At 66.5% G+C, this 55737-nt stretch carries 57 protein-coding genes and 1 pseudogene (1 of these 58 only partly in view); 34 read left to right on the top strand and 24 right to left on the bottom strand.

Annotated features, from left to right (window positions below; genetic code table 11):
• The 6 genes and pseudogenes from EVC45_RS20500 to EVC45_RS20475 form a co-directional block, all read left to right on the top strand.
• On the top strand, positions 1-506 hold the end of the coding sequence (locus EVC45_RS20500) for a DUF3141 domain-containing protein (protein WP_129960068.1). It extends 1831 nt beyond the left edge of the window; only the last 506 of its 2337 coding nucleotides appear in the window; its start codon lies off the left edge, out of view; the stop codon is at positions 504-506.
• A gap of 168 nt (positions 507-674) precedes the next feature.
• A pseudogene (locus EVC45_RS20495) lies at positions 675-1631 on the top strand (phosphate acetyltransferase); the annotation flags it as partial.
• A gap of 4 nt (positions 1632-1635) precedes the next feature.
• Positions 1636-2811 (top strand): acetate/propionate family kinase, encoded by a 1176-nt coding sequence (locus tag EVC45_RS20490; RefSeq protein ID WP_129960066.1) that lies wholly within the window; start codon positions 1636-1638, stop codon positions 2809-2811.
• 11 nt (positions 2812-2822) lie between these two features.
• A complete protein-coding gene (gene fabI / locus EVC45_RS20485) occupies positions 2823-3605 on the top strand; it encodes an enoyl-ACP reductase FabI (RefSeq protein ID WP_129960065.1) in 783 nt (260 codons plus the stop codon).
• Positions 3606-3616: 11 nt separating this feature from the next.
• A complete protein-coding gene (locus EVC45_RS20480; protein ID WP_129960064.1) occupies positions 3617-3874 on the top strand; it encodes an RNA-binding protein in 258 nt (85 codons plus the stop codon).
• Between the two features lie 19 nt (positions 3875-3893).
• Positions 3894-4916, top strand: coding sequence for a hypothetical protein (locus EVC45_RS20475; RefSeq protein ID WP_129960063.1), 1023 nt, complete (start codon positions 3894-3896; stop codon positions 4914-4916).
• 15 nt (positions 4917-4931) lie between these two features.
• Here the strand turns inward: EVC45_RS20475 and EVC45_RS20470 are convergent, their stop codons facing one another.
• Positions 4932-5519, bottom strand: a complete 588-nt coding sequence (locus tag EVC45_RS20470) for a hypothetical protein (protein ID WP_129960062.1) — start codon at positions 5517-5519, stop codon at positions 4932-4934.
• A gap of 18 nt (positions 5520-5537) precedes the next feature.
• Positions 5538-6011 carry a glycine zipper family protein gene (locus EVC45_RS20465; RefSeq protein ID WP_129960061.1) on the bottom strand — a complete coding sequence of 158 codons (474 nt, stop codon included), beginning with the start codon at positions 6009-6011 and terminating at the stop codon, positions 5538-5540.
• A gap of 348 nt (positions 6012-6359) precedes the next feature.
• Here EVC45_RS20465 and EVC45_RS20460 point away from each other — a divergent pair, with 348 nt between their 5' ends.
• From EVC45_RS20460 to EVC45_RS20440, 5 genes are all read left to right on the top strand, one after another.
• Positions 6360-7868 (top strand): DUF3300 domain-containing protein, encoded by a 1509-nt coding sequence (locus EVC45_RS20460; RefSeq protein ID WP_248295200.1) that lies wholly within the window; start codon positions 6360-6362, stop codon positions 7866-7868.
• 9 nt (positions 7869-7877) lie between these two features.
• Positions 7878-8837, top strand: coding sequence for a DUF2950 domain-containing protein (locus EVC45_RS20455; RefSeq protein WP_129960059.1), 960 nt, complete (start codon positions 7878-7880; stop codon positions 8835-8837).
• Positions 8838-8916: 79 nt separating this feature from the next.
• Positions 8917-10671, top strand: coding sequence for a SulP family inorganic anion transporter (locus EVC45_RS20450; RefSeq protein WP_248295199.1), 1755 nt, complete (start codon positions 8917-8919; stop codon positions 10669-10671).
• A gap of 16 nt (positions 10672-10687) precedes the next feature.
• The gene (locus EVC45_RS20445; RefSeq protein WP_129960058.1) at positions 10688-11116 is read left to right on the top strand and encodes an RT0821/Lpp0805 family surface protein; all 429 of its coding nucleotides are present in this window, start codon (positions 10688-10690) and stop codon (positions 11114-11116) included.
• Positions 11117-11203: 87 nt separating this feature from the next.
• The gene (locus EVC45_RS20440) at positions 11204-12076 is read left to right on the top strand and encodes a glyoxalase/bleomycin resistance/dioxygenase family protein (protein ID WP_129960057.1); all 873 of its coding nucleotides are present in this window, start codon (positions 11204-11206) and stop codon (positions 12074-12076) included.
• Positions 12077-12110: 34 nt separating this feature from the next.
• On the opposite strand, the gene EVC45_RS20435 is transcribed toward EVC45_RS20440, so the two are convergent.
• A complete protein-coding gene (locus tag EVC45_RS20435; protein WP_129960056.1) occupies positions 12111-13028 on the bottom strand; it encodes a LysR substrate-binding domain-containing protein in 918 nt (305 codons plus the stop codon).
• Positions 13029-13199: 171 nt separating this feature from the next.
• On the opposite strand from EVC45_RS20435, the gene EVC45_RS20430 reads away from it, so the two are divergent.
• From EVC45_RS20430 to EVC45_RS20400, 7 genes are all read left to right on the top strand, one after another.
• Positions 13200-14558 (top strand): MFS transporter, encoded by a 1359-nt coding sequence (locus EVC45_RS20430; RefSeq protein ID WP_129960055.1) that lies wholly within the window; start codon positions 13200-13202, stop codon positions 14556-14558.
• 32 nt (positions 14559-14590) lie between these two features.
• Complete coding sequence (locus tag EVC45_RS20425; RefSeq protein ID WP_129960054.1) at positions 14591-15331, top strand: SDR family NAD(P)-dependent oxidoreductase; 741 nt, start codon at positions 14591-14593, stop codon at positions 15329-15331.
• A complete protein-coding gene (locus tag EVC45_RS20420) occupies positions 15328-16173 on the top strand; it encodes a sugar phosphate isomerase/epimerase (RefSeq protein WP_248295198.1) in 846 nt (281 codons plus the stop codon). Before EVC45_RS20425 ends, EVC45_RS20420 begins: the two co-directional genes overlap by 4 nt.
• Positions 16174-16185: 12 nt before the next feature.
• Complete coding sequence (locus tag EVC45_RS20415; RefSeq protein WP_129960053.1) at positions 16186-17016, top strand: amidohydrolase; 831 nt, start codon at positions 16186-16188, stop codon at positions 17014-17016.
• Positions 17017-17356: 340 nt separating this feature from the next.
• Positions 17357-19090, top strand: a complete 1734-nt coding sequence (locus EVC45_RS20410) for a PQQ-dependent dehydrogenase, methanol/ethanol family (RefSeq protein WP_129960052.1) — start codon at positions 17357-17359, stop codon at positions 19088-19090.
• Positions 19087-19707, top strand: a complete 621-nt coding sequence (locus EVC45_RS20405; protein WP_129960051.1) for a cytochrome c — start codon at positions 19087-19089, stop codon at positions 19705-19707. The genes EVC45_RS20410 and EVC45_RS20405 overlap by 4 nt, the downstream gene beginning before the upstream one ends.
• A gap of 15 nt (positions 19708-19722) precedes the next feature.
• On the top strand, positions 19723-20385 hold the full coding sequence (locus EVC45_RS20400) for an ankyrin repeat domain-containing protein (RefSeq protein ID WP_129960050.1): 663 nt from the start codon (positions 19723-19725) through the stop codon (positions 20383-20385).
• On the opposite strand, the gene gph is transcribed toward EVC45_RS20400, so the two are convergent.
• The 5 genes from gph to EVC45_RS20375 all read right to left on the bottom strand — a co-directional run bounded on the left by gph (position 20382) and on the right by EVC45_RS20375 (position 24081).
• Entirely contained in the window at positions 20382-21098 is a 717-nt protein-coding gene (gene gph / locus EVC45_RS20395) for a phosphoglycolate phosphatase (protein WP_129960049.1), read from the bottom strand. The two genes, EVC45_RS20400 and gph, sit on opposite strands and share 4 nt — an antisense overlap.
• Positions 21089-21916, bottom strand: coding sequence for an HAD family hydrolase (locus EVC45_RS20390; protein ID WP_129960048.1), 828 nt, complete (start codon positions 21914-21916; stop codon positions 21089-21091). Before EVC45_RS20390 ends, gph begins: the two co-directional genes overlap by 10 nt.
• Before the next feature lie 134 nt (positions 21917-22050).
• Positions 22051-22473, bottom strand: a complete 423-nt coding sequence (locus EVC45_RS20385; protein ID WP_129960047.1) for a biopolymer transporter ExbD — start codon at positions 22471-22473, stop codon at positions 22051-22053.
• Positions 22464-23243, bottom strand: coding sequence for a MotA/TolQ/ExbB proton channel family protein (locus tag EVC45_RS20380; RefSeq protein ID WP_129960046.1), 780 nt, complete (start codon positions 23241-23243; stop codon positions 22464-22466). Before EVC45_RS20380 ends, EVC45_RS20385 begins: the two co-directional genes overlap by 10 nt.
• Positions 23244-23301: 58 nt before the next feature.
• Positions 23302-24081, bottom strand: a complete 780-nt coding sequence (locus EVC45_RS20375; RefSeq protein ID WP_248295197.1) for an energy transducer TonB — start codon at positions 24079-24081, stop codon at positions 23302-23304.
• A 180-nt stretch (positions 24082-24261) separates the two neighbouring features.
• Between EVC45_RS20375 and EVC45_RS20370 the strand changes: the two genes are divergently transcribed.
• The gene (locus EVC45_RS20370) at positions 24262-25401 is read left to right on the top strand and encodes a beta-propeller fold lactonase family protein (RefSeq protein ID WP_129960044.1); all 1140 of its coding nucleotides are present in this window, start codon (positions 24262-24264) and stop codon (positions 25399-25401) included.
• A 50-nt stretch (positions 25402-25451) separates the two neighbouring features.
• Here EVC45_RS20370 and EVC45_RS20365 read toward each other — a convergent pair whose 3' ends face one another.
• Positions 25452-27827 carry a TonB-dependent receptor gene (locus EVC45_RS20365; RefSeq protein WP_129960043.1) on the bottom strand — a complete coding sequence of 792 codons (2376 nt, stop codon included), beginning with the start codon at positions 27825-27827 and terminating at the stop codon, positions 25452-25454.
• Positions 27828-28008: 181 nt separating this feature from the next.
• Here EVC45_RS20365 and EVC45_RS20360 point away from each other — a divergent pair, with 181 nt between their 5' ends.
• Positions 28009-29007, top strand: coding sequence for a histidine kinase (locus EVC45_RS20360; RefSeq protein WP_129960042.1), 999 nt, complete (start codon positions 28009-28011; stop codon positions 29005-29007).
• On the opposite strand, the gene EVC45_RS20355 is transcribed toward EVC45_RS20360, so the two are convergent.
• The 12 genes from EVC45_RS20355 to EVC45_RS20300 form a co-directional block, all read right to left on the bottom strand.
• A complete protein-coding gene (locus EVC45_RS20355; RefSeq protein WP_129960041.1) occupies positions 28977-29639 on the bottom strand; it encodes a response regulator transcription factor in 663 nt (220 codons plus the stop codon). The genes EVC45_RS20360 and EVC45_RS20355 overlap by 31 nt on opposite strands.
• A complete protein-coding gene (gene pqqE, locus EVC45_RS20350; RefSeq protein ID WP_129960040.1) occupies positions 29636-30874 on the bottom strand; it encodes a pyrroloquinoline quinone biosynthesis protein PqqE in 1239 nt (412 codons plus the stop codon). Before pqqE ends, EVC45_RS20355 begins: the two co-directional genes overlap by 4 nt.
• Before the next feature lie 4 nt (positions 30875-30878).
• On the bottom strand, positions 30879-31154 hold the full coding sequence (pqqD, locus tag EVC45_RS20345; protein WP_129960039.1) for a pyrroloquinoline quinone biosynthesis peptide chaperone PqqD: 276 nt from the start codon (positions 31152-31154) through the stop codon (positions 30879-30881).
• Positions 31151-31909, bottom strand: coding sequence for a pyrroloquinoline-quinone synthase PqqC (pqqC, locus tag EVC45_RS20340; RefSeq protein WP_129960038.1), 759 nt, complete (start codon positions 31907-31909; stop codon positions 31151-31153). Before pqqC ends, pqqD begins: the two co-directional genes overlap by 4 nt.
• Before the next feature lie 72 nt (positions 31910-31981).
• Positions 31982-32896, bottom strand: coding sequence for a pyrroloquinoline quinone biosynthesis protein PqqB (pqqB, locus tag EVC45_RS20335; protein WP_129960037.1), 915 nt, complete (start codon positions 32894-32896; stop codon positions 31982-31984).
• Positions 32893-33939, bottom strand: coding sequence for an alpha/beta fold hydrolase (locus EVC45_RS20330; protein WP_129960036.1), 1047 nt, complete (start codon positions 33937-33939; stop codon positions 32893-32895). The genes pqqB and EVC45_RS20330 overlap by 4 nt, the downstream gene beginning before the upstream one ends.
• Positions 33936-34520 carry a cytochrome b gene (locus EVC45_RS20325; RefSeq protein ID WP_373683042.1) on the bottom strand — a complete coding sequence of 195 codons (585 nt, stop codon included), beginning with the start codon at positions 34518-34520 and terminating at the stop codon, positions 33936-33938. Before EVC45_RS20325 ends, EVC45_RS20330 begins: the two co-directional genes overlap by 4 nt.
• 79 nt (positions 34521-34599) lie before the next feature.
• On the bottom strand, positions 34600-35436 hold the full coding sequence (locus EVC45_RS20320; RefSeq protein WP_129960034.1) for a formylmethanofuran dehydrogenase subunit C: 837 nt from the start codon (positions 35434-35436) through the stop codon (positions 34600-34602).
• Positions 35433-36404: a formylmethanofuran--tetrahydromethanopterin N-formyltransferase gene (fhcD, locus tag EVC45_RS20315; RefSeq protein ID WP_129960033.1), complete on the bottom strand. Its 972-nt coding sequence runs from the start codon at positions 36402-36404 to the stop codon at positions 35433-35435. The genes EVC45_RS20320 and fhcD overlap by 4 nt, the downstream gene beginning before the upstream one ends.
• 10 nt (positions 36405-36414) lie before the next feature.
• A complete protein-coding gene (locus EVC45_RS20310; protein ID WP_129960032.1) occupies positions 36415-38109 on the bottom strand; it encodes a formylmethanofuran dehydrogenase subunit A in 1695 nt (564 codons plus the stop codon).
• Positions 38106-39473: a formylmethanofuran dehydrogenase gene (locus tag EVC45_RS20305; RefSeq protein WP_129960031.1), complete on the bottom strand. Its 1368-nt coding sequence runs from the start codon at positions 39471-39473 to the stop codon at positions 38106-38108. Before EVC45_RS20305 ends, EVC45_RS20310 begins: the two co-directional genes overlap by 4 nt.
• A 294-nt stretch (positions 39474-39767) precedes the next feature.
• The gene (locus tag EVC45_RS20300) at positions 39768-40517 is read right to left on the bottom strand and encodes a HisA/HisF-related TIM barrel protein (RefSeq protein ID WP_129960030.1); all 750 of its coding nucleotides are present in this window, start codon (positions 40515-40517) and stop codon (positions 39768-39770) included.
• Between the two features lie 14 nt (positions 40518-40531).
• On the opposite strand from EVC45_RS20300, the gene EVC45_RS20295 reads away from it, so the two are divergent.
• The 3 genes from EVC45_RS20295 (at position 40532) to EVC45_RS20285 (ending at position 43457) form a co-directional block, all read left to right on the top strand.
• A complete protein-coding gene (locus tag EVC45_RS20295; RefSeq protein ID WP_129960029.1) occupies positions 40532-41599 on the top strand; it encodes an ATP-grasp domain-containing protein in 1068 nt (355 codons plus the stop codon).
• Positions 41596-42705: a hydantoinase/oxoprolinase family protein gene (locus EVC45_RS20290; RefSeq protein WP_129960028.1), complete on the top strand. Its 1110-nt coding sequence runs from the start codon at positions 41596-41598 to the stop codon at positions 42703-42705. The genes EVC45_RS20295 and EVC45_RS20290 overlap by 4 nt, the downstream gene beginning before the upstream one ends.
• Positions 42706-42866: 161 nt before the next feature.
• The gene (locus EVC45_RS20285; RefSeq protein ID WP_129960027.1) at positions 42867-43457 is read left to right on the top strand and encodes an aspartate kinase; all 591 of its coding nucleotides are present in this window, start codon (positions 42867-42869) and stop codon (positions 43455-43457) included.
• Positions 43458-43471: 14 nt separating this feature from the next.
• On the opposite strand, the gene EVC45_RS20280 is transcribed toward EVC45_RS20285, so the two are convergent.
• The 3 genes from EVC45_RS20280 to pqqA form a co-directional block, all read right to left on the bottom strand.
• On the bottom strand, positions 43472-44215 hold the full coding sequence (locus EVC45_RS20280) for a (5-formylfuran-3-yl)methyl phosphate synthase (RefSeq protein ID WP_129960026.1): 744 nt from the start codon (positions 44213-44215) through the stop codon (positions 43472-43474).
• A gap of 24 nt (positions 44216-44239) precedes the next feature.
• Complete coding sequence (locus EVC45_RS20275; RefSeq protein WP_129960025.1) at positions 44240-44839, bottom strand: DUF447 domain-containing protein; 600 nt, start codon at positions 44837-44839, stop codon at positions 44240-44242.
• Between the two features lie 105 nt (positions 44840-44944).
• The gene (pqqA, locus tag EVC45_RS46795) at positions 44945-45112 is read right to left on the bottom strand and encodes a pyrroloquinoline quinone precursor peptide PqqA (protein ID WP_248295196.1); all 168 of its coding nucleotides are present in this window, start codon (positions 45110-45112) and stop codon (positions 44945-44947) included.
• On the opposite strand from pqqA, the gene EVC45_RS20265 reads away from it, so the two are divergent.
• The 11 genes from EVC45_RS20265 to EVC45_RS20215 all read left to right on the top strand — a co-directional run.
• Complete coding sequence (locus EVC45_RS20265; RefSeq protein ID WP_129960024.1) at positions 45111-45404, top strand: hypothetical protein; 294 nt, start codon at positions 45111-45113, stop codon at positions 45402-45404. The genes pqqA and EVC45_RS20265 overlap by 2 nt on opposite strands.
• Positions 45405-45533: 129 nt before the next feature.
• Positions 45534-47033, top strand: a complete 1500-nt coding sequence (locus tag EVC45_RS20260) for a form I ribulose bisphosphate carboxylase large subunit (protein ID WP_129960023.1) — start codon at positions 45534-45536, stop codon at positions 47031-47033.
• 124 nt (positions 47034-47157) lie between these two features.
• Positions 47158-47586, top strand: coding sequence for a ribulose bisphosphate carboxylase small subunit (locus tag EVC45_RS20255; RefSeq protein WP_129960022.1), 429 nt, complete (start codon positions 47158-47160; stop codon positions 47584-47586).
• A gap of 52 nt (positions 47587-47638) precedes the next feature.
• Positions 47639-48613, top strand: coding sequence for a CbbX protein (gene cbbX / locus EVC45_RS20250; RefSeq protein WP_129960021.1), 975 nt, complete (start codon positions 47639-47641; stop codon positions 48611-48613).
• Positions 48614-48640: 27 nt separating this feature from the next.
• Positions 48641-49744, top strand: a complete 1104-nt coding sequence (locus EVC45_RS20245) for a class 1 fructose-bisphosphatase (protein WP_129960020.1) — start codon at positions 48641-48643, stop codon at positions 49742-49744.
• 109 nt (positions 49745-49853) lie between these two features.
• A complete protein-coding gene (locus tag EVC45_RS20240; RefSeq protein WP_129960019.1) occupies positions 49854-50726 on the top strand; it encodes a phosphoribulokinase in 873 nt (290 codons plus the stop codon).
• Between the two features lie 56 nt (positions 50727-50782).
• Complete coding sequence (gene tkt / locus EVC45_RS20235; protein ID WP_129960018.1) at positions 50783-52834, top strand: transketolase; 2052 nt, start codon at positions 50783-50785, stop codon at positions 52832-52834.
• Positions 52835-52884: 50 nt separating this feature from the next.
• Positions 52885-53922 (top strand): class II fructose-bisphosphate aldolase, encoded by a 1038-nt coding sequence (gene fba, locus EVC45_RS20230; protein WP_129960017.1) that lies wholly within the window; start codon positions 52885-52887, stop codon positions 53920-53922.
• 22 nt (positions 53923-53944) lie between these two features.
• Complete coding sequence (rpe, locus tag EVC45_RS20225) at positions 53945-54655, top strand: ribulose-phosphate 3-epimerase (protein ID WP_129960016.1); 711 nt, start codon at positions 53945-53947, stop codon at positions 54653-54655.
• A gap of 439 nt (positions 54656-55094) precedes the next feature.
• Positions 55095-55286 (top strand): PAAR domain-containing protein, encoded by a 192-nt coding sequence (locus EVC45_RS47950; RefSeq protein ID WP_373683046.1) that lies wholly within the window; start codon positions 55095-55097, stop codon positions 55284-55286.
• A 65-nt stretch (positions 55287-55351) separates the two neighbouring features.
• On the top strand, positions 55352-55737 hold a 386-nt coding region (locus EVC45_RS20215; RefSeq protein WP_129960014.1), incomplete at its 3' end, for a transposase family protein.

The following is a 55737-nucleotide window of genomic DNA, read 5'->3' as shown; positions in this document are numbered from 1 at the left end:
ATCTGAGCAAGCCCGCCGCCGACGGCGCGCCCGCGCAAGCCGGCGCGATCGATCCGCGCGAGCTGCCGTTCGTGCGCGCGGCCTTGCAGGCGATCGGCGACGGCGGCTACACGGAGGCGCTTGCGCGCGCGGCTTTCCTGTTGTCGCAAAGAGGTACTTCGTTGCCTCTCGCGCGCTACGAGCTGCGCAAGGAGATCGCCGAAAGCTACGCGGAGTTTCTGCCGGACATCAGCACCGATCACTGGCGGCGCATCCGGGGCGAGCAGGAAATCATCGTCAGCTTCGAACCTGACGAGGCGATTGCCACGCTGCCGAAGCTGCTGTCGCACAGCGAGGACCGCGAGCGCTTTCTGCAACTGCTCGACAAGCTGATGGTCGACGAGCGTGTGTTGAACTCGGCGCCCGACGCCGCGCAGAAGGAGGCGTTCGCACGCATTCGCGAGGTGCTGGGTGCGCGCACTGGCCGCAAGCGCAACGCGCGTTTGCCTGACCCGACTCGCACGTGAGCTAGTGACGCGATGCGCGGCCGGGCGCAAGCGTGACGCAACCGGTCGCACGGCGCCTGTATGCACGGCGCCTGTATGCACGGCGCCCGTATGCACGGCGTCGGTAAGCACGGTAAGTAAGCACGGTAAGTAAGCACGGCGCGCCACGCGTCACGAACCCAACGCGCCGTACACAAGAGGAATATGCCGATGGAAAAGCACGCGAAGTATCAGCGTCTGATCGAATTCTGTCAGACGCTGCAGCCGATGCCGACCGCGGTCGCGCACCCGTGCGACCAGAGTTCGCTGAAGGGCGCGGTCGAGGCAGCCGGGATGGGACTGATCGCGCCGGTGCTGGTCGGGCCGCGCGCGCGCATCGAAGCGATTGCCGCGGAACACGGCATCGATATCTCGGACTTCACGATCGTCGATGCACCGCATAGCCATGCCGCCGCGGCAGCAGCCGTGCAACTGGTGCGCGAAGGCAAGGCGGAGGCCGTGATGAAGGGCAGCCTGCACACGGACGAACTGATGGCCGAGGTGATTCGCCGTGACACCGGCCTGCGCACCGAACGGCGCATCAGCCATTGCTTCGTGATGGACGTGCCCGCGTACGAGAACGCGCTGATCATCACCGACGCCGCGATCAACATCGCGCCGACGCTCGAAGAGAAGGTCGACATCCTGCAGAACGCGATCGATCTCGGGCACGCGCTGAAGTTCGACGAAGTCCGCGTGGCGATCCTGTCCGCGACCGAGAGCGTCAATCCGAAGATTCCATCGACGGTGGAAGCAGCGGCGCTGTGCAAGATGGTGGACCGCGGGCAGATCACCGGCGGGCTGGTCGACGGTCCGCTGGCACTCGACAACGCGATCAGCATCGAGGCGATGCGAATCAAGAAGATCGAGTCGCGGGTCGCCGGCCGCGCCAACGTATTGATGGTGCCGGACCTCGAAGCGGGCAACATGCTCGCGAAGAGCCTGTCGTTTCTGGCCGGCGCGGACGCGGCGGGCATCGTGCTCGGCGCGCGCGTGCCGATCATTCTGACGAGCCGCGCGGATTCGCTGTCGACGCGTCTCGCGTCGTGCGCGGTCGCCGCGCTGGTGGCGAAGGCGCGGCGCGAGGCCGGCAAGGTGAGCGGGTGACGTCATGGCGGATGTGATCCTCGTATTGAACGCAGGTTCGTCGAGCCTCAAGTTCAGAGCCTTCGACGCGCAACACGCGCAACTCGAGCTCATTCTGCGCGGCCAGATCGAAGCGCTTTACACGAACCCGCGTTTTCGCGCGACAGATCGCGACGGCAATGTCAGCTCGCACGAATGGGGCGACGGCCATCGCCTCGGCCATCAGGGCGCAATCGAATATCTGGGCGGCTTTTTGCGTGACCACGGCAGCGGCAATCAACTGAAGGCGGTCGGGCATCGCGTCGTGCACGGCGGGCAGCGCTTTGCCGGCCCCGTCCTCGTGAACTCCGAGGTGCTCGATCAGCTGGACAGCCTGAGTCCACTCGCGCCGCTGCATCAGCCGCATAACCTCGCCCCGATCCGGATTCTCGCGCAGCTGCGTCCCGATCTTCCACAGGTCGCGTGCTTCGACACCACCTTTCATCGCACGCAGACCGAGACCGCGCAGGCCTATGCGCTGCCCGCGTCGATTACCGACCACGGCGTGCGGCGCTACGGTTTTCACGGGCTCTCGTACGAATACATCGCGAGCGTGCTGCCGGAGATCGCGCCGGCCGCGGCGGCGGGACGTACCGTGGTCGCGCATCTGGGCAACGGCGCGAGCATGTGCGCGATGGCCGCGGGCAAGAGCGTGGCCAGCACGATGGGCTTCACGGCGGTGGAAGGCCTGCCGATGGGCACGCGTTGCGGCAGCCTCGACCCGGGCGTGATTCTCTATCTGCTCGAAGAACTGAAGATGGATACGCAGCAGATCGCGGACCTCGTCTACAAAGGCTCGGGGCTGCTCGGCATGTCGGGCATCTCGGGCGACATGCGCGTGCTGCTCGACAGCGACGACCCGCGCGCGCGCTTTGCCATCGACGTCTACACCTACCGCATCGGGCGCGAGCTCGGCAGTCTCGCCGCGGCGATGCAAGGGATCGACGCGCTGGTGCTGACGGCCGGCATCGGCGAGCACGCCGTGGCGATCCGCGAGCGCATCGTGCGCGACGCAGCCTGGCTCGGGGCCGAACTCGACGAGGCGGCCAACCGGGCCGACGGGCCGCTGATCACCACCGCTTCGAGCAAGCTGCCAGTCTGGGTCGTGCCCACCGACGAGGAACTGATGATCGCCCGCCATACGCGCGCTGTCGCGCCATAGAGGAGTTCACCATGACGATCGAGCCACCGCGTTTGATTCTGGAAGGAGCGAAGGCCCTCGTGACCGGCGTCGCCAACGAGCATTCGATTGCCTACGGATGCGCGAAGGCGTTTCACGAACTCGGCGCGAGCGTCGCGCTCACCTATGCGAACGACAAGGCAATTCCTTACGTGGAACCGCTCGCCAAAGCGCTCGACGCCGAGATTTTCATGCCGCTCGACGTAACGGGCGAGGGCGAGATGGAGGCCGTGTTCGATCGGATCGAGAAGACGTGGGGGCGCCTCGATATTCTCGTTCACGCCGTTGCATGGGCGCCGAAAGCGGATCTGCAGGGCGGCTTGCTGCGATCGTCGCGCGAAGGCTTCCTGAGCGCGATGGATATCTCGTGCCATTCGTTCGTGCGGATGGCGCGCCTCGCCGCGCCGCTGATGAAAGACGGCGGCACCATGCTGACGATGAGCTACTACGGCGCGAACAAGGTCGTGACGAACTACAACCTGATGGGTCCCGTCAAGGCGGCGCTCGAAGCCTGCGCGCGCTATCTGGCGTTCGAGCTGGGACCGCAGGGCATTCGCGTGCACGCGATTTCGCCCGGGCCGCTGAAGACCCGCGCCGCTTCGGGCCTGAAGGATTTCGAGCTGTTGCTCAACGAGGCGGTGCAGCGCGCGCCGCTCGGCGAACTCGTCGACATCATGGACGTCGGCTATACCTGTGCGTTTCTGGCCACGCCGTATGCACGGCGGGTGTCCGGATCCACCTTGTATATCGACGGCGGATTGAACATCGTGGCATAGGAGTAAGCATCATGGCTGAACTATTTCTTGGAAACGTCGAGGAAAGCGTCTCCGACGAAGAGATCGGCGAGTTTCTGATTCGCTACGGGTTCCCGCGCTACAGCTCGATCCAGCGGGTGCAAGGCACGGGTTCGCGCCCCGGTGCGGTGGTCGTCTTCGACGACGTCAGCACGGACGGCTTGCGCGTACTGCAAAACCGCGTCCATAACCTGTTCTGGAAGAACCACACGATCGTCGCGCAGTTGCTGCCGGAGCGCGACGAATCGTGACGGGCGACCGGGGCCGGAGGTGGGTCTGCTGTCGCGCTGGCTGACGAAGCGCACCGCCGCCGAAGAGGGCGACGATCAGCAGATGAAGGAAATCGTCGAGCGGATCGTCGGGCTCTGTCCGTCGCTGCGGCTCGCGCGCAATTATGCGTCGCGCCTGCGACCCGCCGTGCAGCAGACGACCGCCTATCTGGACCGGCTCGCCGATGAGGTGCCGCCCGCGCGCGAAGCGAGCGCGGCCGCGTGGGCGACGGACCCGCATATTCATGCCTTCTTCGCCACACCTGACGATGTGTGCGCGCCCTTTAACCGCTCGCAGGCGCTGAACGCATTCTTCAGCGACCATCCGCTGGCCGATGAAGTGTTCGCGGTGCTCGGCATGGCGATCGCCGAGCGGAATGTGTTCGGCGTCGGGCAACAGGGCGAGACGACGCATACCGACCTCGCGCAGACGACCATCAACTTCAGCGATCACCAGGTGCGCGTATGCGGCGAATCGGAAGCCGCGTTGCGGCGCGAAATCAGGTTGCGGATCGTCGATCAGCTGGTGCTCGAAGGGCTCGGCAAGATCGAGGCCGACACCTCGCGGCAGGACGAGCTGCAACGCGAAAAGGCGCTGCTGAAAACACGCCTGGCGATTCTCGAACGGCAAGGGGCGGGGGTGCGCTCGCTGCTCGGTAGCGACGCATCGTCGAACTACGCGGAAGTGGCGAAGCTGCAGGCGCAGATCGAAGAGAACGATCAGGCTCTGGCGAAGCTGGGTTTGAGGACCGAGGCGCTGGAGCGCCAGCTCGACGTGATGTGCGGGGTCCTGCAGGCGCCGGACGCGCATTTCTACGTGCGCAGAAACACGTACCGGCTCGACCGGATGAACGTCGTCGTGGAACCGGGAGAGACGCGGCCCGCGCACGAAATCGAGTTTCGCCTTGCGCGTTTGCCGGCGAGTCCCGATGCAATGCTGCGGTGCTTCTCGACGGTGCGGTTTCGACGCGCGGACTTTACGCCTCCGCTCAGCGACCTCGCGCAAGCGCACCGCCTGATCTGACCCGAGCCATGCCCGCTATTTGGCGGCGACCGGCTCCACGGAGATGGCGACGGCCTCGGTATAGACCGCTTGTATCTGGTCGCCTTTTTTGATCCGCTTCAGCTGTTCGGGATCCTGCACGACCAGATCCACCGTATTGCCTTGCGGGCCTTTCAGCGTGACTACGCCGCTCTGGTGATTGACCGCGATGACGTTAGCCATGATCGTGACCTGGCGCGAGGCGGAGCCGCCGGGTTTCGCACCCTCCGGCGCGCGTTGGAGCGTCTCCGTTTCGTTGGCGGTCAGCGGCGCGTTGGTCTTTTTCAGCATCATGGTCAGAGCCTGCGAATACTCGACGTTGACCACGTCGCCGACCTTGAGTTGATCGAAGTTGCGCGCTTCCTCGCCGACCACGAGCTGAACGACCTTGCCCTTCGAATCCTTGAGCATGACGGTGCGCGTTGCGGGCTCGATGCTGACGACCGTCGCGGTCTTTTTGACGGTGCTCGATGCGGTGACTTTGCCGGGCTCGCTCTTGACCGTGACCGGTGCGTCCGTCTGGGCGAATCCCGCATTCGCGACACACACGAGCGCTGCCGCGACGATCAGTTTTCCGTTAAACATGCTGCTCTCCTTGCGAGATCATTGGACCGTGTAACCCCGGCCCGACATGCATGCGGCGAACGCACGATTGAACGTGTCCATCGCGCCCTGGGTTTGCGCCTGCGAATTGGCCGCGGCCGCGCGCCGGTTCTGCCGCGCGCGCGATCCGCCGACCACCGTGCCGGTCGCGGCACCGATCGCCGCGCCCCTGCCTGCGTCGCCCGCAATCGCGCCGATGACCGCGCCGCCGGCCGCGCCGCGCGCGGCGCCCTGCACGCGCTCGCCGCCTCCCACCGCGGGTCCGGAAGGCGGGGGCGGGGCATTGGCGAGCTGGGTCGGATCGATGCCGGTATTGTTCTTCGCCCACGCATAGCAGGCGCCTTCGTCCTGCTGCTGTTGCTGCGGGCTTTGCCCCTTGGCCGGATAGGCGATCGGCCGCGATTGCGCCATGCCTTCCAGCGATAGCGACATGGTCAACGCGGCGATAACGGCATATTTCGTCGATTTATTCACGACAGCTCCTTGCGTGAGCACACGCGGGTGCGAGTCGCCGGCTGCCTGTTCGCTCAGGCGGAAGGGCGCAACCGGCACCCGTGAATGGAAATTCTGGTGGGACCGGTTGCCGCGCGGTAATCGCGCAGCAATGGCAGGTTCGCTTTCATCATGGTGTCGCGGGCCTGTCGCGCGCAATGGGACCAAGGTCGTATTTGCAATCTGGTCCGCGATTTCCAAAACTATATTTATGCAGCAGACTTACCTCGTTTCCGTTGCTTCGGATAACTGTCTGTCAAAGATATGGCCCTAGAGCGCTGCGTCGCCAGGCAGCCCGGGGTCGCTGACGAAGCGCAAGGGGAACCATCGATGGACCGTGAATCGCGTGCTCGGGCACGCATCATCCCGTTTGCAACGGCGGTCGACAGGCGCAAGCACACGCTCACGTTCTGCGACGGACCGCGGCGCGCGCGACGCGTCAGCCATGTGCTGGGCGCCGCGCTTCTGGCGTGCTGCGGCGCGTTTTCGACTGCGGTGTCGCTGGCCCAGGCGCCAGCGGCAGACGCCACGGCGAACACCGCGCCAAGCGGCGCCCCCATTCCCGCGGCGACGCTCGACAAGCTCGTCGGGCCGATCGCGCTGTATCCGGACGACCTGATCGCGATCATCCTTCCTTCCGCAACCTATCCCGTGGAGATCGTGCAGGCCGACCGCTTTCTCGATCAGTACAAAAACGACAAGTCGCTCAAGCTCAACGACGCGTGGCACGACCCGGTGAAGGCGCTGCTGAATTACCCCGTGATCGTCAAGCAGATGAGTACCGATCTGGACTGGACCATCAATCTCGGCGAGGCCGTCGTGACCGATCAGGGCGCGGTGCTCGAAGCGATTCAGCGCTTCCGGCGGCAAACGCAGTCGGCGGGGCATCTGAAATCCGACGACAAGCAGACCGTGGTCGTCGAGAAAGAAATCATCAAGATCCAGCCGGCCGATCCGCAGGTGATTTACGTCCCGCAGTACAACCCGCAGACCGTCGTCGTGGCCAGTGCGCCCGTGACCTACGCCTACGCGCCCGCGCCGTATCCGGCCTACTACTATCCGTACGCACCCGGCGCCGCGCTCGCGACGGGGCTGATCTGGGGCGCGGCGATTACCGCTGCCTGGAGCGGCGGGCACTATGTCACGCATTACGGGGGCGGCGGCAACAACAACATCAACATCAACCGCGAAAGAAACGTCGAGCGCGGCGATCGAACCGTTAACCGGGGCGATCGAAACGTCGAGCGCGGCAACATCAACACGGGCGACATCAACCGCGGCGGCGGCCGCGGGCAGGGCGGGGGCACGTCCGGTTGGACCCCGGACAAGAAGCCTGGCCAGGTCAGCGGTATTTCGGATCGCTCGGCGCGTACGCAACGGGTCGGCGATCCGCCGTCGCGGGGGGGCGGCGCGGGCGGCGGTGCGTCCGCCGGCAACCTCGGCGGTCGAGGCTCGGGCGGCGGTGCGGCTGCCGGCAATCTTGGCGGTCGAGGCACGGGCGGCGCGGGCGGTGGCGCCGGCGCGAATTTCGCAGGTGGCGGCGCCGGCGGCCAGGCGCGGCCGCAGCCGTCCCAGCGTCCGACGGCGTCGGCGGGCACCCGCGACGTCAACCAGCGCGCGGCGCCTTCGGGCGGCGGCAATGCGTTCAGCGGCTACGGCTCGGCGCGCACCGCGCAAGCCGACAGCGCGCGCGGCGCGGCAAGCCGCCAATCGGCGCGTAGCAGTGGATTCTCCGGCGGGGGCGGCGGCGGATTCTCCGGCGGTGGCGGACGTGGCGGCGGCGGTGGCGGATTCTCGCCGCGGGCCGGCGGTGGCGGCCGCGGCGGCGGACGGCGATAAGGAGCAGCCATGAGCGGGCAGAGCATCCCCGGAAAGCGCGCACGCGACGATTCGCGGCGACGTGTGGCCACGGCGCGCCGGCTGTGCGCGATGGTGCTCGCGCTGTCGGTTCCGTTGGCCGCGCTCGCCGAAGGGCAGCGCACCTTCGCCACCCCGGAAGACGCGGTCGCCGCGCTGTCCAGCGCACTGAAGACCGACGACGAAGCGTCGCTCATCGCCATCTTCGGCGAAAAACACAAGAGCCTCGTGGTATCGCCGGATCAGGCGGAGAACGAGGCGAACTGGGCGAAGGCGAGCAGCGAGCTCGAGGCCTATCACGTGCTCGACGACAGGGGACCGAACCGGCGGATTCTGCTGGTCGGCGACGAGGCGTGGCCGATGCCGATACCGATCGTCAAACAGGACGGCAGCTGGCGATTCGCCACCGAAGAGGGCGAAGATGAACTGATCAATCGACGGATCGGCTCCAACGAACTCGAAGCGATCAAGGTGCTGAGTGCTTACATCGACGCGCAGCGTCAATACGCATCGCGCGACCGCAACCACGACGGCCTGCACGAATACGCACAGAAGCTGGCCAGCACGCCGGGCAAGCAGGACGGCCTCTATTGGCCCACCGACGAAGGCAGCGGCGAAGAAGAGAGTCCGTTCGGCCCGCTCGTCGCCGCCAGCTCCGAATATCTGAAAGGCCACGCGGTGGGCGATCCCTACCGGGGCTACCAGTTTCACATTCTGACGCGGCAGGGCAAGAGCGCGCCTGGCGGCGCGTTCAGCTACGTGATCAACGGCCACATGATCGCGGGCTTCGCGATGGTCGCTTACCCGGCGCAGTACGGCAAGAGCGGCGTGATGACCTTTGTGGTCAGCAACAACGGCGTGATCTACCAGAAGGACCGTGGCCCGCACGCGCCGCTTGTGACCGAGTTCGATCCGGATCACACGTGGCAGCGCGTCAAGGATTCGCCCTGAGCCGCTCCGGGTCGGCTGAGGCCATCGCCGCACGGCGCGCCCGTGCTTCCGTCAGGTCCGCTTCCGCACGCGAGGCGCTATGTTGAACAATCCACCCAGCGTCACCGGCCTCGAGTCGTCCGCGCCGCCCGCGCGCGGATGGCGTGCCGCGTTTCCTCCCGCGCAGTGGCTGCGAAGCTATCAGCCTCGCTGGCTCGCGAAGGACGCGGTCGCCGGTGTGACGCTCGCGGCCTATGGCATTCCGGTATCGCTCGCCTATGCGTCGCTCGCCGGCTTGCCGCCGCAATACGGCATCTACGGCTATCTGGTCGGCGGCCTCTGTTACGCGCTGTTCGGTTCGTCGCGCCAGCTCGCGATCGGCCCGACCTCGGCGATCTCGATGCTGGTGGGCGTCACGGTTGCGACGATGGCCGGCGGCGACCCGGCGCGCTGGGCTTCGATCGCGGCGCTCACGTCCGTGCTGATCGCCTGCATGTGTGTGATCGGCTGGCTGCTGCGCCTGAGTTCGCTCGTCAGCTTCATCAGCGAGACGATCCTGCTCGGCTTCAAGGCGGGCGCCGCGCTGACGATCGCGATGACGCAGTTGCCGAAGCTGTTCGGCGTGAAAGGCGGCGGCGAATTTTTCTTCGAACGGATCGCCGTGCTGTGGGGGCAGCTTCCGCTCACCAACGTCAGCGTGCTCGCTTTCGGCCTCGTTTGCATCGCGTTGCTGCTGCTCGGCGAAAAGTTTCTGCCGGGGCGTCCGGTGGCGCTCGGCGTCGTCGCTGCGTCGATCGTCGTGTTGTCGGTCACGCCGCTGGCGAGCCGCGGCTTCACGCTGGTAGGCGCGCTGCCTCAGGGCTTGCCTGAATTCCGTCTGCCGGGGCTGCGGCTGCGCGATGTCGACGGCATCGTTCCGCTCGCGTTCGCGTGCCTGTTGCTCGCCTATGTCGAGAGCGTGTCGGCCGCGCGCGCGCTCGCGCAGGCGCATGGCTACGAGATCGACGCCCGCCAGGAATTGCTCGGGCTCGGCGCGGCGAATCTGGCCGCCGGATTGTTCCAGGCCTTTCCGGTCGCGGGCGGGCTGTCGCAATCGTCGGTGAACGACAAGGCCGGCGCGAAAAGCGCGCTTGCGCTGGTATTCGCGTCGCTCGCGATCGGCTTCTGCCTGATGTTCCTCACCGGACTACTGGCGAATCTGCCCAACGTCGTGCTGGCGGCGATCGTGCTCGTGGCCGTGAAGGGCCTCGTGGATATCGGCGAATTGCGTCATGTGTGGCGCGTGAGCCGCTTCGAATTCGCGATTTCGATGGTGGCGTTCGCCGCGGTGCTGTTGTTGGGCATCCTGAAGGGTGTGATCGTCGCGGTGCTGGTGTCGATGCTGCTGCTCATCCACCGCGCCGCGCATCCGCATGTCGCGAGGCTCGGGCGGATTCCCGGCACGCGCTATTTCTCCGATCTCGAACGTCATGCCGAGAACGAGACGATTGCGCATGTGCTGGCGGTGCGTGTCGAGGCGTCGCTGCTGTACTTCAACGTGGAGCACGTGCGCGAGACGATCTGGCGCATGATCCACGCGGCACCCGAGCCGGTCCGGCTGGTGATCTGCGATCTGTCCGCGTCGCCGGTCGTCGATCTGGCGGGGGCGCGCATGCTCGAAGCGATGCACGGCGCGCTCGAGGCCGCGGGCACCGCGATGAAGGTCGTCGGCGCGCATGCGGACGTGCGCGACATGCTGCGCGCCGAGGGGCTCGAAACCCGTGTCGGCCACATCGGCCGGCGCCGCTCGGTGGCCGACGTCGTCGACGCGTTTCAGCAAAATCGCGATCTCACGGACGACGCCGACGACGGATGATATCGAGGAGAAAGCCATGTCACGTCAACCTCGTCCCGACGCGTGCGCGCTCACACCCGACGCCGCGCACACCCTCGCGATCACGCAGTGGCTGGCAGCGGTGGCGCTGCTCGCCAGCCCCGTTTTATGCCATGCAACGAGCCTGAACTTTGTGAAAGACTCGCCCGTCACTTACATGCACGACGCCGACCGTCAAGCGCTCAACGACGTGGCGCAAAAGGCGCTCGATACAAAAAGGGATGGCGAATCGTACGAGTGGAGCAATGCGGGTACCGGCAATTCTGTTTCGATCAGAGGCACGGTGACGCCGCAGGATACGACCAGGGACGGCGCTCGAACCTGCCGTACCGCGACGCTGACCGCGGTCGCTAAAGGACATACCCAAACCTGGACGCCGATCGTCTGCAAAACCGGCGATGGGCCGTGGGAGGTTCTCGAGACGTGAGCCCCCCGAGTTGCGCGAGCACGTACCACTTGCCCTGTTGATGCATAATTTGCCCAGCGTTTCGCGGCTCTTGCACAAGGCAAATACATGGAACATTCATACGCTAACGACAACACCGGCAATCTGATCCTGCTCGAACACGTCAACCTGAAGATCCCCAATCAGATTCTCGCGACCGCTTTCTACGTCACCGGCCTTGGGCTCACGCGCGATCCGTTCGTGATGACCGGTGTCGAGAATATGTGGATCAACATCGGCCGCTCGCAGATTCACTTGCCGCATGGTGCGGCGCAACGTCTGCGCGGCAGTGTCGGTCTCGTGGTGGGCGAGCGCGAAGCGCTCGTCACGCGTCTGCGCTCGGTCGAGCCGCTGCTCGCCGGCACTGCGTTCGGCTGGACGGAGCGCGAGGGCAGTGTCGAAGTGACGTGTCCATGGGGCAACCGCTACGAGTGTCTCGATCCGCTCGGTCGATCCGCGTCGGCTCCGTGGTCGGAAATCGATCTGGGCATCGCGTTCGTGAAGATGGATGTGCCGGTCGGCAGCGCATTGCCTATCGCGCGCTTTTACCGCGACATGTTCGACGCGCCCGTCGACATCGAAGAGAAGCATGGACTGCACCGCGCGATGATCGACATCGGCACGCATCAGCAACTGCTGTACGCGGAAACGACCGCGCCCATTCCTGAATACGACGGACACCACATCGCCATTTACGCCGCCGCTTTTTCGGGGCCGTTCGGGCGGCTCGCCGAAAAAGGCCTCGTATATGGCGAGGAGCCGCACCAGTACCGGTTTGCGGACCTGGTCGATCTGTCGTCCGGAGAGCGTTGCTTCAGGCTCGAGCACGAAGTGCGCAGCCTGCATCATCCGCTATACGCGCGACCGCTGGTGAACCGGAATCCGGAACAGACCAACCGGAATTATCTGCAGGGTGCCGATTCGCGCGGCGGCCGATTCTGATCGGCTCGATGAGCGGCCGCGACCCGAAGCGAGCTCACGCGATGTCGCCCGGCACACTGCCGATCTGCCGTCCCAACTGTTCGGCGCGCCGGTAGACGGCCCGCATCAGCAGCATCGCGTTGCGCGTCGGCGGCGAGAACTTCGAGTAGACCAACGTCGACGTCATCTCGAGGTTCTCCGCCAGCGGCCGCACCACGCAATCTTCCCCGGCCGCTGCGAATTCATCGACGATCGCGAGTCCGAGTCCACCGCGTACTAGCGCAAGCGCCTGATCGGCGCGCGTCACGTCGACGACCGAAGTCAGTTCGACGTCGGCTTGCTGACAGGCGCGCGCGATCATCGTGCCGAACGGAATGTCGCGCCTGAAAAGAATCATCGGCTCGGCGGTCAGATCGGCGAGCGCAATGCTCGCGCGTTCGGCAAGCGGGTGAGCGGGCGGCAGCACGCAGACCATGCGTCCGCGCATGAACGGCACGACTTCGAGATGCTCGTGCTCGATCGGCATCGAGGTGATCGCGACGTCCACCGTTTTGCTCAGAACCTCCAACGGCATTTCGGCCATCAATGTGGTATGCCAATCGACTCGCAGCCCCGGCAGCTTGCGCTTCAGCTCGACGATGGCCGGCGCGACGATCGCCGTCGCGAGCGACGGACTGCACGCGACGCGCAACAGGCTCGCCGGGCCGAGCGCAAGCGCGCGTGCGAATTCGTCGACCCGCAACGCCGATTGATAGACCTGCTCGACCTCGCGAAATAGCGCCTGCGCTTCGGCCGTCGGAATCAGGCGGCCTTTGGCGCGCTCGAACAGCCGCAAACCCAAGGTGGTTTCCGTGTGCGACACGAGCTTGCTGACGGCCGGCTGCGACACGTACAGCATTCTGGCGGCCGCGTTGATCGAACCCGTCAGCATCACCGCGCGAAAAACTTCCATTTGCCGCAGCTTGAAACGCATCCTTGCCTCCGGCCCCTGATCGCACCGAGCGATTAACCAAAAGTTATAGGATAGCTCAACCTCGGCATACGACAGCGCGACGGTTACTCCCTAGTATTTCCATCGAACGCCGCACGCCGGCCGCCAGGCTCGAAGACCGGCGGCGCGGACGAAATCAACGATGGAGACGCGATGAACTCAACCCAGACCCCGCGGACCTTTTCCGCGCAAGCCGGCGCGGACGCCAACGCCGCCGCGCCCGCCGCCGCACGCACACGGGCGCGCTTCGGCATCCTCGCGCTGCTCGCGATCGGCACGATGATCAACTATCTCGATCGCAGCGTGGCGGGCATCGCCGCGCCGGGCATGAGCCACGATCTGGGTCTGACGCCGGCGCTGATGGGCGTGATCTTTTCCGCTTTTTCGTGGACCTACACCGCTTCGCAGATTCCGGGCGGCGTGCTGCTCGATCGGGTCGGCACCCGCTGGACTTATTTCTTCGCGTTGACGCTGTGGTCGCTGTTCACGGGCCTGCAAGGACTCGCAACCGGCTTCGTGTCGCTGCTGATCATGCGTCTTCTGATCGGCGCGGCCGAAGCGCCGTGTTTTCCGACCAACAGCCGCGTCGTCGCGGTGTGGTTTCCGCAAAGCGAGCGGGCTCGGGCGACCGGCATCTACACGTTCGCCGAGTACGTGGGCCTCGCCTTCCTGAGCCCGCTGCTGTTCTGGCTCGAACAGCGCTACGGATGGCGTGCGCTGTTCGGCATGGTCGGCGCGGTGGGCGTCGCGTTCGGCGCGGTCTGGCTGCTGCGCTTTCGCGAGCCGCATGAATCGAAAGCGGCGAACCACGCCGAGCTCGATTACATCGCGAGCGGCGGCGGTGTCGTCGACGGCAAGCGGGATTCGACGCGCTTTCGTTGGGCCGATATCGGCGCGCTGCTGCGTCGCCGCAGCATGCTCGGCATCTGCATCGGCCAGTTCGCGTGCAATTCGACCAACGTGTTTTTCCTGACGTGGTTTCCCACCTATCTCGTCACCGAGCGGCACATGCCGTGGCTGAAGGTCGGCATGGTCGCGGTGCTGCCGTTCATTGCCGCCTCGGTCGGCACGCTGAGCGGCGGCTGGATTTCCGATGCGATGCTCCGTCGCGGCATCTCGCTGAACTGGTCGCGCAAGCTGCCCGTGATCAGCGGCCTGCTCGCCGCCTCGAGCATCGCGCTCGCGAACTACGTCGATTCGACCGCGGCCGTGATCGCGATCCTGTGTGTCGCGTACTTCGCGCAGGGCATGTCGGCACTGGCGTGGATGATCGTGTCCGATATCGCGCCGAAGGGTCTGCTCGGGCTGAGCGGCGGCATCTTCAATCTGTTCGCGAACGCGGCCGGCATCGTCACGCCGCTTGTGATCGGCTTGATCGTCGGCGCGACCGGTTCGTTCGTCTATGCGCTCGCGTTCATTTCGGCGGTCACGCTGGTCGGTGCGCTGTCCTACGTGTTCGTGGTCGGCGACATCAAGCGGATCGTGCTGACCAACGCCGAATCGTCCCTCTGAACTCCTCTCTCTGAAACAAGGAAATGTTTGCCATGAGTCACTCATTCGACAGCCAGGTCGCGATCGTCACCGGCGCGGCGCGCGGCATCGGGCTCGCTATCGCGCGTCAGCTGAAGGCGGACGGCGCCCGCGTCGCGCTGTGGGACCTCGATGTCGGCGGCTGCGACGCGAAGCGTCTGGGCTTCGAGCCCGATCATCTGCAGTCGGTCGATGTTTCCTCATACGAGGCGGTCGAGCGCGCATTCGAAGCGACCGTCGCGGCGCTCGGGCAGGTCGATATTCTCGTCAACAACGCGGGCATCAATGGGCCGGTGGTGCCGAGCTGGGAGTATCCGGTGGAGGCCTGGCGGCGTGTGCTCGAAGTCGATCTGAACAGCGTGTTCTACGGCTGCCGCGTCGCGGTTCCGCACATGCGCGCGCGTGGCGGCGGCCGGATTCTGAACGTCGCGTCGATCGCGGGCAAGGAGGGCGTGCAGTTCATTTCGGCGTACTCGGCGGCGAAAGCAGGGGTGATCGCGTTCACCAAATCGGCCGCGAAGGAACTCGCGCGCGACAACGTGCTGATCAACTGCGTGGCGCCCGCGATGGTGGAGACGGAGTTGTTCCGCGAAATGTCGTCCGAGCATATCGAAGCGAGCAAGGCGAAGATTCCGCTAGGCCGCTTCCTGCAGGTCGAGGAGGTCGGCAGGATGGCGAGCTGGATCGTCAGCCCCGCGTGCAGCTTCACGACGGGCTTCACGTTCGACCTGACCGGCGGGAGGGCCACGTATTGAAACCCGCTCAACAGATCGCGCGCCCGCTTGCCGTCGCGCACCTGACTGCGCTCGACATCGCGCCGCTGCCGTGGGTGCGGCTCGCCGCGCGCGCCGGCTTCAACGGCGTCGGCTTGCGCATGCATCCGGCCACGCCGGGCGGCGTAGCCTATCCTGTGATGGCGGGCAGCGCGGCGCACCGCGACCTGCGCGACGCGATGGCGGGCGAGGGCATTGCCGTGCGCGACGTCGAGTTCATCCCGATCGTGCCGACGCTCGATGCCGCATCGTTCGTGCCATTGTTCGAAGCCGCCGCCGCGCTCGGCGCGCGCTGCGTGAGCGTGTCCGGCGACGACCCCGACGCGGCGCGTCTGGCCGCCAACCTCGCGGCGCTCGCCGAGTTGGCGGAACCGTTCGGGTTGCGCATCGATCTGGAATTCATGCGCTGGCGTCATGTAGGTACGCTCGCGCAGGCGCGCGCGGCGCTCGAACGCGCCGCGCATCCGAATCTCGCGCTGCTGGTCGATGCGTTGCATCTGTCGCGCGCGGGCGGCACGCCGGACGACGTGGCCGCACTGCCGCCCGAATCGATCGGCTTCGTGCAGCTGTGCGACGCGCTAGCCACGCTGCCCGCGAACGACGATGAAGCAATCCTCGAAGCGCGCACCGCAAGGCTCGCGCCCGGCGACGGCGCATTGCCGCTCGAAGCACTGCTGCGTGCCGTGGCGCCCGATGTCGTGCTCAGCGTCGAAATGCCGATGCCGTCGCTGCCTGCACAAGCGCGGATGGATTTGGCTTACCAGAGCGCGCGGCGCGTCGTCGATCGTGCGGCTGTCGCGGGCAGTGCAACGCCCGTCTATTAAGTGGAAAAACTCATGAGCGTATTCGACGAAGACAAGATCGACTGCCATTGCCACGTGTTCGATCCGATCCGCTTTCCGTATCGCGACGACACCGCTTACCGGCCGGCGCAGCAGGAGATCGGCACCGCCGCGCAGTTCGTGCGCGTGATGGATGCGTATGGCGTGCGCCACGCGCTGCTGGTCGGCCCGACGAGCGGCTATCGCAGCGACAACCGCTGCCTGCTCGACGCGCTCGAAACCTACTCGGCGCGCTTTCGCGGCATTGCGGTGGTCGATAACGACATCGGCCGTGGCGAGCTGGTGGCGTTACAGCGGGCGGGGGTGGTAGGCGTCGCGTTCAATCCGGCGATGGAGGGCATCGACCTGGTGCTCGAAGCGGGCGCGCTGTTCGGCATGCTGGCCGACCTCGGCATGGTCGCGCAGATCCAGGTCGCCGGCGACCAGATGACGGCGCTCGGGCCCTGGCTCGCGCGGCAGCCGGTCGCGATCGTCGTCGATCACTGCGGCCGCCCGAATCTCGCGGACGGCATCGCGCAGGCCGGCTTCGACGCGCTGCTGCGGCTTGCCGATAGCGGCCGGGCCAGCGTCAAGCTGTCGGGCTGGCAGAAGTATTCGCGTGCCCCGCATCCGTACGAGGACACCTGGCCGTACGCGCAGGCGCTGTTGCGCGCGTTCGGGCCCGAGCACTGCGTATGGGGTTCCGACTGGCCGTTTCTGCGCGCGCCGGAGCGGCTCGACTACGGTCCGCTGCTGACGATGTTCGAGACGATCGTGCCCGACGCGACACTGCGCCGGCGGATCCAGTGGGAAACGCCGCGCCGGCTATTCGGTTTCGACGCGTAGCCCGCTTGCCGCAACCTTGGTGAAAGCGATGAGCAGGGCGGCGATGAGCGGCCACAATGGCGCAAGCTCATCGATTCCCACTCCTTAACGATTTACTCTAGAAAATCCGGAACACATCGCCTACCCTTAATCGAGCCGGTTTTCCGCGGACCCGTACAGTACTTCTCCCCACTCTGCGAAGCCGACCCGTCCTGACAAAGCTAACAACGATTCAAGGTCGTACGCGTTTGTTGTCTGCGAGGGTTGCGCCATCGTGCTCTTTCACGCTGTCGTCCGCGTGGATCCATGTCGCACTCCTGCGCTGCAATTCATAGGAACAATAAAAAGCTAGGAGACGCTCATGCCATTCAACCGTGTTCAAGGAATTATCGGCCTGCCGCTGCTCGCCATTGCTTTCGGCTTGCCCGCCGCTCATGCCGCCGACGAAGTTCAGAACAGCTCGACCACCACTGCGGCGCCGGTGCCCTCGACGCTTCAGCCCGTGACCCAGGATCAGCTCGATCGCGCCGGCAGCACGACGACGGTCTGGCTGCATCCGAACGGCTCGTACGCGCAGACGCGCTATTACCCCGGCAACCAGATCAACCGGACGAACGTCGCGAAGCTCAGACCGGTGTTCATCTTCCAGACCGCCGTCAACGAGTCGATGGAAACGGCGCCGATCGTGAAGGACGGCGTGATGTTCCTGACCACGTCGTTCAATCACGTGTACGCGATCGATGCGACGACGGGCAAGGAGTTCTGGCATTACAAGCACAAGATGGGTCCGGTCACGACGTTCTGTTGCGGGCCCAACAACCGTGGCGTCGCGATCTCCGGTGACCGGCTCTATATGGGCACGCTCGACTCCAAGCTCGTCGCGCTCGACGCCAAAACCGGCAACGTGCTGTGGCAAAGCCAGATCGCCGATCCCGACCAGGGCTACTCGGAAACGATGGCGCCGACGGTCGTCGACGGCAAGGTGCTGATCGGCACGAACGGCGGCGAGTACGGCATTCGCGGCTTCGTGAAGGCGTTCGACGCGAATTCCGGGCAGTTGCTGTGGACCTTCTACACGATTCCTGACAGCGGCCAGGAAGGCGTATGGGCCACCAAGGACGCGACCGGCCGCGACGAGAAGCGCGACATCGCCGCGGAGAAGAAGCAGCTGGCCGACAAGGGCGGCGACTTCTACAAGACGCTCGGCGGCGGCGTCTGGATGACGCCGGCGGTCGACCGGAAAACGCACACGGTGTACTTCGTGGTCGGCAATCCGTCGCCGGACCTGTATGGCGCGATCCGGCCGGGAGACAACCTGTATACGGATTCGCTCGTCGCGATCGATCTCGACACCGGCAAGTACAAATGGCACTACCAGTACGTGCCGCATGACGTCTGGGACCTCGACGCGGTGAGCCCGCCGATCCTGATCGACGTGCGCGACAACGACGGCAAGATGATCCCCGGCGTCGTGCATGCGGGCAAGACCGGTCACGTATACGTGCACGATCGCGCCACCGGCCGTCTGATCCGCTTCTCGCAGGCGATGATTCCGCAGGAGAACATGTGGACCCTGCCGACCGCGGCCGGCGCGCGCATGCTGCCGGGCGCGAACGGCGGCGTCGAATGGTCGCCGATCGCGTTCGATCCGCAAACGCGCCTCGTCTACGCGGCCAACCTGCATCAGCCGATGACGTACCAGGTCGAGGACGCCGCCTATCCGGGCGGCAGCAAGCTGTGGCTCGGCGGCGCCTTCAAGGTGATCGCGTCCGAGGCGCAATGGGGCAAGCTGTCGGCCGTCAACGTCGACACCGGCAAGGTCGCTTGGGACTACAAGACCGACCAGCCGCTGATCGGCGGCGTACTCGCGACGGCGGGCGGCCTCGTGTTCAACGGCGAAGGCAACGGCCTGTTCCGCGCGTTCGATGCCGCCACCGGCAAGAAGCTCTGGGAGTTCCAGGCCGGTGCGGGCGTCAACGCGCCTGCCGTGTCGTACATGGTGAACGGCAAGCAATACGTGGCGGTCGCGGCGGGCGGCAATACGCAGCTCGACTTCAAGCGCGGCAATAGCGTCGTCGTGTTCGCGGTGCCATGAGGGGGCCGGCGCTGCGGGGAGCGCCGGGCGGGGCGCGCGCTGTCTGGATGGCGCTGCTGTGCGGCGGCTTGATCGCCGCATGGCTGCCGTCGGGTGCGCGCGCCGACGCCGAGGCGGGTAAGGCGAAAGCGCAGGTGTGCGTGGCCTGTCATGGGCCGATGGGCAATTCGACCAATCCGGACTATCCGATTCTGGCCGGGCAAACCGCGCGCTACCTGTATCTGGAGTTGAAGGACTTCAAGCAGGGACGGCGCAGCGATCCGCGCATGTCGCCGATGGCGGCGAACCTGTCGGCCGAGGACATGCAGGACCTCGCCGATTACTTCGCCGCGCAGAAGCCCATACCAGTGCCATACAAATCGGATGGCGCGAGCATCGAAGCGGGCAGCAAGAAGGCCGCCGAGGTGCTGTGCACGATGTGTCACCTGGGCGGTTTTTCAGGGCAGAACGAGATTCCGCGCGTCGCGGGTCAGCACTATCAGTACATCGTCAAGCAGTTGCAGGACTTTCGCTCGCACACGCGCACCAACGATGCGGGCAACATGACCAGCGTGACGCGTAATCTGACCGACGACGACATCCATCATCTGGCCGCCTACATCAACAATCTGCAGTAGCACGGGGAACGCACCATGACAGACATGTTTACTCGGCCGTTGGCGGCCGCCGTTCTGCTCGCCGCCGCATTCGGCGCCTGCGTGCCGGCGCTCGCGCAGGACCATGGCGAAATCAACCGCCAACTGCTCGCGGCCGCGAAGGACGACGATCAGCAATCGGTCGTCGCGGCGCTGCAGCGCGGTGCGTCGGTCGACGCGATGAACCGGATCGGCGACACCGCGCTCGTCACCGCGTGCAAGAAGGGCGATACGGCGATGGCGCGCACGCTGATCGAGCGCGGCGCGAACGTGCAGCACGCGAACGCGCCGGGCGACACGCCGTTGATGGCCGCCGCCTTCGGCGGCTTCGACGAAATCGTCGCGCTGCTGCTCGCGCATGGCGCCGATCCGCTCGCGACCGATCGCGTCGGCAAGACCGCGATGGAGTACGCGGCGGGAGAGGGACAAACGAAGGTCGTCGTTCAATTGCTCGATGCGGGCGTCGACGTGAACCGGGCCTACAAGAACGATCTGACCGCGCTGATGTGGGCGGCCGGCTACGATCGCGCGGACACCGCCCAGCTGTTGCTCGCGCGCGGCGCGAACCGGTCGTTGAAGGACAACCGGGGGATGACCGCGAAAGATATTGCGGTGCAGACGAAATCGGAGCGGGTGGCGGGGTTGCTGTCGGCGAGTTAGGCGCTCGCGTCGACGCTCTCGTTGGCATCGAGGTCCGGCCGCGCTTGCGCGAGAATCGCCGGCAATGCCTCGAACGAATCGATCAGCGCATCGCCGCGCGGCATGTCGGCGCGGCTCGTGCAGCCATAGCCATAGCTGACGATAAAAGCCGGCAGACCGGCCGCGCGCGCCGCCGCGACATCGACCGATGAATCCCCGACCAGCACGCAACGTTCGGGCTCGACACCGAGCAGCCGGCACGCGTGCCAAAGCGACTCGGGCGACGGCTTCATGCTCGCCACGGTGTCGCCCGCGACCAGCGCGTCCAGATGTGCGGCAAGCCCGGTCTTTTCGAGCAGCGCTGCCGCCAGCGCCTGCGGCTTGTTGGTCACGCACGCGCAGCGGTAGCCGTGCTGCCGCAACGCGCGCAACCCGGCCATCACGCCAGGAAATACCCGACCCAGCGTCGCGTTGGTCGCCTCATAGTGCCGCTCGAACACGGCCTGCGCGTGCTCCAGCTGGACGTGCCCGCCGACGGCCGCCGCGTCCAGCGAGCGTCGCACGAGCCTGCGCACGCCGTTGCCGATGAAGCCGGTCACCGTGTCGAACGGAAGCGGCGCGGCGCCGAAGTCCTTCAGCATCAGGGTGGCGGCCGCGACGATGTCCGGCGCGGTATCGACCATCGTGCCATCGAGATCGATCAGGACTGCGTGGTAGCCGCGGTTCATCGCCACGACGGGCTCGCATTCGCGTTCGCCTTGTCCGCGTTCAGTGCGTTGTGCGTAGCGGTGTCGGGACGCCGCGTGGCGTCTTCATGCCAGCGGCGCAGTGTCGCCAGATCGACCCAGCGATGCCATTCGCCGCGCACCATCGCAACGATCGGCGTGTGCGGATCGCCGAGATGGGGCAACACGGCCAGCGCGCCATCGAAGTCCTCGTGCGCGGTAAAAGCGCTCGGCGTGACGACGACCGGCACGCGCGCGGCGTGCGCCGCCAGCAGGCCGTTGCGCGAGTCCTCGAAGGCGAGGCAGGCGGCGGGCTGCAAGCCGAGCTGTTCGAGCACGTGGCGGTAGACGTCGGGGGCGGGCTTTTTCGCCGCGGTGGTGCCGGCGTCGCCGATCGCCGCGAAGCGATGGCGCCAGCTCGCGCCGAAATGCGGCTGCAACAGCGCATCGAGGTTGGCGGGCGTCGTGGTCGTCGCGATCGCCACGCGCAGGCCGGCCTCGTTCGCTTCGTCGATCAGACGCGCGATGCCTGGCCGCAGCGGCACGCCGCGCTCGCGCATGCGCTCGGTGTAGTGGCGGGTTTTCAAGGCGTGCAATGCGTCGACGGCCTCCCGTGCGCGCGGGCCCCCGGCTTCTTCGCACTCGACCGTGCGCCAGTAATGCAGCAGACGCTCCTTGCCGCCCGCCACTTTCAGCAGACTCGAATAGAGCGCTTCGTCCCAGCACCAGTCGAGGCCCGCTTCCGCAAACGCGGCGTTGAATGCGTGTAGATGTGCGGTCTCGGTGTCGGCGAGCGTGCCGTCGACGTCGAAGATAAGGGCTTGCATCGTGCGGTCCTCGCGAGGGTGGGTGCCGTTCAGACACGCACCACGATAGCCGAGCCGTCCGCCGATTCAAATTCAGAGATTCTTTCGCCGCCGATAAGCTTTGCTTTATGTGCCGGCAAGCATGCCGCGCCACGTCATTTGCCCAACTGCGGGTCGGTCACGAAGCCCATCTTCGTCAGCCCGCCGCGCTGCGCCGCCGACATCACCATTGCCACCCGCTCATACGGCACTTTGCGATCGGCGCGCAGATGCAACTCCGGCTGCGGTGTCGCGAGGGCGGCCTGGGCGATGCGCGCGCGCAAGCCGTCGTCGCTCACGGGCTGCCCGTCCCATAGCAGCGTGCCGTCCGCCTGCACCGCGACGTCCACGTGCGCGGGCTTGACCGCTTCGGGCTGGCTGCTCGCGTGCGGCAGATCGATCCTGACCGCGTGTTGCAGCGCCGGAATGGTGACGAGAAAAATGATCAGCAGGACCAGCATCACGTCGACGAGCGGCGTCATGTTGATCTCGTTCATCAGACCTTGATCGTCGTCGTCGGAGAAAGGGCTCATTGCCATTCGAGGTCTCCGTCGCGGCTGGCGTTCGTCGCGTTCGTCGCATTCGTGCCGCGCGGCACCACGCGCATCTGCGGCCCGGCGCTCGACGGCAACTGCGAGCCGGTCACGAAGTACGCATGCAAGCCGTGCGCGAAGCGCTTCAGGCGCGCGACGATCGAGCGGTTCGCGCGCGTCAGTCCGTTGTAGCCGAGCACGGCGGGAATCGCGACGAACAGGCCGAACGCCGTCATGATCAGCGACTCGCCGACCGGGCCGGCGACGTGATCGATCGAGGTTTGACCGGTTTCGCCGATCACGATCAGCGCATGGTAGATGCCCCATACGGTGCCGAACAGCCCGACGAAAGGCGCGGTGCTGCCGATCGACGCGAGGATCGCGAGGCCGCTTTGCAGGCGCGCGATCGTTTCGTCCATCGTGTCCTGCAGACGCCGGGTGATCCAGTCGGACACGTCGATGCGGTCGTGCAGATGCTGCTGCGTCTGCCGATGGTGTGTCGCGGCTTCATGGCCCGCCAGCGCGAGCGCGAGCAGCGGGTTGTCGTGCGCGCTCGATGCCGGGTGGCCGAGGCTGCGCAGCCCGTCGTCGAAACGGTCCGCGCTCCAGAAGCGCGCGTCGCTCTGGCTGGTCACGCGCCTGAGGCGCATCAGTTGCCACAGCTTCACGATGATCACCGTCCACGACAGCACCGACATGATCACGAGCACGCACAGAATGCCGCGCGTGACGATATCGCCCGAGTCCCAGACGTTTGCGAGTCCGTAATGTTGCATGGCGCGTTCCTTCGTTTGGTGTTCGTGGTCTGTTGCGTGGTTCGGTTAGTCGGTTCGGTCACTCGGTGAGGCCGAACACGAACGACTGCGAGTACGCGGCGCGCACCGGCGTGCCGTTTTCGGTGTACGGCTGACAGGAGCCCGCATGCACGGCGGCGAGCGCCGCGTCGTCGAGGCGCGTGGAGCCGCTGCTGGTTTGCAGGTGAGCCGTTTCGATATGCCCGCTCAGCCCGACGACGAAACGCACGATCGCGGTGCCATGCTCGCCGCGCCGCTTCGCGACGTCGGGATAGTCGGGCTTCGGAATCGAGCAGTCGATATGCGACACGTTGCGCGGCTCGGTCGACGCGGGCACGGCCGGATGGGCGGCGGCCGCTGCCGCGGCGGCCGGTGCCGTCTCGGGCACGGCGGCCTGCGGTGCGGGCGCTGGCACGGCCGCTTGCGTGACCGGCTGCGCGCTGCTTTCGCGGGTCGCAGACGGCGTCGGCACAGGCTTTTCCACGCTGCGCGTCACCTGCGCGCGCGGCTGCGGCGCCGGTTTGACGCGCGCGACCGGGCGCGTGACGGGCGGCGTCGGCGCCGGCGGAACGACAGCGGCGGGCGGGGGCGGCGCGGGCGGTGAAACGACCGGAGCGGGCGGCTCGGGGCTCAGCAGCAACGCGGTGATCGTGCGCGGCTCGACCGGACGCTCGACGGTCCGGTTGCGCGCGTTCAACGCGATGGCGAGCAGCACCAGATGCGCGACGATCACCACGCCCAGCACGATCGCGGCGCGACGGTAACCGGCCGCGGGATGCAGGGCACTTGCAGGGTTCAACATGGCAACTTGCAGCATCATCGCCACCTCCGAATTCATTGTCCTCCGCCGACCCTGCTTTTCAAACCCGCGACGGCCGGCGCGGCGCAATTCGGGAAAATCTCCCGCCTGATCCGCGTTGTCAAACAAGCGCCCGGTGGACTACCTTGAAACGATGACGCGAATCATCGCGGCGCCGCGATATCAACCCGGAGTACAACGATGCTGGAGACACGGATTTCCCCCCAACCGCCACGCCGTTCCCTCGCGCTGGCCTGCGCGTTCGTGCTGGCCGCGAGCGCCGCGCATGCGGCGGCCGCGCCGCTCGCCTACGTGACGAGCGAGAAGGCCGGCGTCGGTGTGATCGATCTCGACCAGATGACGCTCGCGCAGACCTTTCCGGTCGGCGCGGACGGCCCGCGCGGCCTGAGCCTCAATGCCGACGGCACGCGTCTGCTGGTCGCCAACAAGAACACGGACGATCTCGCGGTGATCGACACCGCCACGGGCCAGGTCGTCAAACGCGTGAAGATCGGCAAAAACCCTGAATACGTGCGGGTCCACAACGGCTACGCGTACGTGACCTACGAGCCCGGCGAGGATGGCGGGCCGCCGGGAGGCAAACCGGAGGCGAAGGGGGACGATAAGCCCGACGCGAAGGGCGACAACAAGCCCGCAGCGACCGCGGGCGGCAAGCCCGGCGCGGACGACGACGACGCGAACAAGCCGCCCGCCGAAATCGCGATCATCGATATGAAGAACTGGCGCGTGATCCGCTCGGTCACGAGCGGCCACGAAACCGAAGGCATCGAATTCTCGCGCGACGGACAGATGATGCTCGTCACCAACGAGGGCGACGACACGGTATCGATTTACCACGCGCGCACCGGCGCGCCGATCCGAACGGTGAAGCTCGCGCCGGGTGGCCGGCCGCGCGGCATCCGGCTGTCGCCCGACGGCAAGCACTATGTGGTCACGCTGGAGTCGCTCAGCAAGTTCGTCGTGATCGACGCGCACACGTTCGAGGTGCTCAAGACCGTCGACACCAAACTCGGGCCCTATGGCGTCGCGTTCGGTCCGAACGGTCAGCGGCTGTTCGTGGCCGCCGCGCGCGACAAGGTGGTGCAGGTGTTCGACGGCCACACCTACGAACATGTCGCCGATGTGCCGGTCGGCCAGCGCTGCTGGCATTTCAGCTTCACGCCGGACGGCTCGAAGCTGATGGTCGCGTGCGGGCGCTCCGACGCGGTCTACGTACTCGACGCGAAGAGCTATCAGCCGCTCAAGCAGATCGGCGATCTGCCGCTCGCGTGGGGCATCGTCACGTATCCGCATAGCGACGGCTCGATCGAATCGCATTGAGTGAAGCAGGCGAATTCGCGCAGCGCGGCGACGCGCTTCGCGAATCGCCATTACTTCCACGCATATCGCATCCCCACCCAGAACCCCCTCGGCGCACCGGGTCCGACGAACTGCTCGTCGACCGGGGCCGCGCCGTTGAACGTGTTGCCGGGTCCGGTAAAGAAGTTCTGCCCGAGCGCGCCGAAGCTCGCATAGCGTTTGTCGAGCAGGTTCGACACCGAGGCGAACACCTGCAGCTGTTTCGTCACCTGGTAGCTGGTGTCCATATCGATCAGCAGATAGCCGGAGATCTTGCCGTTCACGTCCTGGTTGTTTTCGTCGCCCTGCGCGTAGATGCTGCCGCGCCACGTCAGGTTCGTGCTGATCCGCCATTTCGGGGTGGCCGCGTAATCGAGCCGCAGCTTGACGGTGGTCGCCGGAATGCTCGGGATGTGGTCGCCGGGGTGAATGGTGATGTTGCCGTTCGCGTCGGCGCTCGAGTTGCTCGGGCTGCTTTCGACCCACGTCGACTGATAGGTCGCGTTGACGTAGCTATAGCTGCCGGTCACGGTGACCGGACCATATTTCGTCTGCCCGGCCAGTTCGACGCCTTGCCGGCGCGTGCGCCCGACGTTCTGGAAAAAGCCCCGCGAACTGCCCGCGCCGTTGCTGCTGATGAACTGGATATCGTTGTCGAGCGTCGTGCTGTAGGCAGCCGCGCTCCACGTCGTGTTGCCGCCGATCCTGCCGCGCGCGCCGACTTCATAGGTCTTCGAAATGACCGGCTGCAACGACGGATCGGAGATGAAGTCGTTCGGCAGCGAGCATGGCGCGTTCGGGTCGGCGCAGGCCAGCTCGATCGCGGTCGGCGAGCGCATGCCCTCGTTGTAGGTCGCATAGGCGGTGAATGTCGGCGTCGGATTCCAGTTGATGCCGATCGCCGGATTGAAGCGCGAGAACGTATGGTGGCCGTCGAGTTGCGGCTGCGTGCCGGTTTCGTCGCCGATCGTCGCATCGGCCCAGTTGTAGCGGCCCGACAGCGTCAGCGCCCACTGCGGCGTCAGCGACAGCGTGTCCGTCAGGTAGAGGCCGTAGTTCGTGTTGTGCGTGTTCGCGTCGGTCTGCTGCACGAAATTGCCGATGCCGACCGTCGCGCGCGAATCGGTGAACATCGCGTCCTGCGACGACTGCGTGAAGCGCGAATCGGCCGCATCGACGGCCATGCCCGCGATGAACTGGTTCTTCATGCCGCCGAGCTTGCCGAGCAGTGTTAGTTGCAGGCTTGCGCCGTAGCTGTCGGTCGACACGGTCGACTGCACGTTGGTCGCCTGCAACGTGTCGACGCTGCCGTCGGGGTTGATCGTGCCGTAGTCGTTGTTGACGTTGCTGCTGGTGTTGGTGTTGCGAAAGTGCCGGTAGTACGCGTTGCCGCTCAGCTCGACGTTGTCGTTGAAGTAGTGATCGCCCGACAGCGTCAGGTAGCCGACGCTGTTCTGATTCTGATCTGGATACGTGTACGGTTGCCTGGGGTTATTGAACCACGACTTCGGAATGGTTTGCGCGCCGTGCAGATCGTTGTCCGCGCCGCCGGCCGACAACGACAGCGTCGTGTCGGCGTCGGTATAGCGCAGCTTGCCGAACACCTGGCGGATGCGGCTCTCGTTCTGCTCGGCCCAGCCGTTGTCGTTCGCGGCGTTGGCGGTGAAGTAGTAGTCGAGATTCTGGCCGATCGTGCTGCCCTGTTCGATCTGCGCGGCCTTGCGTCCCCACGAGCCGCCCTGTATTTCGGCCTCGCCGACCGGGTCGTCCTTGCCGTTTTTGGTCGTGACCGCTATCGCGCCGCCGAGCGTGTTGAAGCCGAAGGTCGGATTGGAGCCGGGGATCAGCTGGATCGTGTCGATCGCCTGTTGCGGTATCAGGTCCCAGTTCACGACGTCGCCGAACGGTTCATTCACGCGCACACCGTCGACGAACACCGACAAACCCTGCGGCGTGCCCAGCAGCGGCGACGCGGTAAAGCCGCGATAGAACAGGTTCATCTGATACGGGTTGCCTTGCGCGTCGGAGATCGTGACGCTCGGCAGATTCGCCGCGAGATAGTCGCTGAGCGTCTGGCGGTTCTGCTGTTCGAGATCTGTTGCGTGCACCGTCTGCACGTTGGCCGGCACCAGGTTGAGCGGCGTGCCGATGCCGAGCAGCGGCGTAGTGCCGACGATGACGATCGGCGCGAGCGTCGTGGTGGGTGTCGTGGCGCCGTTGGCGTTGTCGTCGGTTGCCTTCGAAGAAGCAGCGGAAGACGCCGGCGCCGGCGCCGACGCCGCAGCCGGCGGCTCGGCCTGTGCCCAAACGCTGGTGGACAGACCGGCGAGCGCGCCACCGACGCAAAGGGTGATGCCGGCGCGCCGCTGAAGCCGGCGTTTGCGGCGTGCTTGTGATCGCATGCTCATCGTTGTTGTCTCCTGCCGGCTCGATATACGCGCGTGGCGCGCGTTGTTTGACGTTGGTGTAAAGCTTCGCATACGCGTCTGTAAGCCGCGCGGGAGCTTTTCCCGATCTGCCAGGGAAGCGTTCCCAAAACCCGCGCAAAAACCCGCTGCGGGTCCCAGCGCTGAGTAGAATGCAGACGTCATGTCAAGTGAACCGATCCATTCCTCTTCCGCCGGCCGTCCGCCGCCGCCGTCGCCGATATGGCGCGACCTCGGCTGGGTCGTCGCCGTGACCGTGCTCGCGGCGGTGCTCGGCGCGCGCTTCGATCTCAGCGAGAAGATCTACCGCTTCACGCGCGGCATGGAGCGCTTCCAGCTCGACGAGTTGCCGGGCGCGCTGCTGGTGCTGTCGATCGCGCTGGCGTGGTTCGCGTGGCGCCGCTATCGCGAAGCGCGCCGCGAAGCGCGTCATCGCCGCATGCTCGAAGAGGAGGCCGAACGGCTGCTCGCCGACAACCGGCGCCTCGCCAGTCAGGCGCTGCAGGCGCAGGAACAGGAGCGCCGCCATATGGCGCGCGAGCTGCACGACGAACTGGGTCAATACCTGAACGCGATCTCGCTGGATGCCGCGCGCATCCGCGATCTATCGGGCGAGCGCGAGCCGGAGATTCATCGCATCGCGCTTGGGCTGATGCAGAGTGCGACCCATGTGTACCGCGAGATCGGCGGCATGATTCGCCGCCTGCGGCCGATCGGTCTCGACGAATTCGGCTTGCCGAGCGCGCTCGAACACTGCGTCGAAGGCTGGCGCGAGCGCTTGCCCGAAGCGTCTTTCTCGATGACGATCGAAGGCGATTTCAGCGGCCTCAGCGATGCGTTGACGATCACGCTGTACCGGCTCGTGCAGGAAGGGCTGACGAATGTGTCGAAGTTCGCGCGCCGCTCGCGCGTCGAACTGTTCATGGTGCGCGCGCCGCGTGAAGACAACGGCACGCAGATCGACGAGATCGTCGTCACGATGGCCGACGACGGCCCCGGCACCGATCTGACCAGGCCGCGCAGCGGGCTCGGACTGATCGGCATGCGCGAGCGCGTCGAGGCGCTCGGCGGCGAGTTTCACGTCGCGAGCGAGCCGCAGGGTGGTTTTCTGTTCTGCGCGCGCGTGCCCGCTCACGCGGGACTGGCCGAGCCCGTGAACTGAAGTCCGAGGCGGCTCGCCATCTGCGCGAGCTGCACGCCGTTGTCGGCGCCGAACTTCTGCCGGATCACCGATTGATGATTGGCCACCGTCTTCTGACTCAAGCCCAGTTTTTCGGCGATGCTCGGTAGCGTATAGCCCTGCACGAGCAGCCGCAGCACCTCGAACTCGCGCGCCGACAGCTGCCGCCCCGGCGGCCCTTCGTTGAACGCGGTGCGCAGCGCGAGCGCCTGCGAGATGTCCGGGCTCAGATAGCCGGCGCGCCGCGCAATCGAGCGCACCGCTTCGACCAGCACGTCGGGCGCGCTCGCCTTGGTCACGTAGCCGAGCGCGCCCGCGTCGAGCGCGCGCCGCACGAAGATCGATTCCTCATGCACGCTGAAGATCAGCACGCGCGCATCCGGCTCGCGCGCCAGCATGCGCCGCATCGCTTCGATGCCGCTCGCGCCCGGCAGCGACACGTCCATCACGACCACGTCGGGCCGCAGCGCGCAAAAACGCTGGTAGGCCTGCGCGGCGTCGCCCGCTTCGCCGCACACCGCAACGTCGGCATTCAGTTCGAGCAGACGCCGGTAACCTTCGCGCACGACCGCATGGTCGTCGACGAGCAGAACCGAGATGGTGTCGGCACTCATTTTTGGCCTCCGGGTGATGCTCGGTTATCGCCGTGAGCGTCGGGCTCGCGGGCAGCCGCCGCGAGCTTGCGCGAGTTGGCGTCGTTGCGGAACAGGATCGGCTGTTCGCGTGCTGCTGCTGTCGCCTCGTGTTCCGATGCCGCGTTCCGCACGATCTTGACCACGGTTTCGTGAAACGGCGATTTGTCGCAGACGGGGTCGGCGTTGGCCGGGTCGCCGGTCAGCAGGAATGCCTGGCAGCGGCAGCCGCCGAGGTCGCGTTCCTTCTCGTCGCAGCTGCGGCACGGCTCCTTCATCCACTTCACGCCGCGAAAGCGGTTGAACGCGTCGCTGTCGTACCAGATCTCGCGTAACGGCATGTCCTTCACGTTCGGCAGCGCGAGGCCGGGCAGGCCGCGCGCCGCGTGACACGGCAGCGCGGCGCCGTCGGGCGCGATGCCGAGGAACACCGCGCCCCAGCCGTTCATGCAACGCTTCGGGCGGCGCTCGAAGTAGTCGGGTACGACGAAGAAGATCTTGCAGCGCTCGCCATGCGTGCGGCGATAGCGCGCGACCACCGCTTCGGCTTCTTCGAGCTGTTCGCGCGTCGGCATCAATTGCGCCTGGTTCTCACGCGCCCAGCCGTAGTACTGCGTGTTCGCGAGCTCCAGATATTCGGCGCCCAACGCGAGCGCCATGTCGATGATCTTGTCGACGTGCGGCAGGTTGTAGCGATGCAGCACGCAGTTCATCACCATCGGAAAGCCGTGCCGTTTGAGCGCGGCGGCGACGCGCTGCTTCAGCTCGAACGTGCGCGTGCTGCTCAGGAAGTCGTTCAACTGCTGCGTCGAATCCTGGAACGACAGCTGGATGTGATCGAGCCCGGCGGCTTTCAGATCGCCGAGGCGCTGATCGGTCAGACCGACGCCCGAGGTGATCAGGTTCGTGTAGAAGCCGAGCCGATGCGCTTCTTCGACGAGGATTTCGACATCGTCGCGCACCAGCGGCTCGCCGCCCGAAAAGCCCAGCTGCACCGCGCCGAGCGCGCGCGCCTCGCGCAGCACGTCGAGCCATTGCGCGGTGCTCAGTTCGCGGTTGTGATCGGTGTAGTCGAGCGGGTTGTAGCAGAACGCGCAATGCAGCGGACAACGATAGGTCAGCTCCGCGAGCAGCCACAGCGGCGGCGGCACCGCGGCGGCCGCGCTGTCCTGCGGCTGCGCGCCGGCCTCAGAGCCTGGTTGGGAAAGATCGGTCATCGCGCTACTCCAGCCAGCCGCGCCCATGCGCGTCGGCGATGAAGGCCCGCACCTCACTGCCGATGCCGGTCGTATTGAACGCCTGTTCCAGCTCGGCGATCAGCGTGTCGATGTCGCGCGTGCCGTCGCAGCGCTTGAGGATTTCGCCGGCGCTTTGATTGAGCTTCACCATGCCCTCCGGGTACAGCAGCACGTGCGCGTTCTGCGCGGGCTCCCATTGCAGGCGGAATGGCTTCGCGATCGCGAGCGGCGTGGCGGGTTCACGTGTCGAGTCGTTCATTGCGGAAACGCCTTCTCGATCGCGTCGAGCATGGTCCACAGAATGTCGAGCTTGAACTGCAGGATCTCGAGCGCTCGCTCCTGCTGATCGCGTCGCGTGAAATGCGCGAGCGTGACTTCGAGCCCGTGCTGCACGTCGCGCTGCGCGAGCGAGATGCGCGAACGGAAATACGCGAGACCGTCAGGCTCGATCCACGGATAGTGCTCGGGCCAGCTCGCGAGCCGGTCGCGATGCACCTGCGGCGCGAACATCTCGGTCAGCGACGAGCACACCGCTTCCTGCCACGGCGCGCGGCGCGCGAAATTCACGTAGGCATCGACGGCGAAGCGCACGCCCGGCGTTACGTGTTCGAGCGACCACAGTTCGTCGCGCGTGAGGCCGACCGCGTCCGCGAGACGCGCCCAGGTTTCGATGCCGCCTTCCGCGCCGTCGTAGCCGTCGTGATCGAGAATGCGCAGCACCCAGCGGCGGCGCGTGTCGCGGTCCGGACAGTTCGACAGCACGGCCGCATCCTTCAGCGGAATGTTGATCTGATAGTAGAAGCGGTTCGCGACCCAGCCGCGAATCTGTTCGCGCGAGCAGCCCCCGCTATTCATCTTGACGTTGAACGGATGGTGGATGTGATAGGCGGTGCCCTTCGCGCGCAACTGCGCCTCGAATTCCTCACGGCTCCAGGCGGGCCGGTCGATGCCCTCGGTTCCCGTGATACCTGCGTCGCGTGTTGGTGTCGTGTCCTGAATATCTTTCGCGTTCATGCCGTCTCCGTTTTATCGTCGTTCACAGCCGAGCCTCGCTACCGCATCTCTCCGTACTCTTCACCGCGCACTTCAAAGCTCGAAGCTCATTCCGTCGTAGGCGACCTCGATCCCATGCTCGCCCAGCATGCGCCGCTCGGGGCCGTCTTCGATCAGGATCGGATTCGTATTGTTGATATGGATCAGCACTTTGCGCTTCGCGCCGAGCGAATCGAGCGTTTCGATCATGCCGCCCGCGCCGCTCTGCGGCAGATGGCCCATATCTGCCGAGGTCTTCTTCGACAGGCCGAGGCGGATCATTTCGTCGCCGGTCCACAGCGTGCCGTCGACCAGCAGCAGATCGGCCTCGCGCATCGCCGCGAGCACGTGCGGCTCGATCGCGCCGAGCCCCGGCGCGTAGAACACGCGCTGGCCCGATTGCAGGTTCGTCAGCACGAGCCCGATGTTGTCGCCGCGCTCCGGCGCGTTGCGATGCGGCGAGTACGGCGGCGCCTTGCTCGACAGCGGCAGTGCGTCGATGCGGATGCCGGGCAGCGCGTCGACCGCGAGCGGCGCACCGTCGAGCGCGATGCGGCGATGCTCGACACCGCAGTAGTGCGACAGGATCGGCGCGACCGGAAAGCCCGAGCGCAGGTCTTGCCAGACCGCATCGGTCGCGTACAGCGGCAGCGGCGTGTCGCGTTCGCGCAGCATCAAGAGGCCGGTCACGTGATCGATCTGCGCGTCGATCACGAGTACCGCGGCAATGCCGCTGTCGCGCGCGCGCCGCGCCGGCTGAAGCTCGGGATGCGCGGCGATCTGCGCGAGCAGATCGGGCGATGCGTTGACGAGCAGCCAGTCCTCGCCGTTCGCGCTGAGCGCGATCGACGACTGCGTGCGGCGCGTCGCCTTCACCGTGCCGCGCCGCACGCCATCGCAATTGCGGCAATTGCAGTTCCACTGCGGAAAACCGCCGCCCGCCGACGAGCCGAGTACCTTGATCTTCATGCCGCGCGACGCATGTTGGAGCGCCCCTCTTCGTCGGTGGGAGTAAATATCATGGCGAGCGCGTGCGCGACGCGTGCGTGCAGCGCGGGGTCGCTCGCCAGATGACCCGCCGCGCTCACGGACTCGACGCGCGCCGAAGGCACCGCGCGCGACAGACGCCGCAGATTGCCGCGCGGACACACCGGATCGCGCGCGCCGTGCACGGCCGCGATCGTCACACCGGCCGCGGCCGCGCGGCGCGCGAGCGACAGCAAACGCGTTTCGCCGAGCCAGCAGTCATGCGCGAGGTAGTGCGCCTGAATCCGGTATTTGCCGATCAGCTTGCGGGTGTGGCGTTGGGAGTCGTGTGCGTTGCGCGGTTCTCCGCGTCGTCGGGCGGCACCTCGCGATGATGTGCTCGCGAGTACCGCGTTTTCATAACCACGCCACGCGATCGCGAGCCGTAGTTGCCGTGCTTCGTTCGCGCCGTACTGCAAGCTCGCGTTGCATCGCGCGGCCAGCGTCGCGGGTCGCTTGCAGCGTGCAGCGGCACGCAGTGTCGACCACGCACGCGGCGCACGCTTGCGTGAGCCGACGAACAACCCGCGCACTTCACGTGCGGAGGTCAGAAACAGGCCGCGCAGCACGACGCCCGTCACCGACCGCGGACACTGCCCCGCGTACGCGAGCGCGAGCGCCGCGCCCCACGAGCCGCCGAGCACGCCCCAACGCGCGAAGCCGAGCCGCGCGCGAATCGCTTCGAGATCGGCGATCAGATAGTCGGTGCGGTTGTGGCGCACGCTGCCGTGCGGCGTCGACGCACCGGTGCCGCGCTGGTCGATCAGCACGACGCGAAAGCGCTGCAGATCGAAGAGCCGCAGCGCGCCGGGCTGACTGCCGCTGCCGGGGCCGCCATGCAGCACCGCGACCGGCACGCCGTCCGGAGCGCCGGCTAGCGCGTACCACACGCGATGGCCATCGCGCGTGCGCAGCGTATGGGTTTCGAGCGCGGCGGCTGCCGGCGCTGGGCGTGATCCACTGCGCGATGAGCTTCGCGTCGTCATGGCAGCATCCTCGCGAGCAGGTTGTCGCGATCGATCCACTGATGCTTGAACGCGCCCGCCACGTGCAGCACGATCAGCGCGATCAACACGTAGCCGATCGCCTGGTGAAGGCCGAAGAACAAACCGCGCAGATGCGCGTCGTCCCAACCCCACTTCGGCAGCAGGATGCCCCAGAAGCGCGTGCCGTAGCTGTTGAACGACGAGCCGAGATATCCGGCAAGCGGCATCGCCACCATGCCGACATATAAAAGACCCTGCGTAATGCGCGCGGCGGCGCGTTGCCACGGTGGCATCGGCGGCAGCGGAGGCCGGTGAAGGACCAGCCGCGCGACGATGCGCAAAAGCACCAGCAGGAAAACCGTCAGTCCGAGCGACTTGTGCAGATTGATCAGCGTCGCTTTGACAGGCAAGCCCTTCGGCAGTCCGACCATATAGAGGCCAAGCGCGAGCAGTCCCAGGATGCCGAGCGCGATCAGCCAGTGCAGCGCGATCAGCAGCCCCGCATAGCGCGGTCCGCCGGCACCGGCATGCGCGTTGACGTCGATATCAGGCTTCGCGTTTGGAGAATCCGCTGTCGTCATGCCCTGTCTCCATGCAACATCGTGGCGGGACGTTTCTTCTTTTCCGAACACCGTTTCAGTCCTGGCTGACATAGTTGCCTCAGCCGGCGATCAGTATTTCGCCGCGACCGTCGACCGCGAGGTCGCCCGTAAAACGAACCGGCAGACGGTCCGCGCGCCACTGCGAAAACGGCGCGATTTCGGTCGCGAGACTACGTATGAGCAATGACCAGAATACGTCGAATCCGTGGCCGCCGCCGGTGAATGTCAAGGGCGGCAGGGGCTCGGGCCGTTGCGCGAGCAGCAGCGTGCCGCGCCTCATTGCATAGGCATAATGTGCGCCCAAATGCCCCGCCACGCCGACGGTGCCCGCCACCAGCCGCGACGCCGCGAAGTCGCCCGCGTTGCCGCCGACCAGCACGAGGCCGCGGCGCATCCGGTCGGCGAGCCGCGCGCCCGCGTTGCCGTGGATCGTCAGCGTGCCGCCGCTCATGCCTTCCATGTCGCCCGTCAGCGCGCCGGCGGCGAAATCGCCGCTGTCGCCGCGCACCGTCACGCGTCCGCCGCGCAGTTCGCAAGCGGTGAAGTGGCCCGCGTCGCCGTCGATTTGAAGCAAGCCGCCGCTCATCCTGAAGCCGCTGTAGTCGCCGACCGAACCGCGCGCGACGAGCCGCCCGCCGTCCATCTGCGCGCCGAGCCGGTCGAGCCACCGCCCTGCGCCGTCGATCAGCAGCGTGGCCAGGGCGTCGCCGGACCCAGGCGCGTCATCGCGCGAAACCTCGAACACGTCGCCGACCGCGCAGCGCTCGTTGCCGGCCGGCAGCACGACGCGCTCGATCTCGGCCACGCTCATGCCGGCCAGCGCCGCCGGCGACAGCGCGGTCGCGTCGACACGAAAGCCGGGCGGCGCCTTCACGCGCAACGTGGTCGTGCTCATGCGCGACTCCCGTTGAGTCCCGCCGCCAGCTCGCGCAAATGAAAGTGGTACGGGCCGAGCTTGCCGCCGTAGTTGCCCGCCGAAATGCGCAGCACGCCGGCCGCGCGGCCGAGCCCGGCGGCTGCGCCGATACCGGCTGTCATCGCCGCACCGACGTCGGCGTCGGTCAGACCGTCGATGACGATCTCCAGCACGCAGCCCACCTCCGCGCTCAACTCGCTGCGCGCCGCGAGACCGATCAGGCTGGGACAGAACGCGTCGTTGGTCGACGCGGTCGCGCCCGCATACTTCGAGCCGATCTTCGAGCCCGAGCGCACGATGCCGCCGGGAAAAGGCGTGATCACGTTCGGCAGCCGGCGCATCGCGGCGACGGCGGCTTCGGCGGCGGCAAGCGCGGCGTCGAGGTCGCGCGCGAGCAGCAGCAGGTTGCCGCCGCCGACGGCCTTGACCGTCGCCGCCGTGTCTTCGCAGACGAACTCGCCGTCCATCACCGGCACGCGCCAGTAACGCGTGGGGCCGTTGCCCGTGTCGAGCATCTTTGCGATCTGCCAGCCGTCGCCGAAAAAGCGCAGCCCACTGCCGAGCGGCGCCGGGTCCGACAGCGGCGCGCGGCTCGTGGCCGGATCGATGCCGCCGTAGACGGCCGTGCTCGGGCAGGTGAGCACGCACTGGCCGACGCGCCGCCCGATCTGCTTCGCGAGCTCCTTCGACGACACCGCGAACAGCAGCACCGCGACGCCGGGCCGGCCGTCGGGCGTTGCATCGGGAGCGAGCGTGCGCTCGACGCCCGCCTCGCAGCCGCAGCCGATCACCGAGGTCGCGAAGCCCGTCAGCGAGTTCGCCGCGTGCATCGCCCAGGTCGGCGTGTGCGCGGTGATCACTAGCCGGGTCGCCTTCATCGGAAAGGCTTCGGCGAAGGTCGCATCGATCGCGGTGCCGTTGATTTCGAGCGGGGCGGGAGCGTTCATCGTGGCCGCGTCAGGTTAGACATTCGACGGGTAACAGCCGTCCGCCGCGGCAGCAGCGGCAGGCTTCGTCGTTGCTGATCGCGGCGTGCGCGAAGTTGCTCGCGAGATGCGCGTCGCTATACGCGCGCAGCATTTTCTCGACACCGCGATCGAACTCCGGCGCGACGAAATGGATACCGCCCGTCGGCGTCGCCACCAGCGTGCCGTCGCGCGCGACCAGCTCGCCGTCCTTGAACACATAGGCCGGCGACGTGAACATCCGCTCGCGGTCCGGCTCGTCGCGATAGACGGCGATGTCCGCCGCCGCGCCCGCGCCGAGGTGGCCGCGATCGCGCAGACCGAGCAGACGCGCGGGACCGGCGCGCGTGATGATCGCGATCTCGTACAGCGAGAATTCGCGCTTGAGTTCGGGCAGCGCGCTCGCGACCTGCGCTTCGGGATGCAGCTTCGCAAGCTGCTCATCGCGAAACGGCTTGTCCATCAGCAGGCGGATCAGATGCGGATAGCTCGTGAACGGGCCGCCGTTCGGGTGATCGGTAGTCATCGCGACGCGCCACGGGTCGTCGACCAGCAGAAAAATTTCGAGGCCGATGATCCATTGCAGCGCGTTCACGTAGCTCTGCTCGCGATAGCGGAACGGCACCACGCCGCAGCCCGCGTCGCACTCGATGTCGCCGACCACCCACTTGTGCGGTCGCGCGAGCGGCGCGTTGCGGAACTGCATCATCGTGTCACCCGAGGCTGTGACGGTCTGTCCGAAGATGATCTGGCCGACGTCGATCGACACGTTCGAGCGCGCGTTCACGGCTTCGGCAATCTGCCGCGCGCCCGACGAAAACTTGCGCGGCCCCTCGGTGCCATAGCTGTGAAACTGGATATGCGTCAGATGGATCGGCAGACCGTCGGCGGCGTCCATCGTCGCGATCGTCGACGCGAGGTTGCCGGGCACGCCGAGGTTGCTCGTGTGCACGTGCAGCGGATGCGGCACGCGCAGTTCGGTCAGCGCGTGCGTCAGCGTGCGCAACACGTCGCGCGGCGTGATGCCGTAATGCGCGTGCGCCTCGTCGATGTCGAGCGAGCGCTGGTTGAACTTGAACGCCGAGATGCCGCCCGGGTTCACCACCTTGACGCCGAGTGCCTTGCTCGCGTCGATGGTCCAGCCGACGTAGTCGCGCAGACGTTCGAAGTCGTCGCGCGCGGCCAGCATTTGCAGGAACAGTTCGTCGTTGCCGAGCATCACGTACGCGCCGTGATCGATGATCGGCGTGTCGCCCATTTCAAGGTGCGTGTGGCGCGCGTTCGACGGCATCATCGCCGGCTCGAACGCGGCCGTGTAGCCCATTTCGGCGTAGCGGTAGCCGGTCGCAAGCGTGCCCGGTGTGCAGACGCCGCATGAAGGCAGCCGCAGGTAGCGGCCGTTGTCGTCGCGCGCGGCTTCGTAGGCGGCCTCGCCCGGCGCATCGGCTCGATGGTCCTCGGGCAGCAAGAGCCGCGACAGATTGGTCTTGCCACCGCCTATATGCGAATGCAGGTCGATGCCGCCCGCCATCACGATCATGCCGGTCGCGTCGTACTCGCGATCGGCGGGCGTGGTCGCCGGCACGTCGACGATGCGGCCGTCGCGGAACGTCAGATCGCGGCGCTCGCCGTTGACGTTGTTGGCAGGGTCGAACAGCGTGCCGCCCTTGAGCCGGACGAGGGTCATGGCTGGTCCTCGCGCGAATTCAGTAGGTCGCTCAGTCGCTCGTTAAGCTTCGCGGCAATCGACGCCACCGGCTCCAGCGCAGCACCACGCGCAGCGGTGAGCGGCATCACGACCGTCCCGTCGACGCGAAACAGATGGCCGCCGCTATCGATGCCCGGCGTCGCGACCGGCACGAACACGGTGTTCGCGCCACGCGCCCTGGCGGCCTCCGCGAGCGCCGGATGGCCGAGCACGATCAGCGGAAGGGCGGGATCGAGCGACGCGGGCCACGCTTGCGGTGCAAAGCTCGCGATCCATAGCAGCGCGTCGACTTCGCGTTCGGCGAGGAGGCGCGCCGTGCGATAGCGGTACGGATCGTGATCGAGCGGCGCGCTGCCGGTGACGCGCGCGGGCATCGACACGCGCGTGCGCAGCGGCAAGCCGGACAGCCACGTGACGGTCTGATTGGCCGTCAACGCGCCGTCGTCGCCGCCGAGTGGGAGGCACGCCGCGCGCGTCTTGCGATTCGCGGCCTTGACGATCCGGTTCAACGCTTCGATCAGCAGCGCCGCATGCGGGGACGGCAGTGCGGCCGGTTCGTAGACGACCACCGTGTAGTGCGCTTTGGCGATGCGGTCTTGCAATGACGCGAGTGCGGTTGCCGCGTCGGCGCCGTGGCTCAGCGCGGCCGCGTCACGTCCTTCGGCGAGCGCCGACCACAGCGCGAGCGTGTCGTACGGATCGGCATCCGCCAGCAGCGTGCCGACGCGCGTTTGAGCGAGGCCGGCCGCGGCCGGGTCCGCTTCGCAGCCGATGAAGACCAGCTCGCGCGCGAGTTCGGTGCCCGCCAGCGCGCGCGTGAAAAAGCGCGGGTAGCGCCGCGATGGCTGACAGCCGAAAAACACCAGCAGGTCGGCGCGCGCGCGCACTTCGGAAAGCGTCGTGAAGAGCGAGCCGCGATCCTGCAACGCGAGCGTCGCGGGTGTCAGCGCATCGCCGTGCAGATGATCGAGGATCGCACCGCAGGCGGCGGCGAGCGGATACAGCGCGCGGGCGCCGGCGACGTCGGTGGCGAGGCCGCCGAATAGCGGGCGGCGCGCGTTCGCAAGCAACCGCGCGGCGCTCGCCAGCGCGGCATCGAGGTCCACTTCGTTGCCGTCGACCACGCATCCGCATTGCGCGTCCGTCGCGCGGTAATGGGCGAGCGCGTTAGCGAGCCGCGAACATTCGGTGTCCGGTACATCGAGCGTGCCGTCGTCGTGGCAAGCCGCGACCAGGTCGTCGCACAGCAGAGGGCAGAACGGACAGATCCAGTCGCGTGTCAGCGCCGCGGCGCGCGTGGCGCTAGGGCTCGGGGGCGAAGGATCGATGGAGGGGCTGTGCATGGGGCAGGTTTAGCAAGCTCCATGCCGATTTTCGACCACGCGTCGGCTGGCAGGTACCCCGCTGAAGCGAGCCGCGCGTACGGTCGTGCTGCTTTGCGTTCAGCGGATGAATACGCGCGACGCGCATGCGGCAAGCGTGCCCGATCGTGCGTCGGCGCGCGTGTTCAAAGCTCTGCTGCGCCATACAAAATGTGTGCCGTTCTGGAGCAGAGTGTCACACGCAAACTGTCCGGCTTGTGTTCCGTTTACTGACAGCGCTGTCACGGAGCATGGCATGGAAATTGTATGGAAGGCCTACGCGGAATCGGAATGCGCGCAGTCGATCTGCCGATCGTGCAGCGCGGACGCCACCAGCCATGCGCTTGCGCCAGTGGCGGCCGCGGCGGCCAGATCGTCGCGATTGCGGATGCCGCCCGCGCCGATCAGCGTGGTGTGTGCGCCGGCTTGCGCGCGCAGGCGTTCGAACGTCGCGAGATCGGGTCCGGCATAGCTGCCGACCTGATCGAGCGTCATCGCGATCACGCGCGACGGCCACCACGCCGACGAGCGATCGAGTGCGGTCGCGGCGAGCAGTTCGCCCGCGCGATGATCGAGCGACAGGATCGGCGCGAGGCCGGCGCGCTGAGCCGCGTGCAGCGCGTGGAGGTCGCGCAGCGTCTCCGAGCCGAAGACCGGCACGAGGTTCGCGAGGTGAGAAGCGGCAGCAGGGTGGTCGTGCTGGGCAACAGCGTGGTCGATGCGCTCGAACAGCGCGCGCATCGACGCGTAGTCCGCAAAGCCCGCGTCGAGCCATAGCTCGATGCCGGGCAGCGCGACGCGCAACGCGGCGAGCGTCGACGCATGCGCGCCGCGCTGCAGGATGGCGCCGAGATCGGCGATATAGAGCGTGCGTGCGCCGCTGGCTTCGAGCAGCGCGCGGGCGGTGGCAAGTGGGTCGCTCGTCGCGACGAGGCGGGACTGGATGGGCCGATAGGCGCTCCGCTCGCCGCGCACCGCGCGCACGACCTGACCGTCGAGCAGATCGAGAACAGGTATCACCTGCATAGGGGCGCTTTCCTTTGACCAAGATCTTTGTCTACGAGTATCTCACCGGCGGGGGCATCGACCCCGAGCTCGCCGCCGCGGGCAGTCTCGCCGATTTGAGCGCGCTGATCGTCGAAGGACGCGTGATGCGCGACGCGCTGGTCGCCGCGCTGCGTGAACTCGACGGCGTGCACGTGAGCTTCGCGACCTCGCGCTTCGAAACGCCAGAGGCGGGCGCCGCTCATTGTATGGCCGCACCCGGCGAATCGATGACGGCCTTCGTCGCGCGCGCGGCGCGCCAGCACGATTACGCGTGGATCGTCGCGCCGGAATGCGACGGCCTGCTGCTGCGCTTTCACGATGCGGTCGGCACCGCGCGCTGGCTCGGCTGCGCGAAGGAGGCGATCCGCGTCGCGTCGAGCAAGAGCGCGACCGCCGCGTGTCTTGCCGCGCACGGGATTGCGACGACGCCGGCGCTGGAACCGGGCGATACGACAGTGGAACGCGCGGCGCAACACGCGGCGCAGCATGCAGGCCGCTGGGTCGTCAAACCGGACGACGGCGCGGGCGGTCTCGACACGATCGTGTACGGGCGCTTCGCCGATGCCTGCGCCGAATACGACGCGCGCGCGGCGGCCGGGCGCAATCCGGTGCTGCAGGCGTGGGTGGACGGCGAGCCGTTGAGCCTGTCGCTGATCTGCCGTGGCGACGCCACCAAGCTCCTCAGCATCAACCGTCAGCAGATCGGGCTGAGTGGCGGCGACGCGTCGGGTGAGGTTGCGCGGATCGTCGAGTTCGACGGCGTGCTGGTCGATCAGATCGACCAGCACAGCGACATGGGCCGCGCGCTCGACACGCTCGCGCATCGCGTCGCGCGCTCGATCCCGGGTTTGCGCGGCTTCGTCGGCATCGACGTCGTATGGCATCCGCAACGCGGCCCGGTCGTGATTGAAGTCAATCCACGTTTGACGGTCGCTTATGCGGGGCTGTCGGCGGCGCGCGGCAGCGGCCTGACGCGCGCGCTGCTGGCCGCGCATGGCGTGCGCATCGAGCGCTGCGGCGCGCCACGCGCCACTTCGCCGACGCTCGAGGTGCGCCCTTGAGCCCCGCCCGTTCGAGCCCGGCGGCGCGGTTCGGCTGGGACGTCGGCGGCGCGCATGTGAAGGTGTCGCTGGTCGACGGCGGCGGCGCCGTGCTCGACGTCGTGCAATGGCCGTGTCCGCTGTGGCAGGGACTCGATCATCTGCATCGCACGATCGACCTCGTTTTCGAGCGCTGGCCGCAGGCCCGCACGGACGCCGCGCAGCATGCGGTGACGATGACCGGCGAAATGGTCGATCTGTTCGCGGATCGCGCCGAAGGCGTGCGCGCGATCGTGGCCGCGCTCGCGCAGCGGCTCGGTTCATCACTGCGTTTCTATGCCGGCGACGCCGGCTGGCTCGCCGCCGACGATTGCGCGGCCGGCTGGCGTCACGTCGCGTCGGCGAACTGGCTCGCGACCGCGAATTGGGTCGCCACGTGCATGGCGAACGCGTTGCTCGTCGACATCGGCAGCACCACCACCGACATCATTCCGATCGTCGACGGCCGCGTCGTCGCGCGTGCCGCGACGGATGCGGGCCGGCTCGCGAGCGGCGAGCTCGTGTATCACGGCGTCGTGCGTACGCCGTTGTGCGGCGTCGCGCATCGGATCGAATTCGGCGGCGCCAAGCTCAACGTGATGAACGAATGGTTTGCGACGACCGCCGACGTCTACCGGCTGACGGGCGAACTGGACCCGCTGCACGACGTGCAGCCGAGTGCCGACCAGGGGCCGAAGACGCCGGCGGCGAGCCGCGTGCGGCTCGCGCGGATGATCGGGCACGATGCGCGCGACGCGTCGGACCTCGAATGGCTGCAGTTTGCGCAGCGCTGGCGCGCGCTGCAGCTGCGCGAAATCGGCGCGAATCTGATGCGGGTGGTTGCCGCGCAGCCGGCGCTCGTAGCCGCGCCGCTGGTGGGCGCCGGCTGCGGCCGGTTCCTCGTCGCCGCCCTGGCGCGCGACGAGGCGCGCGGCTATATCGACTTCGGCGCGTTGGCGGGCGTGCCCGATGCTTGCGCGGCATGGGCGGCGACCTGCGCGCCGAGCGTGGCTGTCGCGCTGCTGGCGGCGCGCGAACCGGCAGCGCAGCGGCGAGGCGTTCGTGGCGTCGCCGCGCGCGCGGCATGAATTGACAGGCGTGCCGCCCGAAGACGTGGCGCGCCAGCGCACCGGTAGCGCAAAGAGGCAGAGTGGCGACGATTGGACGAGCGGGACAAATTCGGTGATGAACACGGTTGCGCAACGACGCGACCCGGCCGGGCACTCAACTGGACGCGAGGGCAACTGTCATGTGGGTGGTCAAGATCGGAGGCAGCCTGAGTCACGACCCGGCACTGCGCCACTGGCTCAGCGAGCTATGCGAAGTCGGCGGCGGACGCGTCGTGATCGTGCCCGGCGGCGGCGATTTCGCGGACAAGGTGCGCCAGTACCAGGGCGAGTGGAACTTCGACGATCTGGCCGCGCACAACATGTGTCTGCTCGCGATGACGCAATACGCGCTGCTGATGCAGGGCGTCTCGCCCGAATTGGTGATCGCGTCGAGCGAGGCGAAGATTCGCCGCACGTTGCGCGATGGTCATGTCGCCGTGTGGGTGCCGACCGCGCTGATGCGCGATACGCCCGACGCGATGAGCAACTGGGACACGACCTCGGACAGCCTCGCCGCCTGGCTATCGACGATGCTCAACGCGGAGCGGCTGGTGGTCGTCAAATCCTGTCCGATCGCCGCCGACGATCCGCTCGAAACGCTGGCCGCGTCGGGGGTGGTCGACCGCAAGTTCGTCGACTACGTGAGCGATGCGAATTATGTGGTCGAACTGCTCGACAAGAGCAACGTCGCGCTGATGCGCGACCGTTTGCTGAATATTCCGGTGATGTGATCGATGGCTAAAGCCTAGAGCCGCGTCGCGTTCGTCGAGCCCGGCAACGGCGCGCCGCCGTCGACGCGAAGGTCTCCGGCCGGCCGATGCAACGCGCTCGCCCATTGCGCGACGCGTTCGGGATCGAGCCGCGAGCGGCGCCCGTCGGCGCACAGCGCGGTGCGAAAACCGGCCACGTCGGGCGCCAGCGCGCGGATCTGCGGCAGCTGCGCCCAGCCTAGCGAGCCCGCGATGCCCACCATCGCGCCGCGCTGGCGCGCGAGCCGCAACCAGCGCCCGAGCGATTCGGCATCGACGTGGTCGAACAGCGTGCCGCCGTCCTTGCTCGCGGTGTCGAACATCAGGCCGGCAAAGCCGAGCGCCGCGGTGTGGCTGACCAGTTCGTCGTCCATGCCGCCGTCGCACAGCAGCACCGGCACGACGGTGGCCGGCAGACTCGCGAGCTGCTCGATACAGCGGCGCGCGGCCGGTCCGCGCGCGATGCCGACCTTCACATAGTCGACCCCGGCGTCGCTGACGTCGATCACGCGCGCGGCGATCTCGTCGAACGCGTCGGCCGGCAAGTCGCCGATCGCCGCGCTGATTGGCTTGACCGGGTAGCGCGCGCGCAGCTGGCGCGCGATGTTCGTAATGGCGCCGATCGGCAGGCCGCCGAGCGCGCCGTCGTTCGGCTCCTTGAGGTCGATCAGCTCGGCGCCGGCGCGTGCGGCGTCGAATGCTTCGTCATCCGAGCGGACGCTCGCGAGCAATGCGGTCATCGGGGTTCTCCGCGAGAAACGGTTTCAGTGATGGGCGGAAGCGGCGGCGTAATCGGCCGCCCCTTCCAGGCTCGCGCGATGTCGCGCGATCGCGGCGACGAGCCAGTCCCATGCGGTGCGCTCGTCCTCGCCGGCGGTTTTGTCGATCGCGATCTGCAGATACGCTAATTCACGATCCACCTTGTCGGCCGGCAGCATAAAGAGCCGGCTCACCAGAATCGCGCCTTCCACGACCGCCGACTGCGCGCGGTTGAAGCCCAGGAACGGCGCGTGGTTTTCGCGGTGCACGCATTTCATCACCAGCACGGGGCGCTCGGCGTGGTCGCGCAGTTCATCAAGTTCGAGCTCGGCATGGGCCAGCGATTCGGCCAGACGCACGCTCGCGACTCGGCACGCGGCCACGGTCGGCCAATCGGTCGCGCAGTGCGTGACGCAGCCGGCGAAGATACGCACGTCGGTGGTGAAATTCAGCACGGCCGCGCGCGTCGCGACGATGTTATCGAGCGTGACCGACGGACGGAAAGGCGAAAGGATGATGCGCTCACCCTCGTAGCGCGCGCCCATCGGCGCGATATGAGGACGGCCATCGCACGCTGCCGTGGTGACGATCGTTTCGTGGATCATGGCTGGGAACGTGTGTCCCGACAGCGCCGGAAGGCCGGCCGTCAGCAGAGGTCAAACACAAACAGGAACCGCAAAGGGGCCGCGGCGTGCGGCCCTTTTGCGGGCTTAACGCGTAGCGACATACATCACGATTTCAAAACCGAGGCGTACGTCGGTGTAGCTCGGAGTCGTCCATTGCATACGTGCTTCCTCCTTCGGTTGAAACTGCGGTTGAAACTGCGGTTGGAACTGCGGTTCGAACTGCTCTGCGCCGCCGGCCCGGCGAAATTTCATGCCTGATGTCGACGGCAGCCGTCATCACGCAATCTCCATGCCCGTGCGTGTGCCGGCCGGCCAGGCGGGCGTGCATTCGAGAGCTAATACAGCGCTCAGCGAATTGCGCCGCGCCATGGCGCTCGCGCGGGTTGCCAGACGCAAGCGGCCGCGCGGTGTGGCGAAAACGAAGCAAAGTGTTCCATCGCGATTCGCTGATCCGATTGCGCTGTCACGCCTTGGCCGCCTCGCACACCAACCCATTCTGCTCCCATTCCCATTTCATGGCGTGAAAAAGAAACTAACGATGTGATAGCGATAACCGATCCATTAAGTCTGCCAAATAAAATCGTGAATTCACCTTGGGCGTGTCCGTGCCTACAGTGCAACTCAAGCGCTTCGTTCTTCCGGCAGTGCGCTTGGCCACCTTCGAGGACACGTCATGAACGATTTCAGTCAACCGCCGATCCAGCCCGAACGTCAAGCGCGCGATCCGCACAATCCGCGCGAGCGGTACGCGGCGGGCGTGATGAAATACCGCGAGATGGGTTACTGGCAACCGGATTACGAACCGAAAGAGACCGACGTGATCGCGCTCTTTCGCATCACGCCGCAACCCGGTGTCGAACCCGAGGAAGCGGCGGCCGCGGTGGCCGGCGAATCGTCGACCGCGACGTGGACGGTGGTGTGGACCGACCGGCTGACCGCCTGCGACATGTATCGTGCGAAGGCGTACCGGGTCGAGCCGGTGCCGGTGTCGCGCGCCGACGAGCCGCAGTACTTCGCGTATATCGCGTATGAACTCGATCTGTTCGAAGAGGGCTCGGTTGCGAACCTGACCGCGTCGATCATCGGCAACGTATTCGGTTTCAAGCCGCTAAAAGCACTGCGGCTCGAAGACATGCGTGTTCCCGTCGCCTATCTGAAGACCTTCCAGGGGCCGCCGACCGGCATCGTGGTCGAGCGCGAACGGCTCGACAAATATGGACGGCCGTTGCTCGGCGCGACGGTCAAGCCGAAGCTCGGTCTGTCGGGCAAGAACTATGGACGGGTGGTCTACGAAGGCCTGCGCGGCGGCCTCGATTTTCTGAAGGACGACGAGAACATCAACTCGCAGGCGTTCATGCACTGGCGCGACCGCTTCCTGTTCGCGATGGAAGCGGTGAGCCGCGCGCAGGCCGAAACCGGCGAGGTCAAGGGTCACTACATGAACGTGACGGCCGGCACGATGGAGGACATGTACGAGCGCGCGGAATTCGCGAAGGAGCTCGGCTCGTGCATCGTGATGATCGACCTCGTGATCGGCTGGACCGCGATCCAGTCGATGTCGCGCTGGGCCCGCAAGCACGACATGATCCTGCACCTGCATCGCGCGGGGCACGGCACGTACACGCGGCAACGCAATCACGGCATCTCGTTTCGCGTGATCGCCAAATGGCTGCGTATGGCGGGCGTCGATCATGCGCATGCGGGCACCGCGGTCGGCAAGCTCGAAGGCGATCCGCTGTCGGTGCAGGGCTACTACAACGTGTGCCGCGACGCGCACAACGCGGTCGACCTGTCGCGCGGCCTGTTCTTCGATCAGCCGTGGGCCGGCTTGCGCAAGGTGATGCCGGTCGCCTCGGGCGGGATTCACGCGGGACAGATGCATCAGTTGCTCGACCTGTTCGGCGACGACGCGATCCTGCAGTTCGGCGGCGGCACGATCGGCCATCCGGCCGGCATCCAGGCCGGCGCGACCGCGAATCGCGTCGCGCTCGAAGCGATGGTGAAGGCGCGCAACGAGGGCCGCGACATCCTGCAGGAAGGCCCCGACGTGCTCGAAGCCGCCGCGCGCTGGTGCACGCCGCTCAAGCAGGCACTCGATACGTGGCGCGACGTGACCTTTAACTACGCATCGACCGATACGCCCGATTTCGCCGCCACGCCGACGGCGGCCTAGCCGTGAACTGAGCCGAGCTTTTCCCGCGAGCGCTTCACGAGCGCATCCGCAACGCGGTGCCACGGCACCGCGCGGGGCACCGTTGACGCCGTTCAGAACGCGACATTCATCAACGAGGTTCGTCATGCGTATCACACAAGGAACGTTTTCATTTCTGCCCGAGCTGACCGACGAGGAAATCGGCCTGCAGATCGACTATGCGCTGCGCCAGGGCTGGGCCTGTTCGGTTGAATTCACCGACGACCCGCATCCGCGCAACACCTACTGGGAAATGTGGGGCCTGCCGATGTTCGACTTGCACGACGCCGCTGGCGTATTGCAGGAGGTCAGGGCTTGCCGCGAGGCGCGGCCGCAGCACTACATCAAGGTCAACGCGTTCGATTCGGTGCGCACCTTCGAGACGATGCGCCTGTCGTTCATCGTCAACCGGCCGGATGTGGAGCCGGGCTTCCGGCTGCTGCGCCAGGACGCGCGGGGGCGTACGCAGCGCTACAGCATGACGGGCTATGCGAGCGATCGGCCCGAGGGCGAGCGTTACGGCGCGGCGGGCTGACCCGCTGATCGCGCAATAGCGCGCACGACGACCCGCACAGCAAGGAGGAACAATGACAGACGCCGCCATCGCGGATGCACGCCCCGCTTCCGCCGCGCCCCACATCGACCTCGCGGCGCTGTACCGCGACTCGGGCATCGGCGACGTACTCGGCGAACTCGATCGCGACCTGGTCGGGCTCGCGCCCGTGAAGACGCGCATTCGCGAGGTCGCCGCGCATCTGCTGGTCGAACGCGCGCGGGCTTCGCTGGGTCTCGCGGGCGGCGCGCCGACCTTGCACATGTGCTTCTCCGGCAACCCCGGCACCGGCAAGACGACGGTCGCGCTGCGCATGGCCGAGGTGCTGCACCGGCTCGGCTACATCCGCCGCAATCATCTGGTGTCGGTCACGCGCGACGATCTGGTCGGCCAGTACATCGGCCACACCGCGCCGAAAACACGCGATGTGTTGAAGCGCGCGATGGGCGGCGTGCTGTTCATCGACGAAGCGTACTACCTGTATCGCCCGGAGAACGAGCGCGACTATGGCCAGGAAGCGATCGAAATCCTGCTGCAGACGATGGAGAACCAGCGCAGCGACCTGGTCGTGATTCTGGCCGGCTACGCGTCGCGGATGGAAGTGTTCTTCGAGAGCAATCCCGGTTTCCGTTCGCGCATCGCGCATCACATTACGTTTCCCGATTACGAGGAAACCGAACTGCTCGAAATCGCCGAGCGGATGCTCGGCACCATGCACTACCGCTTCGATGCGGCGTCACGCCGCGCGTTCGCCGACTATCTGGCGCGCCGCATCCGTCAACCGAATTTCGCCAACGCGCGCTCGGTGCGCAATGCGCTCGACCGCGCGCGGCTGCGCCAGGCGAACCGCCTGTTCGCTAGCGCCTTGCAGGGCGGCGAGCCGATCGACGCCGCCACGCTGACGCTGATCGACGCCGCCGACGTGCGCGCGAGCCGCGTGTTCGACGAGCCGCCGCCGTCCTCGCCATTGCCTTCCACCGCGCGCGCCGTCACGGCGCCGCCGGGCTGAATCACGACACCATCCAGGGAGAACGCCATGCAGGACGGACGCACGACACTTTCGAAGTTCCTGATCGACACGCTCGATCGCCCGCCGTGTACGGAAAGCACGCGGGACACGGCAGGACTCTCCGCGCTGCTGATCGACGTGGCGGCCGCCATCAAATCGATCTCGGCGATGCTGACCAAGGGCGCGCTCGGGGGCAACTTCGGCTCCGCGCAAACCGTCAATACGCATGGCGAGGAGCAGAAGAAGCTCGACGTCTCCACCAACGACATCTTTGTGCAGCAATGCGAGTGGGACGGCTTGCTGGCCGCGATGGTGTCCGAGGAAATGGAGCACGTGTACGCGATTCCGCCGGACTATCCGCGCGGCGAGTATCTGCTTGCGTTCGATCCGCTCGACGGCTCGTCGAATATCGACATCAACGGCGTGGTCGGCTCGATCTTCTCGGTGCTGCGCACGCGCGATCCGAACGAGGATGCGACGAGCGAAGCCGCGTTCCTGCGGCCCGGCTGCGAGCAGGTCGCGGCCGGCTACGCCGTGTATGGGCCGTCGACGATGCTGGTGCTGTCGGTCGGCAACGGCACGCACGGCTTCACGCTCGAGCGCGACATCGGCAACTTCGTGCTCACGCATTCGAACATCCGGATTCCGGAGGAAACCGGCGAGTTCGCGATCAACGCATCGAACGAACGCTTCTGGGAGCCGCCCGTGCGCCGCTACGTGCAGGAGTGCAAGGACGGCCGCAGCGGTTGCCGCGCGCGCGACTTCAACATGCGCTGGATCGCGTCGATGGTCGCGGAGGTGCATCGCATCCTGATGCGCGGCGGCGTATTCATGTACCCGCGCGATTCGAAAACGCCGGCGATGGAAGGGCGCCTGCGCCTGCTCTACGAAGCGAACCCGATGAGCTTTCTGGTCGAGCAGGCGGGCGGCCTCGCGATCACCGGCCGCGAACGCATTCTCGACGTCGCGCCGCGCGCGCTGCATGGCCGCGTGCCGGTGATTCTCGGCTCGAAGAACGAGGTTGAGCGCATCGCGCGCTATCACGGCGAATACGACCGCGGCGAGGACAAGCCGTTCACGTCGCCGCTGTTCGGCACGCGCTCGCTGTTCCTGCCGGATTTCACGGCGTGATGAGCGACTGACAGCAGGTGCGTACGGCGCCCGGCGCGCGACGCCCGGCGTGCGACGCCCGGCGTGCGACGCCCGACACAAACAACACAGTCATCCGGAGACAAACGCAATGTCAGTCAAACATCCGATCATCGCGGTGACCGGCTCGAGCGGCGCGGGCACCACCACCGTCATGAAGAGCTTCATGCATATCTTCAGACGCGAGCACATCAATGCGCAGATCGTCGAAGGCGACGCGTTTCATCGCTACGACCGCAACGGCATGCGCGCGGCGATGCAGGAGCGCGAACGCGACGGCGTGCCGAATTTCAGTCACTTCGGGCCGGAAGCGAATCTGCTCGAAGAACTCGAAACGCTGTTCACGCGCTACGGCGAAAACGGCGGCGGCCAGTTTCGCCACTATGTGCACGACGCCGGCGAAGCGCAGCTTTACAAGCAGGACGGCGGCACCTTCACGCCGTGGGAGGAGGTCGAGTCCGGCACCGATCTGATGTTCTACGAAGGATTGCACGGCGCGGCGGTGACCGACAAGGTCGATATCGCGCGGCATGCGGATCTGCTGATCGGTGTCGTGCCGATCATCAACCTCGAGTGGATCCAGAAGCTGCACCGCGATCAGACGATGCGCGGCTATACGCACGAAGCGGTGGTCGACACGATCCTGCGGCGCATGCCCGACTACGTGAACTACATCTGCCCGCAGTTCTCGCGCACGCATGTGAACTTTCAGCGCGTGCCGACCGTGGATACGTCGAATCCGTTCACCGCCCGCGAGATTCCGCAGCCTGACGAGAGCTTCGTCGTGATCCGCTTCGCGCGGCCGAAGGGCATCGACTTCCAGTATCTGCTGACGATGCTGCACGACTCGTTCATGTCGCGCCCGAACGTGATCGTCGTGCCGGGCGGCAAGATGGGACTCGCGATGCAGTTGATCTTCACGCCGATGATCCTGCAACTGATCGACCGGCGCGCGCGCGCCTGACGTTGTTCGAAGCGCACCCGGCGCATCCCGGCGTTCATTTCGCAAGGAGAGATTCGATGAGTGCAGTCGCGCAACCGCTTGACGCACCCGCCACCCGCTCGATGGCCGACGCGCTGCGCATGCTCGCGATCGATGCGGTGGAAGCCGCGAAGTCGGGGCATCCGGGCATGCCGCTCGGCATGGCCGAGATCGCGGTCGCGTTGTGGGACCGGCATCTGAAGCACAACCCGCGCAATCCCGGGTGGCCCGACCGCGACCGTTTCGTGCTGTCGAACGGACATGGTTCGATGCTGCTGTACGGACTGCTGCATCTGACGGGCTACGACCTGCCGATCGACGAATTGAAGCGCTTTCGCCAGTTGCACAGCAAAACGCCGGGGCATCCCGAAGTGGGCGTCACACCCGGCGTTGAAACGACCACCGGGCCGCTCGGCCAGGGGCTGGCGAACGGCGTGGGCATGGCGCTCGCCGAGGCATTGCTCGCGCGCGAGTTCAACCGGCCCGGGCATCGAATCGTCGATCACCGCACCTACGTGTTCGCCGGCGACGGCTGCCTGATGGAGGGCATCTCGCACGAAGCGGCGTCGCTCGCGGGCACCCTGAAGCTCGACAAGCTGACGGTGCTGTACGACGACAACGGCATCTCGATCGACGGCCACGTCGCGCGATGGTTCGCCGACGACACGCCCGCGCGCTTCGCGGCCTACGGCTGGCATGTGGTGCGCGAGGTGGACGGCCACGACGTCGACGCGGTCGATCGCGCGTTGCACGCGGCGCGCGCCACCGGCCGGCCGACGCTGATCTGCTGCCGCACGGTGATCGGCCAGGGCGCGCCGTCGAAGGCCGGTACGCACGATGTGCACGGCGCACCGCTCGGCGCCGACGAGGTCGAACGCACGCGCCGCGCGCTCGGCTGGCCGCATCCGCCGTTCGAGATTCCCGACGGGATTCGCGCGAACTTCGACGCGAGCGAGCGCGGTGTCGCTGCGGAAGCCGAATGGCGCGAGCGTTTCGATGCGTATCGCAAGCACTATCCGATGGAGGCCGCCGAATTCGAGCGACGCGTGCAGGGCAGCCTGCCCGGGCTTTGGCACGACACGGTTCGCGCGCTGCTGCGCGATGCGGATTGCGCCGCTGAATCGATCGCGACGCGCAAGGCTTCGCAAAAGGCGATCGCCGCGCTCGCGCGCAGCCTGCCGGAGCTGCTCGGCGGCTCGGCCGACCTGACCGGTTCGAACCTGACGGACTGGCCGGGCGCGGTCGACGTGCATAGCGACGAAAACGGTCTGCGCGGCGGCAACTACGTGCACTACGGCGTGCGCGAGTTCGGCATGAGCGCGGTGATGAACGGCATCGCGCTGCATCGCGGCTATCTGCCGTTCGGCGGCACGTTCCTGACCTTCTCCGACTATGCGCGCAACGCGCTGCGCATGGCCGCGCTGATGAAAACGCGTTCGATCTTCGTGTTCACGCACGACTCCATCGGCCTCGGCGAAGACGGGCCGACGCATCAGGCGGTCGAACATGCGGCGAGCCTCAGGCTGATTCCGGGGCTCGACGTCTGGCGTCCGTGCGACACCGTCGAGACCGCGCAGGCGTGGGTCAGCGCGGTCGAACGGGAGGGGCCGTCGTGTCTGTTGCTGAGCCGGCAGAACCTGCGGTTCGTCGCGCGAACCGCCGAGCAGATCGCCGCAATTGCGCGTGGCGGCTACGTGTTACGCGATTGGCCCGAGGAAGAAGGGCAGGTGCAAGCGGCGCGTGTCGTTCTGATCGCCACCGGCTCGGAAGTGTCGCTCGCTCTCGATTCAATCGCGCCGCTCGCGGCCGTCGGCGTCGCCGCGCGCGTCGTGTCGATGCCATCGACCACGACGTTCGACCGGCAACCGCGCGCGTGGCGCGACGCCGTGCTGCCGCCGGGTGTGCCGCGCGTCGCGATCGAGGCGGGCGTGCGCGCGTTCTGGCGGCAATACGTCGGGCTCGACGGTGGCGTGGTCGGCATCGATACGTTCGGCGAATCGGCCCCGGCCGCAGCGTTGTTCGAGCATTTCAGGCTGAACGCGCAGGCGGTGATCGACGAAGCGACGCGCGTCGCGGACCGTGTGCGTTGAGCTTGCCGCCCGAGCCTGAAGAGATTTCATTTCATATCGAGGAGCACGCAATGGCCTTCATCACCCTGCGGCAACTGCTGGATCACGCGGCCGAACACGACTACGGCGTGCCCGCGTTCAACGTCAACAACATGGAGCAGATTCACGCGATCATGCGCGCGGCCGAGGCGACCGACAGCCCGGTGATCCTGCAGGCGTCGGCCGGTGCGCGCAAGTACGCGGGCGAGCCGTACCTGCGTCATCTGGTGCTCGCCGCGCTCGAAGCGCACCCGGACATTCCGCTCGTGCTGCATCAGGACCACGGCGCGAGCCCCGCGGTGTGTCAGCAGGCGATCCGCTCGGGCTTCACGTCGGTGATGATGGACGGCTCGCTGCTGCCCGACCAGAAAACCCCCGCCGCCTACGACTACAACGTCGACGTGAGCCGGCGCGTGGTGGACGCCGCGCATGCGGTCGGCGTGTCGGCGGAGGGCGAACTGGGCTGTCTCGGCTCGCTCGAAACCGGCACCGCGGGTGAAGAGGACGGCGTCGGCGCGGAAGGCAAGCTGACGCGCGAGCATCTGCTGACCGACCCGGACGAAGCGCGGCGCTTCGTCGACGCGACCGGCGTCGATGCACTGGCGATCGCGATCGGCACTTCGCACGGCGCGTACAAGTTCAGCCGCGAGCCGACCGGCGACATCCTCGCGATCGACCGGATCGCCTCTATTCATGCGCGGATTCCGGACACGCATCTGGTGATGCACGGTTCGTCGTCGGTGCCGCAGGAATGGCTCGCGGTGATCCGCGAATATGGCGGCGAGATTCCGACCACCTACGGCGTGCCCGTCGACGAAATCCGCCGCGGCATCGCGCACGGCGTGCGCAAGGTCAATATCGACACCGACATCCGTCTCGCGATGAGCGGCGCGATGCGCAAGTCGCTCGCCAACGCGCGTTCGGAGTTCGATCCGCGCGCGGCGCTGAAGGCCGCCACGGCGGCGGCGAGCGCGATCTGCGTCGCGCGCTTCGAGGCGTTCGGTTGCGCGGGGCAGGCGGCGCGCATCAAGCCGCTGCCGCTCGACACGATGGCGACCCGCTACCACTAACGCCACTGGCACGGAGAACGCAATGCGCGAATTCCTGATTGCTCCGTCGCTGCTGTCGGCGGATTTTGCCCGGCTCGCCGACGAGATTCGCGACGTGACGGCGGCCGGCGCGGACTGGATTCATCTCGATGTGATGGACAACCACTACGTGCCGAACCTGACGGTTGGCCCGCTCGTGTGCTCGGCGATCCGGCCGTACACGTCGCTGCCGTTCGACGTGCATCTGATGACCACGCCGGTCGATCCGCTGGTGTCGGCGTTTGCCGAGGCCGGCGCGAACCTGATTAGTTTTCATCCGGAAGCGACGCTGCACGTGCATCGGACCATCGAGCTGATCCGTTCGCACGGCGCGCGCGCGGGGCTCGCGCTGAATCCGGCGACGCCGCTCGCGGTGCTCGATCACGTGCTGGAGATGCTCGATGTCGTGCTGGTGATGTCGGTGAATCCGGGCTTCGGCGGCCAGGCGTTTATCGCCGAAACGCTTGATAAGCTGCGGCTCTTGCGCGAGCGCGTCGACACGACGATGCAGCGCACCGGGCGGCCGTTGCTGATCGAAGTGGACGGCGGCGTGAAGGCATCGAACATCGCGCGGATCGCGGAGGCGGGCGCCGATGTGTTCGTTGCCGGGTCGGCCGTGTTCGGCGCGAGCGATCGTGCGCAGGCGATTCGCGGCATGCGTGAGCAACTGGCTAAGTTCGATGAACCCGCGCGCATGGTCGCTATGAATGGATGACGCTGCTTTTCAGCGCTTCTTCATCGTCCCGCCTGGCGCATACGATGTGCTTGAATCTTCCGCGGGCCGGTACTGATCGAAGCGCTTGCATTTCAAGTAATCCGTGTATACAAGAGCCCGCAGTTTCCTTTGGTGCTTCTGTCGATCAAGGTGCCGAGTAAATAAACGCTGGAGCAGGGTTCCAACTGTCTCTGGTAGATGTTCGACCTAAGGTTACTTGATCTTCCCCGAAACCATAACGGTTCCGCAGGCCATCCTGAGTCGCCGCTGAATCCAGCGTAAATCGCTTTTGCGGATTGAGTCGGAAATGTAGAAGAAGTCTGAACAAGGTCAAATGTCGTCAAGGTGTGTCCAATTCGCTGCAACAGCAAATACGATGAGGGCTTGATCTAAGTAATTGAAGAACGAAAGATGTCGGAATATTTCCTTGATTCGGCCTATGTCGTGCCGTCGCGTACATCTTTTGGCGCGGGCGGCAATGCGTAAAGCGGCAGTGCGGAACGGCGATCCCACGACAACACGTGGCTTTGTAATCGCCCATTCATCAACCATGTTCGATGACGGCAAGCATGTCGCACTCAGTGGCGATGAAGCGACGTGTGGGAATTGCAAGGGCGCGTGGAAGATATAGCCTCTATTGAATTTTCAGTGGGTGGTATCGTCCCGGTTTCTGGATAAACAAGACGAAGGCAGGTCATGCATAGCCAGCTGTTCGAAGCCGCATTGGGCATAAGCGATCCGTGGTTCGTGAGCGGCGTCGATTTCGACGCGGCCACCAAGCTGTTGACGATCCAGATCGACTTCACTGCGGGAAGCCGCTTCGCGCATCCTGAGGTGGCCGGAGTGCACCCTGTGCATGACACCGTCGGCAAGCGCTACCGGCACCTGAACTTTTTCCAGCATGACTGCTACCTCGAAGTGCGCACGCCGCGCGTGAAGCTGCCCGACGGCCGCGTGGCGCTTGTCGAGCCCGATTGGGCCGGCAAGCTCAGCGGCTTCACGCTGCTGTTCGAGGCGATGGTGCTCACGCTTGCCCAGCAGATGCCCTTTGCCGCTGTAGCCCGCGCCGTCGGCGAATCGTG

The sequence above is a fragment of the Paraburkholderia sp. UYCP14C genome, assembly GCF_004197395.1.
Lineage (GTDB): Bacteria > Pseudomonadota > Gammaproteobacteria > Burkholderiales > Burkholderiaceae > Paraburkholderia.
The sequence above is the reverse complement of the archived record's forward strand: the minus strand, read 5'-3'. Positions and strand labels throughout refer to the sequence as shown.

Excerpts from the sequence above, each read along its gene's own strand:
- EVC45_RS20275 (WP_129960025.1), bottom strand. The coding sequence starts at position 44,839 with ATGATCCACGAAACGATCGTCACCACGGCAGCGTGCGATGGCCGTCCT.
- EVC45_RS20255 (WP_129960022.1), top strand. The coding sequence starts at position 47,158 with ATGCGTATCACACAAGGAACGTTTTCATTTCTGCCCGAGCTGACCGAC.
- EVC45_RS20355 (WP_129960041.1), bottom strand. The coding sequence starts at position 29,639 with ATGAGTGCCGACACCATCTCGGTTCTGCTCGTCGACGACCATGCGGTC.
- EVC45_RS20400 (WP_129960050.1), top strand. The coding sequence starts at position 19,723 with ATGACAGACATGTTTACTCGGCCGTTGGCGGCCGCCGTTCTGCTCGCC.
- EVC45_RS20365 (WP_129960043.1), bottom strand. The coding sequence starts at position 27,827 with ATGAGCATGCGATCACAAGCACGCCGCAAACGCCGGCTTCAGCGGCGC.
- EVC45_RS20390 (WP_129960048.1), bottom strand. The coding sequence starts at position 21,916 with ATGCAAGCCCTTATCTTCGACGTCGACGGCACGCTCGCCGACACCGAG.
- EVC45_RS20280 (WP_129960026.1), bottom strand. The coding sequence starts at position 44,215 with ATGACCGCATTGCTCGCGAGCGTCCGCTCGGATGACGAAGCATTCGAC.
- EVC45_RS20470 (WP_129960062.1), bottom strand. The coding sequence starts at position 5,519 with ATGTTTAACGGAAAACTGATCGTCGCGGCAGCGCTCGTGTGTGTCGCG.
- EVC45_RS20450 (WP_248295199.1), top strand. The coding sequence starts at position 8,917 with ATGTTGAACAATCCACCCAGCGTCACCGGCCTCGAGTCGTCCGCGCCG.
- EVC45_RS20300 (WP_129960030.1), bottom strand. The coding sequence starts at position 40,517 with ATGCAGGTGATACCTGTTCTCGATCTGCTCGACGGTCAGGTCGTGCGC.
- cbbX (WP_129960021.1), top strand. The coding sequence starts at position 47,639 with ATGACAGACGCCGCCATCGCGGATGCACGCCCCGCTTCCGCCGCGCCC.
- pqqB (WP_129960037.1), bottom strand. The coding sequence starts at position 32,896 with ATGAAGATCAAGGTACTCGGCTCGTCGGCGGGCGGCGGTTTTCCGCAG.
- EVC45_RS20375 (WP_248295197.1), bottom strand. The coding sequence starts at position 24,081 with ATGATGCTGCAAGTTGCCATGTTGAACCCTGCAAGTGCCCTGCATCCC.
- pqqC (WP_129960038.1), bottom strand. The coding sequence starts at position 31,909 with ATGAACGCGAAAGATATTCAGGACACGACACCAACACGCGACGCAGGT.
- EVC45_RS20440 (WP_129960057.1), top strand. The coding sequence starts at position 11,204 with ATGGAACATTCATACGCTAACGACAACACCGGCAATCTGATCCTGCTC.
- EVC45_RS20460 (WP_248295200.1), top strand. The coding sequence starts at position 6,360 with ATGGACCGTGAATCGCGTGCTCGGGCACGCATCATCCCGTTTGCAACG.
- EVC45_RS20415 (WP_129960053.1), top strand. The coding sequence starts at position 16,186 with ATGAGCGTATTCGACGAAGACAAGATCGACTGCCATTGCCACGTGTTC.
- EVC45_RS20490 (WP_129960066.1), top strand. The coding sequence starts at position 1,636 with ATGGCGGATGTGATCCTCGTATTGAACGCAGGTTCGTCGAGCCTCAAG.
- pqqD (WP_129960039.1), bottom strand. The coding sequence starts at position 31,154 with ATGAACGACTCGACACGTGAACCCGCCACGCCGCTCGCGATCGCGAAG.
- EVC45_RS20305 (WP_129960031.1), bottom strand. The coding sequence starts at position 39,473 with ATGCACAGCCCCTCCATCGATCCTTCGCCCCCGAGCCCTAGCGCCACG.
- EVC45_RS20445 (WP_129960058.1), top strand. The coding sequence starts at position 10,688 with ATGTCACGTCAACCTCGTCCCGACGCGTGCGCGCTCACACCCGACGCC.
- EVC45_RS20260 (WP_129960023.1), top strand. The coding sequence starts at position 45,534 with ATGAACGATTTCAGTCAACCGCCGATCCAGCCCGAACGTCAAGCGCGC.
- EVC45_RS20410 (WP_129960052.1), top strand. The coding sequence starts at position 17,357 with ATGCCATTCAACCGTGTTCAAGGAATTATCGGCCTGCCGCTGCTCGCC.
- EVC45_RS20240 (WP_129960019.1), top strand. The coding sequence starts at position 49,854 with ATGTCAGTCAAACATCCGATCATCGCGGTGACCGGCTCGAGCGGCGCG.
- EVC45_RS20430 (WP_129960055.1), top strand. The coding sequence starts at position 13,200 with ATGAACTCAACCCAGACCCCGCGGACCTTTTCCGCGCAAGCCGGCGCG.
- EVC45_RS20380 (WP_129960046.1), bottom strand. The coding sequence starts at position 23,243 with ATGCAACATTACGGACTCGCAAACGTCTGGGACTCGGGCGATATCGTC.
- EVC45_RS20455 (WP_129960059.1), top strand. The coding sequence starts at position 7,878 with ATGAGCGGGCAGAGCATCCCCGGAAAGCGCGCACGCGACGATTCGCGG.
- EVC45_RS20320 (WP_129960034.1), bottom strand. The coding sequence starts at position 35,436 with ATGAGCACGACCACGTTGCGCGTGAAGGCGCCGCCCGGCTTTCGTGTC.
- EVC45_RS20405 (WP_129960051.1), top strand. The coding sequence starts at position 19,087 with ATGAGGGGGCCGGCGCTGCGGGGAGCGCCGGGCGGGGCGCGCGCTGTC.
- pqqA (WP_248295196.1), bottom strand. The coding sequence starts at position 45,112 with ATGAAATTTCGCCGGGCCGGCGGCGCAGAGCAGTTCGAACCGCAGTTC.
- EVC45_RS20265 (WP_129960024.1), top strand. The coding sequence starts at position 45,111 with ATGCCTGATGTCGACGGCAGCCGTCATCACGCAATCTCCATGCCCGTG.
- EVC45_RS20425 (WP_129960054.1), top strand. The coding sequence starts at position 14,591 with ATGAGTCACTCATTCGACAGCCAGGTCGCGATCGTCACCGGCGCGGCG.
- fba (WP_129960017.1), top strand. The coding sequence starts at position 52,885 with ATGGCCTTCATCACCCTGCGGCAACTGCTGGATCACGCGGCCGAACAC.
- EVC45_RS20385 (WP_129960047.1), bottom strand. The coding sequence starts at position 22,473 with ATGGCAATGAGCCCTTTCTCCGACGACGACGATCAAGGTCTGATGAAC.
- rpe (WP_129960016.1), top strand. The coding sequence starts at position 53,945 with ATGCGCGAATTCCTGATTGCTCCGTCGCTGCTGTCGGCGGATTTTGCC.
- EVC45_RS20330 (WP_129960036.1), bottom strand. The coding sequence starts at position 33,939 with ATGACGACGCGAAGCTCATCGCGCAGTGGATCACGCCCAGCGCCGGCA.
- tkt (WP_129960018.1), top strand. The coding sequence starts at position 50,783 with ATGAGTGCAGTCGCGCAACCGCTTGACGCACCCGCCACCCGCTCGATG.
- EVC45_RS20370 (WP_129960044.1), top strand. The coding sequence starts at position 24,262 with ATGCTGGAGACACGGATTTCCCCCCAACCGCCACGCCGTTCCCTCGCG.
- pqqE (WP_129960040.1), bottom strand. The coding sequence starts at position 30,874 with ATGACCGATCTTTCCCAACCAGGCTCTGAGGCCGGCGCGCAGCCGCAG.
- EVC45_RS20245 (WP_129960020.1), top strand. The coding sequence starts at position 48,641 with ATGCAGGACGGACGCACGACACTTTCGAAGTTCCTGATCGACACGCTC.
- EVC45_RS47950 (WP_373683046.1), top strand. The coding sequence starts at position 55,095 with ATGTCGTGCCGTCGCGTACATCTTTTGGCGCGGGCGGCAATGCGTAAA.
- EVC45_RS20310 (WP_129960032.1), bottom strand. The coding sequence starts at position 38,109 with ATGACCCTCGTCCGGCTCAAGGGCGGCACGCTGTTCGACCCTGCCAAC.
- EVC45_RS20325 (WP_373683042.1), bottom strand. The coding sequence starts at position 34,520 with ATGACGACAGCGGATTCTCCAAACGCGAAGCCTGATATCGACGTCAAC.
- fhcD (WP_129960033.1), bottom strand. The coding sequence starts at position 36,404 with ATGAACGCTCCCGCCCCGCTCGAAATCAACGGCACCGCGATCGATGCG.
- EVC45_RS20285 (WP_129960027.1), top strand. The coding sequence starts at position 42,867 with ATGTGGGTGGTCAAGATCGGAGGCAGCCTGAGTCACGACCCGGCACTG.
- fabI (WP_129960065.1), top strand. The coding sequence starts at position 2,823 with ATGACGATCGAGCCACCGCGTTTGATTCTGGAAGGAGCGAAGGCCCTC.
- EVC45_RS20360 (WP_129960042.1), top strand. The coding sequence starts at position 28,009 with ATGTCAAGTGAACCGATCCATTCCTCTTCCGCCGGCCGTCCGCCGCCG.
- EVC45_RS20480 (WP_129960064.1), top strand. The coding sequence starts at position 3,617 with ATGGCTGAACTATTTCTTGGAAACGTCGAGGAAAGCGTCTCCGACGAA.
- EVC45_RS20435 (WP_129960056.1), bottom strand. The coding sequence starts at position 13,028 with ATGCGTTTCAAGCTGCGGCAAATGGAAGTTTTTCGCGCGGTGATGCTG.